The following is a 56,635-nucleotide window of genomic DNA, read 5'->3' as shown; positions in this document are numbered from 1 at the left end:
AAGTACGTTGGTTTAATGACGGAACAAACTTGCACCGTGTTTGGGATTCTGATATGATAAACTCTTATGGTATGAGTTATACGGAGTTAGCGGGTGCTTTACCTAAGCTAAATAAAAAAGAGGTTGCAAAAATACAAGATGGTACTGTTTACGACTGGATTGAAGAATCTCAGGATTTAGCAGAAGAAGTTTATAAGTCTGCTGAGGTTGGAGAAAAATTAGGATACAGATACAGTTATCTTCATATGGATCAATTACGTGGACAATTATTAAAAGGTGGTTTGCGTTTGGCTAAGGTCTTAAATGACTTATATAAATAATTTTAACGATTATTTTGAAGCTATGCCTAACTTATTTTGGTTTTTGGCATAATTATTGAAAATTACATAGTGTAGTTGCGTATGAGGATATTAGTAAGCCAAATCCAATCTTATTAAAGGCAGTATGTAACTCACAATGAAACTAGGATAACATAAAAAAAAAGGTCTTTATATACTAAAGACCTTTTTTTTTGCTCTATTTTTAAATTGGATGCAGTATCGTTATTTACGCTACAATAGTTTTAAGCTCGTTTCTGTATTCAGACGGGTTTTGCCCAGTAAATTTTTTAAACGATTTATTAAAGTGAGAAAAGTTATTAAAACCACACTCAAAACAAACCTCTGTAATACTCATCTTTTGCTCTGCCAATAATTTAGATGCGTGTACCAATCTATATTCATTGGTAAACTGAATAAAGGTTTTGTTGGTTATTTTTTTAAAGTACCTACAAAAAGAGGGTACCGTCATATTAACTAAAGACGCAATACTGTCTAAGGTAATCTCTTCTCTAAAGTTAGTTTTTACATAATTAAAGATAACATTAATACGGTCGTTGTCTTTAACTTCAGTTTTCATAGAAAAACCTTCTGCATTTAATAAGGTGTATTCTTTAGACTTACCAAGCTCGTTTAATATGTTTAAGATTGATATTAAACGTTGAAAATCGGTTTGGTACTCTAATACTTCAATTTTATCTCCAATTTTTAACTTGGTGTTGCCATGAAAAGCAATACCACCTTTACAGGTATCTAATAAAGATTTAATATTTCTTAGTTCTGGTAGGTTAAAAAAATTAGCCCCTAAAAAATCGGGTAACATTTGTACAACCGTTTCGCTTTTGTTTTTTGTTAGTACATCTGTAAGTCCACAATGAGGTAAATTACCATCTATTAAAATTAAATCGCCATCTGTGTAATAAGATATGTGACTCCCTATTTGTCTTTTTCCAGAGCCGCCATTAACATAAACCAGTTCTATCTCTGGATGATAATGCCAGGTGTTGTTTTTGTTATTTGTAGCCTCATCAAACTTCTGATATGTAAACGAATGACCAAAGTCTGGTGCAATAGCTTCAAAAATGGGTTTTTGGTTCGACATTATAAATAAATTTAAATACAAAAATAGAATAACTATATGTTTTTAAAAACATTTTAAGGTTCATTTTGTATGTTAAATTAACATTAAGTAAGTGTTGTCGTAGTATTGTGGTTAATATAGCATAGATATTGGAAAATATAGAGGTAAAATTAACCGAATACCCCACATATATTTGCAGTGTAATTATTTAGCAATCAAAACAAAAAGAATAATCCTAAAAAAGTAAACCTATGAAAACAATTTTTAAATTCTCGACCCTAGTTCTATTTTTGTTTGTGTCAACTGCAAGTTTTGCAGATGAATCTTCACTAGAATTAGTTACTAAAAAAGACTCTAAAGATTTAGTCTTTAAATTTGAGGCAAAAAATCTTCAAACAGTAATAAAATTCGAAGATCAATATTCGGGGGTATTTTATTCGGAAGAAATAGAAAATGAAGCCGTTTATTCTAAAAAATTCAATGTAATGAATTTAGAAGATGGACATTACTTTTTAAACGTAGAAAATATGTTAAAGAAGGTTTCATATGCAATACACATTAAAAATGGTAATGTTATTGTAGATGAAAAAATAGAAGAGGCAAAACCAATTTTTCAGAAAAGAGGAGACTTAGTACTAATGAGTTTCTTAAATAAAAAGAAAGGTAAAGTTGTTGTTTCTGTATATGATTTAGAAGGGAACGAAGTATACGAAGAAACTTTTAATAATAAATTACGAGTAGAGAAAGCCTTTAGATTTACAAATTTTGCAGAAGAAGAATTTAGATTTGTTGTAGAAGTAAACAAAGGTAAGTACAGTAAATTAGTAAGTTTAGACTAGTTATAATTGAGTATTGTTGATAAAAAAGAGGCTATTTATAGCCTCTTTTTTTTTGTTTTAAAATTGCAAATACCAGTACGCCCAATACATTAAGGCAAACTGTAAAGGTATACGCAAAACTAATATGTAAAAAGGTATGCCAGCAGCGGCCTTTTTGCTAGTGAGCATATAGAAATGCACCAATAAAAAAACAGTGAGCATTGCTACTAATGCGTAAATGGCATAGTTTTTAGAAGAGGCAAAGCACAAGCCAAAACCAATAAAAACTTCTACTATACCGCTAACATAGACTAGAGATAAGTGTTTGGGTAAATATCTAGGCATAATACGCATATATATATTAGGCTTTATAAAATGCATAAAACCAGCAAAAATATAGAGCAAAGCCATTAGGTATAAATGCCAAGGATAAATCATATTTTTATAAGTATTTAGCTAAACGTTCTCTTTTTTTCTCTGGTAGAGCAGTATTGTTAACCGCTAATTTTACGTGCTCTAATTTTTTTTCTTTGGAATATAGAAGCTTGTAAAAGTCTTGTGTCGTAAGTGAGTTGTTAGATTGTTCTATTAATGTTAAAGAGTCTCCGGTTTGCACATTACCCTCTTCTAGGATACGAATATAGGTCCCGGGACGATTGTGAGCAATAAACTGTTTTAATACTTCTTGATTTCCAAAACGTATTCCTAGTTTATAACAAGGTTCTCTAGGTTGCGATATTTGTACAACTGCAGATCCAATTTTGTAAATGTCTCCTATTCTAAGTGTAGCTTCATTTAAACCTTCTATGGTTAAGTTTTCTCCAAACATTCCCCAATCCCAATCTAAAGTAGGGTATAAGCTTTTCCAATACTCATACACATCAGCGGAAAATAAATAACAAGCTTTGTATATGCCACCATGGTGTTTCCGGTCTATTACAGTATCATTTACAACATCTGTACTTTTTAGATGTAAAGGGTTGGTTGTAGGATATTTGTAAATTCCTGTTACTTCTTCTTTACCATTCCATAGTATTTTGGTAGGTTTTCCAAGGTTTGTTGCTACTACTTTCATTCTATAAAGATAAAAAACCATTGCATATAAATACAATGGTTTTCATTAAGTAGTTTTGGTTAAGGAGTAACTATAGCTCTTCCTTGTCCATTTTTTTTACCATAAAAAAGCCGATTAACAAAGCGGTACCTGCTGTTATAAAAGTTGTGCCTACAGCAACAGCTTCGTCTAAGCCCATATTTATAAAAATATTACCTAATAATATACCTAAGCCAATACCTATTACAAGTAAAGAAAAATTTAGTGTAAGTATTTTCCAAATTGGCGCTGCTTTGTCTTGTTTGCCTTTAACAAATATACCTGCGTCTACACCTTTTTCTATTAAAGCTAAGCGTTCTTTGTTACGTGTAGAAAAGAATAAGTAAAATACGCCAAAGATAGATGCAAATATTAATGCTACAATTAGTACTTCTGGTCCCATAGTTATGTAATTTAAATTGATTAATTTTATTTTGTTCTTATGGTAAGACGACAGTTTTAAAATTATGGTTACAAGTTTATCAAAAAAATATTTTTTAGCTACTTTGGTAACCAAACCAATTATAAAGTCGTCTAACCTACAAATGACTAATACAAACGACCAACATTATATAACTAAAATACTTGCCGGTGATGCGCAAGCCTATACATTTCTTGTAAATAAGTATAAGGATATGGTTTTTACATTGGCCATTAGAATGTTGCGTAATAAGGAAGAAGCAGAAGAGGTGGCACAAGATGCATTTGTAAAAGCATATACAAAACTAGACAAGTTTAAAGGAGATGCTAAATTTTCTACTTGGCTATATAAAGTGGTTTACAATACAAGTTTAGACCGAATAAAAAAACTAAAAAAAGATGCTTTGGTTGTGCCTATAGAAAATGTAACTGAAAGAAGTTTACAGACAATAGACAATGCTTTAGAGCAGATGCAAGATAAAGAGCGTACAGCGGCAATACAAGAATGCATAGCATTATTACCAGCAGATGAAAGTGCTTTATTAACCTTGTTTTATTTTGATGAGCTATCGCTTAAAGAAATAGCAAAAGTAACAGCAACATCTGTAAATAACTTAAAAGTTAAATTGTTTAGGAGTAGAAAAAAATTAGCAACAATAATAGAAACTAAGGTCTCTCCAGAAATAATAAATATATATGGATAAGGAACAAAAAAATATAGACGAGTTTATTAGCAAAGCAATGCAGTCTTTGCCCGTAGAGAAAACATCTGTAGATTTTACAGATCTAATTATGTCTAAAATAGCAGTAGAAAAACCGTCTACAGTAACAACCTATACATCTTTAATATCTAAGCCAGTTTGGGTACTTATTTTTGTGCTAATAAGTGGTTTATGCGTGTACCTATCATTCTTTGGAACAGCAGAAAATTCAAGTTGGTTGCCAAGTGCAAATTATAATGCATTAACATCTGTATTTAAAAATATACATTTAAATAGTAGTTTGATATATGGTATAGTGGCTCTTGCGTTAATGACTTTAATACAGGTCCCTATTTATAAAAATTATTACAAAAATAAATTTCAGGTATAAATACCTTAAAACTTACTTATTTTTAAGCCATCACTAAAATTTAGTGATGGTTTTTTTTGTTAAAAATGAAACCCTTTAAAAAAGTAATCGTTTTTAAGATAGAATACTTACAAAGATTTATGCAACAAACCACCAACCAAATAATTGCAGGCTGTAAAAAAGGAGATAAAAAATCTCAGCTACAGTTGTATACAAATTATTGTGACGCAATGTTTGCCATTGCTTGTAGGTATTTAAAGAACCAAGAAGATGCAAAAGATGCAATGCAGGAGAGCTTTATAAAGGCTTTTGGTAAAATTAATAATTACGAGTCAACATACACAATAGGAGCTTGGCTAAAACGAATTGTAATTAACCAATGTTTAGACGTATTAAAAAAGCAAAAGTTAATTTTTGAGGATTTAGATGATGTTGTGTATGAGTTTGAAGAAGAATCTGATTGGTATTTTAATGATGAAATACAAAAAAAAGATGTCCTAAAAGCAATGGAATCTTTGTCCTATAAATATAAGCTAGTAGTGCAATTGTACTTAATAGAGGGGTATGATCACGAAGAGATATCACAGATTTTACAGTTGCCAATAAAAACCTCTAGAACACATTTAAGAAGAGGGAGAATGCAGTTGCAAGAATTGTTAAGTGAAACCAAAGTAAAAACGAATAAAGAAATTATTCAGCAAAAATAAAGGAGATGAAAAATTTGAGAAACAGTTTTACTGAAGATGATTTTCCTAAAAAAGAATTACCAGTAACACATAAAGATGAGTTTTTAGAAAAGTTAAGCAAACTGCCATCTAAAAAAAAGTATAATTATAGGTTGATGAAGATTGCGGCAGTATTTGTTTTACTTGTAGGGTTGGCATTTGTATTTGTGCAGCAGAATGCTACAGATGATGAAGACGAAGTAAATACAGTGCAAATTACGAAAGAACTTAAAAAAGTAGAAACAGAGTATTTAGCTAATATAGATACAGAATGGAAGAATTTTTTAGCTGTGGCCACAGATGAAAAACTAATACGCAGGTATAAACAAAAGCTAACACAGTTAGATGCGGATTACAAGCAAATTTCTAAAGAATTTAAAGCCGACAAAAACAATCTTTTTGTGGTAGAAGATTTAATTAGAAATCTGCAAACGCGCCTAAGTTTGCTAAAAGATATACAAAAACATATAAAAATATTAAACGCTAAAAAAGATCAAAATGAAACAGCCATATAAAATTTTACTATTATTAATCTTAATTACAACAGGAGTAGTTAGCGCGCAAGAGGTAGTTGTGTATAAAAAGGATTTTGAAGTAAATAAAGAAGGTAAAGTAACTCTTAATCTATTTACTGATGAAGTCTTAATAGAGAAGTCTATAGATAATAAAGTACACGTGGATTATTCAGTTTCTTTTACGAAATACTCAAAAAGGCAGATGCAAAATTATGTAGAAGCTATTAAAGTGACAACAGAGAAAGAAGGCGGTAATCTGGCAATAACGAGTAGAGGGAAAAATTCGAAATATCGTTTTTTTGAAATTATAACATCGGATAAAATGGCCCTTTATTTAAGAAGTAGAGACACTGTAAATATAAGAAAAACAAAAGATTCTATAGTTAAAGAAATGTATGCTGGTTACAAGCCATATTTAAAATCTATTAAAGTTAAGCCGAATAAGGCGAAGTATAGTTATGAGAAATCTAAGGGAGTAAGGCCTAAGTTTGTTATTAAAGTTCCTGAGGGTGTTATTTTAAAAGTTAATGGTTCTAGTAGTCAAATTAAATTTAATAAAATAGAAAACCAGACTGAATTAAAAATTAAAAGAGGCGGTGTAATTTTAGATAAAATAACAAATAGCAAAAGTAGATTTCATATAAAGGATGGTTATTTTTATGCAGCAGAAATTGAAGGAGCTCAATTTTATTTTAACGATGTTTATAAAGGTTTAATTGGGAGCATTAAAAACGCAACTATAGAAAATGACTTTTCAAAAGTGGAAATTGCAGAACTAAAAGAGAATGTAAAAATTAATGATTATAATGGTGTCTTTTGGTTTTACAATTTAAATAATAATGCGAGTTTTAATTTAGATTCAGATTACTCTAAATTAAACATATATGGTAAGGGAGAAAATAATAATCTTATAAATGCCTTTACATCTAAAGTTAAAGAAGGTTCAAATCCTGCAGCAAACTTTACGTTAGAGGACCAGAATATAAATTTAAAAGTAGCTAATGGTTTAATTTATTACCATAACTAAAAATAGAGTAGTAGTATAAAAAAATCCGCATCAAGTAATTGATGCGGATTTTCTATTTTTAAGCCTAATAGTAAATGTTACTTTACCATTTCGTAACTTCTTTTAATAAAGTTTGTAAGCTCTTCACCTTTTAATAAACCTTTAGATAAACGTGCTAAGTCTAACGATTGGTTTATCAAACGTTTTTTAGTTTCTGGAGTATCTGCATTTAAAATTTCCGAAACTAAATCGTGGTTTGTGTTAACAATTAGGTTGTACATTTCTGGCATATTACCCATACCAAACATACCACCGCCACCGCCGCTTTGTTGCATTTCTTTCATTCTACGCATAAACTCTGGCTCTGTAATTGTAAAAGGAGAAGCAGCACTATCCATAGCTTCTAATTGTACAGTAAAGCTTTTGTTTGTAATTGTTTCTTCTAGTTCTTTTTTAAGAGCTTCTTTTTCTTCTTCAGAAAGTTTAGATATTTGTTCTTCGTCTTTCTTAATAAGATTGTCTATGTGGTCTGCATCTACTCTTGCAAAAGAAATATTCTCTTTAGAAGTTTCTAATTTTTGCATTAAGTGACTAATAATAGGAGAATCTAATAATAAAACCTCGTATCCTTTAGCTTTTGCAGCTTCAATATAACTGTGTTGTGCTTCTTTATCAGACGCGTATAAAAGAACTAATTTGTTGTCTTTGTCAGTCTGTGTCGCTTTTAATTTTTCTTGTAATTCTTCAAACGTATAGAAAGCACCATCTACAGTTGGGTACAACGCAAATTTGTCAGCCTTGTCAAAGAATTTATCATCAGAAAGCATTCCGTATTCAATAACAATTTTAATGTCATTCCACTTAGCTTCAAAATCTTCTCTGTTATTCTTGTATAAAGAAGCTAATTTATCTGCTACTTTTTTAGAGATGTAAGATGATATCTTTTTAACAGCACCATCTGCTTGTAGGTAAGATCTAGATACATTTAATGGTATATCTGGAGAATCTATAACACCACGTAACATAGTTAAAAACTCTGGAACAATACCTTCTACATTGTCTGTGACAAATACTTGGTTTTGGTATAGTTGTATGCGGTCTTTTTGTACGTTTAAGTCGTTTGTTAACTTCGGGAAATATAAAATACCCGTTAAGTTAAAAGGATAGTCTACATTAAGGTGTATGTGAAACAAAGGCTCCTCAAATTGCATTGGGTATAACTCTCTGTAAAAACCTTTATAGTCTTCATCTTTTAAATCGGCAGGAGCTTTTGTCCAAGCCGGGTTAGGGTTGTTTATAATATTGTCTACCTCTTGTGTTGGTGCAGCATCTTCTTCCTTAGCGTCTTCTGGCTTAGGCAAAGTTTCTGTACGCATACCAAATTTAATTGGTACCGGCATAAATTTGTTGTACTTGTTTAAAAGTTCACTTATTTTACCTTCTTCTAAAAATTCGGTAGAATCATCAGCAACATGTAAAATAATTTCTGTTCCACGATCTGTCTTGTCAGAAGCTTCTAATGTAAAATTAGGAGAGCCATCACAAGTCCAATGTGCAGCAGGTTCGTCTTTAAAACTTTTAGTAATAATTTCTACTTTTTCTGCAACCATAAAAGCAGAGTAAAAACCAAGACCAAAATGACCAATAATACCAGAGTCTTTAGCAGAATCTTTGTATTTGTCTAAAAATTCTTCCGCACCAGAAAAAGCAACTTGGTTAATGTATTTTTCAACCTCGTCTGCAGACATACCTAGACCTTGATCTATAATATGTATTTTTTTTCCTTCTTTATCTACTTTTATTTCGATAACTGGATTACCATATTCTACTTTAGCTTCACCTATAGAAGTTAAATGCTTTAATTTTAATGTTGCATCTGTAGCATTAGATATTAATTCACGTAAAAATATCTCGTGATCGCTGTAAAGAAACTTCTTAATAAGCGGAAAAATATTCTCTACGGATACATTAATCTTACCTGTCGCCATAATTAAATTGTATTTTTTTTAATCCCTAAGAGGGAAACTGATTATTATTTTTAATTCTATTATTACTATGGCAAATAAAATACCAATTAAGGTTACTATGACAAACTGACACACCTTGTGTTAATTATCAGTTTTTTTGGTTATCTTCAATCTATTGTAAATAAAAGGTATCATTATTTATATATTGCAGGCTTAAATAGGGTTTTGCTCTCAAGAAATAAGATTTTAAAGTAGAAAATATGTATAATTCAAAAATAACAGGCTTAGGTCATTATGTACCAGAAAACGTGGTTACAAACGATGATTTGTCTAAAGTGATGGATACCAATGACGCTTGGATACAAGAACGTACAGGTATTAAAGAAAGAAGACACGTAGTAAAAGGCGATGGCGACACTACCACAACAATGGGAGTTAAAGCTGCCAAAATTGCTATAGAACGTGCTGGTATAGATAAGGATGATATTGATTTTATTGTTTTTGCTACGCTAAGTCCAGATTACTATTTTCCAGGACCAGGTGTTTTAGTACAAAGAGATTTGGGAATTAAAACGGTTGGTGCTTTAGATGTAAGAAACCAGTGTTCTGGTTTTGTTTACGCTATTTCTGTGGCAGACCAGTATATAAAAAGCGGAATGTATAAAAATGTTCTGGTAATTGGATCTGAATTGCATTCTCACGGTTTAGATATGTCTACACGTGGTAGAGGTGTCTCTGTAATTTTTGGTGATGGAGCAGGAGCAGCAGTATTAAGTAGAGCAGAAGGTACAGATACAGGTATATTATCTACGCATTTACATTCTGAAGGGCAACACGCAGAAGAATTATCTTTAATTGCTCCAGGTATGGGTAAGCGCTGGGTTACAGATATTATAGAAGATAACGATCCTAATGACGAATCTTATTTCCCGTATATGAATGGGCAATTTGTTTTTAAAAATGCAGTAGTTCGTTTTAGTGAGGTAATTATGGAAGGGTTACAAGCTAATAATTTGGAAGTATCTGATATTGATATGTTAGTGCCACATCAGGCAAACCTTAGAATTTCTCAGTTTATACAGAAGAAGTTTAAGTTAAACGATGATCAGGTATTTAATAATATCATGAAATATGGTAATACAACGGCAGCTTCTATACCAATAGCATTAACAGAGGCTTGGGAGCAAGGTAAAGTTAAAAAAGGTGACTTGGTAGTTTTAGCAGCCTTTGGTAGTGGGTTTACTTGGGGTAGTGTGGTAATTAAATGGTAACCAATACCTAACCTTTATAAAAACACAAAGCCCAGAGTTATAAAACTCTGGGCTTCTTTGTCATCGATAGGCTATACTAAACACTAACCATTAACTATAAAAATACAGCGTTATCAATGACCTTATCTTAAAATGTCTTTATAAATAACTATATATAGTTATAAGACGTAATATTTACAATAAAGTTACATTAGTTAACAAAATTTAACATTAAATTTTCAAAAAATGTCTAAAACCCTTGTTTTTGGTGCTTCGTTGAATCCGAATCGGTATAGTTATCTTGCTGTAAAGAAACTATTAGAAAAGAAAATAACAACAGTAGCGTTTGGTAAAAATTTAGGGACTATTCTACAGCTCCAAATTAAAGATAATTTAACGGATTTTCAAAATATAAATACAGTTACTTTATATTTAAACCCATTTAGGCAGGTAGAATATTACAATTCAATAGTAAAATTGCAGCCAAAGCGAGTAATATTTAATCCAGGAACAGAGAATCCTGAGTTTTACAACATATTGAAAAAGAATAATATAGAAGTTGTGGTAGCTTGTACTTTAGTTTTATTAGCTACAAATCAATATTAAACTGAAAAATATATTACGAGTTAAAAAATATTACAAATAATAAATATTTAACTTTTTGTTAAGATTTTTAAAATTGATTGTATCCCTTTTTACGTATCAACCAAAGACCAAAAAAGGTTAGTAAACCGTTAATTGGTAATAATTCGTACCCAACAATGTATCCGCCAAGTTTTTCTGCTGGTATGTTAGAAATTAATAAAATTAAGATTACGGGTACAATTGCAACTAACCAAGACCATTTGTCTTTTATTTTATGTTTTGTAAAAATACCAAATGCAAATAAGCCAAGTAGCGGTCCGTATGTATAGGTTGCAACTGTAAGCAAGCTATCTATTACGTTACGGTCTAGAATGTTTTTAAAAATTATTATAACAATAATAAGTAAAATGCTCATTCCTATATGTGTAAGCTTGCGGAGTTTCTTTTGTTCTTTCTCTGGCTTTTTTTCAATCCCTAAGAAATCTACACAAAAAGAAGTTGTTAAAGAGGTAAGTGCGCTATCTGCACTACTGTAAGCTGCGGCTATTAAACCTAGCATAAATGTTATGGCTATTGTAATTCCTAATCCGCTATTTAGGGCAATTTCAGGAAAAAGTAAATCTGTTTTAGGTTCGCCCACACCACCAAGAGAAGGTGTAACAATATTAAATTTATTAGCGTAGATAAATAAAAGAGCTCCTAATAGTAAAAATATAAAGTTAACAACGACCAGTACTAGACTAAAAGAAACCATATTTTTTTGTGCATCTTTTAATGTTTTACAACTTAAGTTTTTTTGCATCATATCTTGGTCTAATCCTGTCATACAAATGGCAATAAACATACCTCCGAAAAATGATTTTATAAAATGGTTTTTAGCAAGGAAGTTGTCAGTAAAAAATATTTTATTGTATTGCTGTAGTTCTTCAGACGCTAGTAAACTGCCTAAACTCATATCTAGTTTATCAGTAATAAAATAGATAGATAAACCAACAGACACTAACATAAAAAGTGTTTGTAATGTATCTGTCCAGACAATAGTTTTTATTCCGCCTTTAAAAGTATAGATCCATATAAGTAATATAGAAAGGGTTACGGTAATTTCAAAAGGAATGTTTAGGTCATCAAAAACAAATTGCTGTAATACTAATGCGACTAAAAATAACCTAAAAGAGGCACCTAGGACTCTAGATATAAAGAAAAAGAAAGCTCCTGTTTTGTAACTAACAATACCAAAACGTTCTTTTAGGTACTCGTAAATAGAGGTTACGTTAAGTTTATAGTAAATAGGCATTAATAGGTATGCTATAACAAAATAGCCTACTAAATAACCAAAAACAACTTGCATATAGCTAAACTGTGAGCCTTGGACCCATCCGGGTACAGATATAAATGTAACCCCAGATAAAGAGGCACCGACCATACCAAATGCTACAATATACCAAGGAGATTGTTTTCCTGCTTTAAAAAAGTCTTCGTTAGAATCGTTTTTTCCGGTTAAGTAAGATATAAACAGTAATACTAAAAAGTAACAACCTATAAGAATTAGGATATGTGTAGATGTCATAAAGTAAAAATTACGGGTGCAAAGTACAAAAAGAAAAAATATCATCATAGGTATTAATCCTTCATAAATAACAAGAATAAATTGTAAATTTGTTTAGAAAAATAATTGAATGGAATTCTCTTCTAAGTTGTTAGAAAATGCAGTGTATGAAATTTCTCAGTTGCCGGGAATTGGCAAGCGTACAGCTTTGCGTTTGGCATTGCATTTATTAAAACAACCTAAAGACCAAACTACAGCACTGTCTTCTAGTTTATTAAAATTACGAGAAGAGATTAAGTTTTGCACTAACTGTCATAACATATCTGATGTTGCTTTATGCGAAATTTGCGCAAACCCTAAGCGAGACGAGTCTTTGGTTTGCGTAGTAGAAGATATTAGAGATGTAATGGCGATAGAAAATACTGGGCAATACCGAGGGTTATATCACGTTTTAGGAGGTAGAATATCGCCAATGGAAGGTGTAGGTCCGCAAAACTTAACAATAAATTCTTTGGTTAGTAAATCTAAAGAAGGTATTATAAAAGAACTTATTTTTGCTTTAAGTTCTACAATGGAAGGGGATACAACCAACTTCTATATTTACAAACAAATAGAAAGTTTGGATGTAAAAACATCTACTATAGCGCGTGGTATAGCAGTTGGTGATGAACTAGAATATGCAGATGAGGTTACACTAGGTAGAAGTATTTTAAACAGGGTTCCTTTTGAGAATTCTTTAAAATTGTAATAGTTTGAATTAAAATAAATGCACTAAATACAGTTAAATGGCGTTTTAATTGTTATTTTTGCAAAATTAAGTATATAATTTGCTTTTAAAATAGTAATATGTCAAAGTTTGAATTAAAATTACCTCAGATGGGTGAAAGTGTTGCAGAAGCAACATTAACGACTTGGTTAAAGCAAGTAGGAGATACCATTGAGATGGATGAGGCTGTTTTTGAAATTGCCACAGATAAAGTAGATTCTGAAGTACCCTCTGAAGTAGAAGGTGTGTTGGTTGAAATGCTTTTTAATGTAGATGATATAGTACAAGTTGGTCAGACTGTTGCTATAATAGAAGTTTCTGGAGAAGCAGGAACTACTGTTGCAGCAGATGCTAATGCTGCTAAGGCTGAAGATAAAGTTGAAGCAACACCTGAAGTTGCTGCTATAGAAAACTCTATTGCGGTTGCTAAAGAAACAGTTGCAGTATCACAAGATTTTAGTGATACAGAAAAATTTTACTCTCCTTTAGTTAAAAATATAGCTAAAGAAGAAGGTATTTCTGTTGCGGAATTAGACGCAATAGTTGGTACAGGTAAAGAAGGTAGGGTAACAAAGACAGACATATTAGATTATGTAGAAAATAGAACAGCGCCTAGTAATAATGGTAGTGTTGTTGCAGCACCAAAAAGTGCACCAACACCGCAGTCTGCTCCGGTAAAAGCACAAGCTCCAAAAGCAGCACCAGTTGTTGCGTCTGCAGGAGATGATGTTGTTCCTTTATCTCGTATGGGTAAATTAATTGCGCAGCATATGACGGCTAGTATAGCTACATCTGCACACGTACAGAGTTTTATAGAGGTAGATGTTACCAATCTTGTAAATTGGAGAAATAAAAATAAAAATAGTTTTCAGCAAAGAGAAGGAGAAAAACTAACGTTTACTCCAATTTTTATGGAAGCAGTGGCTTTTGCGCTTAAAAAATTTCCGTTAATAAATATTTCTTTTGATGGCGATTCTGTAATTAAAAAGAAGAATATTAATATAGGTATGGCAGCAGCTTTACCAGATGGTAATTTAATTGTACCTGTGATTAAAAATGCAGATCAATTAAACTTAGTTGGTATGGCAAAAGTGGTAAACGATTTGGCAAACAGATCTAGAAACAATGCTTTAAAGCCAGACGATATTCAAGGGGGAACCTACACAGTAACAAATGTTGGTACATTTGGTAGTGTGTTTGGAACGCCAATTATTAACCAGCCACAAGTTGCTATTTTAGCATTAGGAGCAATACGTAAAGTGCCTTCTGTTATAGAAACTCCGGAAGGAGACTTTATTGGCATACGTTCTAAAATGTTTTTATCGCACAGTTATGATCACCGTGTTGTAAATGGTGCTTTAGGTGGTATGTTTATTAAAACTGTAGCAGATTATCTTGAAGCTTGGGATGTAAATAGAGAAGTTTAAAAAGCATATAATTGCTTTAATAGTATAGAAATGCTCTGTTTTTTACAGAGCATTTTTTTTTATACTTATTTTCCTTTTCGTAAAAGTAGCTATTCAGCTATATTTGTGGTAAAATAGAAATAAAATGGATTTAAAGTTAACACGACCAATGTGTTTTTTCGATTTAGAAACAACAGGAATAAACGTGGCTAAAGATAGAGTGGTAGAGATTTCCATTTTAAAAGTATATCCTAACGGAAATAAAGAAAGCAAAACGTGGTTGGTAAATCCAGAAATGCAAATTCCAGAAGAGGTAATAGCGGTACACGGTATTACAAATGAGAAAGTTGCTAATGAGCCAACTTTTACTGAGTTGTCTAAAGAAATTTATGCAATGATTAAAGATTGCGATTTAGGAGGTTACAATTCGGATCGATTTGATATTCCACTTTTAGCAGAAGAAATGTTACGTGCAGATGTAGATTTTGATATGAAAAATACAGTTTCTGTAGATGTGCAGACTATTTTTTTTAAAATGGAAAAAAGAACACTAGAAGCTGCTTATAAATTTTATTGTGATAAGGATTTAACCAATGCGCACAGTGCTGCGGCAGATACTAATGCAACATACGAGGTTTTAAAATCTCAATTAGATCGTTACCCAGAATTAGAAAATGACATTAAGAAATTATCAGAATTTACTACACGTAGAAAGTTTGTAGATTTTGCTGGTTTTATTATAGTAGATGCTGATGGTGATGCTGCTTTTTCTTTTGGGAAACACAAGGGTAAAAAGGTAGATGCTGTTTTAGAAAAAGAACCTGGTTATTTTGGTTGGATTTTAAATGCAGATTTTCCTCTTTACACTAAAAAAGTACTAACGCAAATTAAGCTTAGTAAGTTAAATAATAAGTTAGGTTAAAAAATGAGATTTTTTTTATTGTTCTTTTTCTTTGTGTTTACGATAACTGCCCAAGAGGTGTTAATAGATGGGACTATATACGACTCTAAGACCCAGGAGACAGTGCCTTATGTAAGTGTCAGCTTTTTAAATACTTTAAAAGGGGCATCTACAGATGAAAAAGGATATTTTTTTATAGATGTTCCCTCTGCTTTTTTAGAGAAAAAAGTATACTTGTCTTCTTTGGGTTATAAGGATACTATTGTTGCGGTTAAACAAATAGTAACAGATAAAAAATTCTATATGGAGCAAGAGTCTTTTGAGTTAGATGAGGTTATTGTGGCTAAGTCTTTAGGAGATTCTTTTGTTTTAAACCCTATTGCTAGTTATGATTTAAAAAGCGGATTTGCATCTTCTTCTACACCTTGGGTTTTGGCAACATATTACCCAAACATAGGAGCTCAAAAAAAATACATTAATAAGGTTACGGTGTTTTTTCAGAAAGACGATAGTTTTAAAAGAAAGGCATCTAAATTCAGGATTCGTGTCTACAATGTGGATCCAGAAACAAAAAAACCAAAAACCGATTTACTTCGTAAAAGCATAATTTTGGAGGCGTTTGCAGAAAACGATTTTGTGTCAATAGACTTATCTGCATTTAATATAAAAATGCCTAGAGAAGGTATTTATATTGGTTTAGAGTGGTTATTTGTGCCTTACAATTGGTATGCACTAAAAGGTAAGGATCCTATTAGTAATGAGTTAACCTTAGAAGATAGATTTGCACCTACATTTGGAGGTATTTACAATAAAAACCAAAATTTTAAAGTTATGGTTTATGGTATGGGGGATTGGACAGATTTTAAAGTGAAATCTAAAGACAATACAAAACATCTAATACCTGCTGTTAGCTTAAAGTTGTCAAAAGAAAAGCAATAAAAATAGATAGTTTGATATGAAAATAATTTGCATTGGTCGTAATTATACAGATCATATTAAAGAATTAAATAACGAGCGCCCAACAGATCCGGTTGTTTTTATTAAGCCAGATTCTGCTGTTTTACCAAAAGAACAAGATTTTTATATTCCAGAATTTTCTGAAGATATACATTACGAAGTTGAAGTTTTGGTTAAAATAAAGAAAGTTGGTAAGCATATTGATAAAAATTTTGCAGCTAATTATTATGATGAAATTGGCTTAGGAATAGACTTTACAGCTCGTGATCTTCAATCTAAATTAAAAGAAAAAGGATTGCCTTGGGAAAAAGCCAAGGGTTTTGATGGTGCTGCTGTTATTGGTAAATGGCTGCCTAAGAGTAAGTTTCAATCTGTGGACAATATTAATTTTTCATTATTAAAAAATGAAGAAATTGTACAAAAAGGAAATACAAACCTAATGTTATGGAAAATAGATGAGTTAATTTCGTATGTTTCTCAATATTTTACATTAAAAAAAGGAGATATCATATTTACAGGTACACCAGCAGGTGTAGGTAGGGTAGATGTTAATGATTACCTTTGCGGTACTTTAGAAGATGAGGAAATGTTTACTTTAAATATTAAATAAATGATATATAGTCTTGATAAATTAAATGAAATGGCTGAGGGTGATACGGAATTTATCAATTCGGTTGTATCTGTTTTTTTGGAAGAAGTTCCAGAGGATTTAGGTTTGTTAGAAAAAGCAATTGAGGGTAAAGAGTATGAGCCTACGTATCAATTGGCGCATAAAATTAAGCCAAATGTAGACTTGTTGGGTATGGAGCAAACAAGAGCTGCTGCTTTTGAGATAGAAACTCTAGGAAAAGAAAAAGGAGATTTTGTTAAGATTAAGGAGACTTTTAAATTGTTGAAAATTGATATACAACAAGTGGTTTCGGAATTAAAGAACGATTTTAATTTGTAATGTTTGCAGAAATAATAACCATAGGAGACGAGTTACTTATTGGACAGGTTGTAGATACTAACTCGGCTTTTATAGGAAAAGAATTAAATAAAATTGGGGTGTCTGTTTATCAAATAACATCTGTACAAGATGATAAACAGCATATCCTTTCTGCTTTAAAAGAAGCGGCTAAAAGAGTAGATGTTGTTTTAATTACTGGTGGCTTAGGGCCAACTAAAGACGATATTACCAAACACACCTTGTGCGAGTATTTTAACGATACATTAGTGCAGAATGATGAGGTGTTGCTACACGTAAAAGAGTTATTTAAAAAATACTCAGACAATCCAATTTCAGACATAAATAAGCAGCAAGCATTAGTTTTGTCTAAAGCTACTGTTTTACACAATACAAAAGGTACCGCACCAGGAATGTGGATTAAAGACAATAATACAGTCTTTGTATCTATGCCAGGTGTCCCTTTTGAAATGCGTTATTTAATTACGGAAGAAGTTGTGCCACGAATAGTTAAAGCGTTTAATAGGCCTCATATTATACATAAGACATTTGTAACCTATGGTATTGGAGAGAGTGCTTTGGCAGAGTTAATAGAGCAATGGGAAGATGAGTTGCCGGATAATTTGAATTTGGCATATTTACCAAGTTTGGGTTCTGTACGTTTACGTTTGTCTGGAAAAGGTGAAAATAAAGAGGAATTAGAAGGAGCTGTAAAAATAGAGAGTGCTAGATTATTGCAACTAATAGGCGATCTAATTTATGGTGAAGAAGGAGAGGATAATCTAGAAGTTGTTGTGGCACGGCTGTTAACAGAGAAATCAAAAACATTAGCTACAGCAGAAAGCTTTACGGGAGGTAAAATAGCAGAAATGTTAACGTCTAACCCTGGGGCATCTCAATATTTTAAGGGTAGTGTGGTTAGTTATGCTACAGAAGTAAAAATTAATGTGCTAAACGTGCCAGAGAATGTAATTAAAGAACATTCTGTAGTTAGTGAGCAAGTAGCTATGGCAATGGCAAAGAATGTACAAAAACTTCTTAAATCAGATTTCGCAATTTCAACAACAGGGAATGCGGGGCCTACAAAAGGAGATTCTGATGCAGATGTTGGTACTGTTTTTATTGGTATAGCTACGCCAACCAAAATTTTTGCAATAAAAGAACAATTAGGAGGGCAGCGAGAAAGAATAGTTAATAGGTCCGTAAACAGGGCTTTAGAGCTGTTATATAAAGAAATTTTAGAGCATTAATATGCTTCTTTTTGTTAAGGATTAAAATAAATTTAAAAAATTGCTGAAAAGAATTTTGTCTACCCAAAAAAAAGACATAAATTTGCAGCCTGTTTAAAATAACACAAAATCTAGCATAATGTCAAAAGTTTGTGAAATCACTGGGAAGAAAGCAATGTTTGGGAACAACGTGTCTTTCTCTATTAATAAGACAAGAAGAAGGTTTGATGTAAACCTTTCTAAGAAACGTTTTTACATTCCAGAGGAAGATCGTTGGATTACTTTGAAAGTATCTACAAGAGCTCTTAAGAGTATCAATAAAAAAGGAATCTCTGAAGTATTAAAAGAGGCTAAAGCACAAGGGATAATTAAATAATCTCTTCTAAAAAGAATTAAGATGGCAAAGAAAGGTAACAGAATACAAGTTATTTTAGAGTGTACAGAGCACAAAGAGTCAGGGCAACCAGGTACTTCTAGGTACATTACCACTAAAAATAAGAAGAACACTCCAGATAGAATTGAGTTAAAGAAATTTAACCCAATTTTAAAGAAGATGACTGTTCATAAAGAAATAAAATAATTTATATTTCCTCTAGTGAGGAAATTGTTAAACTAACAAGTTATGGCAAAGAAAACAGTAGCAAGTTTACAGACCAGCTCAAAGAGATTAACTAAAGCCATTAAGATGGTAAAATCTCCTAAATCAGGTGCTTATACATTTGTGGAATCAGTTATGGCTCCAGAATTAGTAAGCGAGTGGTTAGCTAAAAAATAATATCAATATACAGTATTGATTAAAAAAGCTACTTTCATTAGAAAGTAGCTTTTTTTATTTTTATATCTTTGGTAAAATTACAGGATAAAAAATGAGTTTATTTAAAAATATTTTTTCTTCTAAAAAGAAGGAAACTCTAGATAAAGGTTTAGAAAAAAGTAAAGCAAGCTTTTTTTCTAAATTAAGTAAGGCTGTAGCTGGTAAAGCAAAGGTAGACGAGGATGTACTAGATAATTTAGAAGAGATTTTAGTAACTTCTGATGTTGGTGTAGAGACAACCTTGAAAATTATTAGTCGAATAGAAGCTCGTGTTTCTAAAGATAAATATTTAGGTACAGATGAACTTAATGTTATTTTACGAGAAGAAATAGCCGGACTCTTATCTGAAACAAATACAGGTAACGCAACAGAGTTTACGGTTCCTAAAGGTGTTAAGCCTTATGTAATTATGGTTGTTGGTGTTAATGGTGTGGGTAAAACTACAACTATTGGTAAAATGGCTTATCAATTTAAAAAAGAAGGCTTAAAAGTTGTTTTAGGAGCTGCAGATACTTTTAGAGCTGCTGCAATAGATCAATTGCAAGTTTGGGCAGATCGTGTAGATATACCTATTGTTAAGCAAAAAATGGGTAGTGATCCTGCTTCTGTTGCTTTTGATACGTTAAGCTCTGCAGTTACGCAAGGAGCAGATGTTGTGATTATAGATACAGCGGGTCGTTTGCATAATAAGGTAAATTTAATGAACGAGCTTACCAAGGTAAAGCGAGTTATGCATAAAGTAGTAGAGAATACACCACACGAAGTAATGTTGGTTTTAGATGGCTCTACTGGTCAGAACGCATTTGAGCAAGCTAAAGAATTTACTAAGGCTACAGAGGTAACATCTTTAGCAGTTACTAAATTAGATGGTACGGCAAAAGGAGGAGTTGTAATTGGTATATCAGATCAATTTAAGATTCCTGTAAAATATATAGGAGTGGGAGAAGGTATTGAAGACTTGCAAGTTTTTAATAAGTTCGAGTTTGTAGACTCTTTCTTCAATTTAAAAAAATAATAAAAAACCTCCTTATGGAGGTTTTTTTGTTTTAAAGCTATTGGTAATGAAAAGAATAATTCTTGGTGTATTGGTGTTGCTAAGTGTTGCTTGTAAAAATAAGGTAGCAGATACTAAGGATGAGATTGTTTTGTGGCCACCATATAGCGATTCTTTAGATGTAGCGTTAAATGCAGATCATGCAAACCCAAGAATGCGTTACAAGCTAATACAATCTAAAGTATTAGATAAAAATGCTGTTTTTCTTCCCTTGTATCCGGAGGTTCAAAAATTATCGGAACAAGAATATAGAACTTTAAAGCCACTTATTCTAGAACAGAATATACTCACTATACGTCATCATTTAGATATTGGCGAACTAACCTATGAGAAATTAGTTCTTTTTTACCTGTATCGTATTTATAAGTATGAGTTGGATACTACCACTACGTTAAATACTATTATAACTTTAAATAAGGATGTAGTAGACCAAGCTCGTAAATTAGATGAATTAAAGAAAAATGGTAATGAATCTGGTGTTAAACATCCTATTTATGGTATGCCTATTCTTTTAAAAGATAATATTAATACCAAAGAAATGCCTACTACTGCGGGTTCAATTGCTTTAAAAGGTAATGTTACAGATGATGCATTTATTGTTAAGCGATTAAAAGAAAACGGAGCTCTTATTTTAGGTAAGGTTAATTTAAGTGAATGGGCTTATTTTTTATGTACTGGTTGCCCTGTTGGTTATAGCGCTGTAGGTGGGCAAACATTAAATCCTTATGGTAGAAAAGTTTTTGAAACTGGAGGTTCTAGTGCGGGTAGTGGTACAGCAGTAGCTGCAAATTATGCTGTGGCAGCTGTAGGCACAGAGACTTCGGGCTCTATATTGTCTCCGTCTAGTCAAAACTCAGTTGTTGGTTTAAAACCTACAATGGGCTTGTTAAGTAGAACTGGTATTGTGCCAATTTCTAGTACGTTAGATACTCCTGGTCCAATGGCTAAAAACGTGCGTGATGCTGCTATTTTGTTAGACGCAATGATGGGTAAAGACACTGCGGATAGTAAATCTGTAGCTATTGATATAGGGGTTCTTGCTGCTCCATTAACAGAAAATGGTTTAAAAGGAATGCGTTTTGGAGTTCTAAAAAGGTTGTTTGAAACAAATGCTATTTATAAGAACGCAATAGATAAGTTAAGAGAAGAAGGGTGTGTAATTGTAGAGATTACTCCACCTAAAGTTTCAATGAAGGGATTTATTAGTATTTTAAATATTGATATGAAACACGATTTACCAGCGTACTTAAAAAATCGAACTAAAAAGATATTGCCAATTAAAGATGTGCCGTCGGCAATTGCTTATAATGCTATAGATTCAGTGACAAGAATACCATACGGACAAGCACTTTTTAGAGGTATTGTTGCAGATACAACTACTGTTGAGGAATTGGCTGTTATTCGTCATGATTTAGAAAAGAGCGGAAGGCGTTATTTTGATGATGCCATAGATTCTCATAATTTAGATTCAATTTTATCTATCAATAATTACGATGCGGGTTATGCAGCTGTTGCTAAATATCCGGCTCTTACGGTGCCAATGGGCTATAAAGAAACCGGTGAGCCTATTAGTCTTACTTTTATAGCAAAGCAATTTAAAGAGGCAGATTTATTGCGTTATGCATCAGGCTTTGAAGCGGTCTCTAAAGTAAGAAAAGCTCCAAAAGGATATAATTAGGGTGTCACCTTAAATTGTTCTAAGATTTAAAAAGCTAAGCTGTCTTTTGTTGTATGTCGATAAAAAGGGCCTTAGCTCTTGTTGCTTTACCGTAAAAGTCATAAAATTAGTTCTTCATAGGTGTCAATCCTTAAGCAAGTTGTATTTTTGCAGCCAATTTTAATAGATTATGCGCACAAAATCACTCAAAACAAATAAAATTAATGTAGTTACTTTAGGTTGCTCTAAAAACGTGTACGATTCAGAAGTACTTATGGGGCAGTTAAAAGCTAACGGCAAAGAGGTGGCTCATGAAGAGGAAGGTAATATTGTTGTAATTAATACATGCGGCTTTATAGACAATGCAAAAGAAGAGAGTGTAAACACTATTTTAGATTTTGTACAGAAGAAAGAAGCTGGCGAGGTAGATAAAGTTTTTGTAACAGGATGTTTAAGTGAGCGTTATAAGCCAGACTTGCTAAAAGAAATTCCTAATGTAGATGAGTATTTTGGAACGAGCCAGTTGCCAAGTTTGTTAAAAGCTTTGGGAGCAGATTATAAGCATGAGTTAATTGGAGAGCGTGTTACTACAACACCAAAAAACTATGCCTATCTAAAAATAGCTGAAGGTTGTGATAGACCTTGTTCTTTTTGCGCAATACCATTAATGCGCGGTAAGCATAAAAGTACTCCAATTGAAGACTTGGTTACTGAGTCAGAAAAATTGGCGGCAAAAGGTGTAAAAGAACTTATTCTTATTGCTCAAGATTTAACGTACTACGGGTTAGATTTATATAAAAAAAGAAATTTAGCAGAGCTTTTAGAGTCTTTAGTTAAGGTAGAGGGTATAGAGTGGATACGTTTGCATTATGCTTTTCCTACTGGTTTTCCTATGGATGTTTTGGATCTTATGAATAAAGAACCTAAGATTTGTAATTATTTAGATATACCATTACAACATATTTCAGATTCTATTCTAAAAAGTATGCGTCGTGGTACTACGCAAGCAAAAACAACGAAGTTGTTGCAAGACTTTAGAACTGTAGTTCCGGGGATGACAATTAGAACAACTTTAATTGTTGGTTATCCTGGTGAAACAGAAGAAGATTTTGAAACTCTAAAACAATGGGTTACAGATATGCGTTTTGAGCGTTTGGGTTGTTTTACATACAGTCATGAAGAAAATACGCATGCATATAATTTAGATGATAATGTTCCAGAAGAGGTAAAGCAAGATAGAGCGAACCAGATTATGGAGATTCAATCTCAAATTTCTTGGGAACTAAATCAAGAAAAAATAGGAGAAACATTTAAATGTATAATAGATAGAAAAGAAGGAAACTATTTTGTAGGTAGAACTGAGTTTGATTCTCCTGATGTTGATAACGAAGTTTTAATAGATGCTACTAAGCATTACCTAAAGCAAGGAGAATACACAAATATTAAAATAACACAAGCTGAAGATTTTGATCTGTACGGTGACCCAGTTTAATTGTTTGTTATAAGAAACAAAAAAGCCCTAGAATATATATTCTAGGGCTTTTTGCTTTTTAAGATTTATCCTTTTTCTTCTGGAGATAAATATTTATAGGTTATACCAGCTAAAATAGCACCAATTATAGGGGCTATCCAAAATAGCCATAATTGTGGTATAGCCCAATCTGTTTGTGCAAATAAAGCCTGACTAGTACTACGTGCGGGGTTTACAGAGGTGTTGGTTACAGGTATGCTTATTAAGTGAATTAATGTAAGTCCAAGACCAATGGCTAAACCAGCCATTCCTTTAGGGGCTTTAGAGTGTGTAGCTCCTAGTATAATAATTAAGAACATAAAGGTCATTACAATTTCAGTGATTAAAGCAGATGCCATACTGTAACCGTCAGGAGAATGCTCTCCGTAACCATTAGCAGCAAAGCTACCTATGCTAAAGCCTTCTTTGCCGCTTACAATAGCGTACAAGATTGCTGCGCCTGCAATGCCGCCCATAACTTGGGCAATAATATAAGGAAGTAAATCTTTTTTGTCAAACCTGCCACCAATACATAGTCCAATAGATACTGCGGGGTTTAAGTGGCAACCAGAAATATGTCCTATTGCATATGCCATTGTAACTACGGTAAGTCCAAAGGCTAATGCTACTCCCATAAAGCCAATTCCTAATTCTGGATAGCCAGCTGCTAATACAGCGCTACCACAACCACCCAGGACTAGCCAAAGTGTACCAATAAATTCTGCTACTAATTTTTTCATTTTTTACTTGTTAATGGTTAATAAGTGTTTAATACCATAACAAAGTGTAAGAAAGTATGTTGTAAAATGAGGGGATTCCCAAGTTACAAAAAAAATAATTAGCAGTTGTAATTGGTTCTATTCAGGTTTTTTGCTTAACATTTTATAAGAGAACCAACCAATTATGACCATTATAACAGCCATAATGCCCCATAACCAGAGCTTGTTTTCAAAAAGAGGTTCTTGTACTGCTTTTTCTTTTTTAGCAATAGTTTGTTGGTTGCCTAAAGTAAGTTGATTAATAATGTCAGGCATTTTTAAATTTAGCTTGGCAATATCATAATTAGGAGCGTAAGCTCTTTTGTTTCCATATGTTAAGTAATACGTTGCGGGTTTGGTAAAACGCGCTGTAAGTTGGTATTTGTATCCTTTTGATGTGGCACTAGTTACCTGTAAAGGCTCATTGTCAAAATTAGAAATTGTAATTCTTAATTTTTTAGCAAATGTATTGTTAAATGTAAATTTGTTTTGTTCTATAGATGATAGTGTACCGTAATTTAATGTTTCGTAATTGTATATAAACCCTTTTTCAGTTTTTATACTATCTATTAACTCTTCAATTTGTATAGGTCTATAGTAGTCTATTTTGTCATTTACGTTTATTGTTACTTGGTGTGTTGGTGCTTTTTTATCAAGCTCTATATGTACTATAGTTTGCTTGGTATTTTTGTTATCAGAAACAGTAAAAGATTTAATTTTTCTATCTACAGTATTGGCTTTAGATTGTGTTTGCTTGTATTGTAGCGTAGCTCTTCTTAAAGTAGGTTCATCATCACTCTTAATACCAATTCTAAAATAGGTGTATTCTGCTCCAGGAAAAGTAATATCTGTAAAACTGTAATTTGTTTGATCGTTTTTAATAGCTACAATTCTGTAATCTTTATAAATTGTAAACCAATCTTTTTGATTATGACTTGCCTGTACTAGTGTTTTCCAATCAAAATTTTTATTCTCAAAATTCAAATTTATATGGTTAACAGCATCTTTAGATGGTACTTTTAATGTAAAATAATACACACCGTCTTTGGTGCTAGCATTTAAAAGTTTGTAATCTACAGTTTTTGTTTTTAGTTTGGGTGATACGTAATTTAACAGATATGGCGCTTCAATAGTATCATTGTCAGCAGTTATCCCGTATATACGAATGTCACTTAGATTTTCTAATGTGCTAGAAAAAACAGTGCTAGATAGCGTAATATTATGCCACGTATCAGTAATATTGGTAAGCTCTATTTTATGATCATAGCTTTGCATTTGACCATAGGATACCGTAGATATTAAAAGAAAAAAGAATATAAATTTACTCAGTTTTTGTCTCATCAAAAATTTTGTTTTTGTACTTGTTGTATAAAAATGAAACTCCCATTATTAATAGTCCTAAAATAACTAGAACAAGAGTTTTGCGTATTGTGTCTAAAGATGCTAAATCTAAGAAGAACAACTTAAGAATGGTAATTCCAAATAAGATGATACCACCAATACGGATGTACTTTGTTTTTTTCCAGATGCCTTTAGCAACTAAGAAGAAAGAGTATAGTCCCCATAAGATTGAAAGACCTAAGCCATAAGTTTGTTCGGTACCTGATAAATCCATCCAATTGATGAGCTCACTACTAAGAAGCCATAATGCTGTAATGTTTAGTATTATAGAGAATAAAATTTTAAACTTAGGAAGCATAAAGCTCTGTTTGTTGTAACTGTAAATACTATAAATGATACCAGCTATAAAAACATATAATACATATCTAATACCTAAATGAAATATACCAGAATTGTAATATTCAGAAGGATTTATATGGTCATATCTAAGCGTGCTTAACGTAAATAAACCAATGGTTAAAGAAATAAGTAAAGCAATGGCGTTAAGTGTAATATTAGCAAAACCAAGAGCTTTATTTTTTATCTTTTTAATATTGATAAGGCTTAAAATTCCTAAGAAGAATAGTGTATATATTACTAGCCAAATTATTTTAAAATCAGATATAGAATAATTAACCGGATTAGAATAAATATCTGTTTTGTTAATAATAACTTTAGATTCCATTAAGAGAGTTTCAAAATAGTTAACTATCTCAAGAAATAAACCTACGTAAGCAAGTAGTATAAGTATAATAGGGGCTACATATGATAATTTGCTTTTTTTATTGGTGTTGTGTTTTTGGTTTGTTCTATATATAAAATATACCGAAGCTATGCATATGATAGTGCTTAATAGATTAATGTTAAATATTGGAGTTAAAAAGTTATCTGTGTTATCTATGTAGTAGCTGTAGCTTATTACATAGGAATCCCAATCTTGTATTAGGCTTAGTATTGATAAAGCTAATAATGGGTACGATAATTTCTTTAAGATTGAAGCGTCTTTGGTGGTTCCAATCCAGAATAATAATGCGGCAATAGCGACCCATAATAATGTTACATAATTACCATCTAGTTGTATAGGTACAGCTATGGTAATAAAAACAAATACCATTCCTAATACAAAATAAAGTAGGTTGTTGTTTGCTAGTTTTTGTTTGTAAAGAATTGTACCTGCTATAAAATGCAATACGGCATTAAATACGGTAAATAAGCCTGTGTATCCTCTGTAGTCGTCATTTAATTCTAATAAGAAGAAACCTAAACCAAAGAATAAAAAAGAGTTTACTAATAGTATAAGGATAGAGCTCGTATTAAAAGCTTCTTTCTTTTTAATTTTGTTTACAATAAAGGTAGTGTAGAACAATAAGAAGAAAATAAATAAAAATGTAACTGCTTCTGTAAAATAATCATCTGTGTCACTACCTAAAACCCAAGAAGTGTATATGACCCACGTAAATCCAAATGCAGAATAAAATAAGCCTTTCCAATCTTTTTTAAATGACAAGACTAATATACCTACGTTAATTATAGACATATATGAAAACAAAATACCAACTTGTCCAGAGCCACTACTAAGTAAAAAAGGAACAGCATATGCGCCAACTAAACCTATATGTGCAATTGCTTGTTTATTGTAATTTACAGCCGTAATAACAGTAAATACAGTTAGTAATACCATTATGGCAAATGCCGGTATTTGCGGAAAAATGTCATAAAAACTATAAGCTGCAAATGTTATAAAATAGAGTATTGCTATGGCGCCACTTACTAGAACAGCACTATAACTTACGTATTTTTCTTTTAATTTAATACCAAAACCAAGTAAGCCTAAACCGGTTAAGTAACCTAGGATTATTCTAGTTAATGGGCTAATTAAGTTGTTTTCAATAGAATATTTTGCACCAATAGCAACGCCAAAGATTAGAATAAGTATACCAATTTTATTTAATAGGTTTTCTCCAATAAATTTTTCAATATTAGATTTCCCTTTTGGTTTAGAAACGCGACGTTCTCTAGGTTGTATGTCTTGTCTAGGTTGTGCTGCTGTAGCTTGTGGAGCATTAATTGGTTCTTTTTTAACCTCCTTTACAGCTTCCGTTACAGGGGCTTTTATTGGTTCTACAATAGGTTTAGCTTGGGGAGTAGCAATGAGCGTAGGCTTCTCGCTGCTTATTTGTTTAGGAATCCCCTCTTTTTTAAGTCGCTCAATTTCTTTGTGTAGCACCATAAGCTCTTTGGCAAAGTGCTCTTGCTTATTTAAAAGAATTTCAAACTGCTTGGTTAGGTTATTTAGATATTCTTGGTTGTTTGCCATAAGCTGATTCCTAAAAAAAATTACGTATTGTTATAGTAGCACGCAATGTAGCGATAACTATAGGTTGGTTTGTACCCCGTAAACCGTGAAATATAACAGTTTACAATATTAATTGTTTGTATACTATAACAAGTTTTAGTGTTAAATAGTATCGGAGGCAGTTCTTAGTTCTGTTTTTGTTGCAAGTTGTAGTTGTAAAATTCCCGACCTAATTCTGCTAAAAAAGGAATTCCTACAGTTTCATACTCATAGTTGTCATCATTAAAAACACCATTTTTATTTACCAGAATAGTTGCTGTGAGCATAAAGCTAATATCATTTTCGGTGTCTTCAATAAAAGCACAATCTGTTAATGTGCCATATGCGTAACCAACTTTATTGTATATTTTTATGTTGCTTGGTATGGGTTTTTTTGTGTCGCCGTACATAAAGAATTTTACATAACTATCATAATACGCATCACTGCTATAACCAGCTTCTTTAGGAGTATTCCCCATTGCTTTTTTTAAAAACAGTAAATCATCTAAGCCTACATTAAACTGCTGAGCTTTGGTAAAGGATTCTGGGTACATAATACGTTGTAAAACTAGTTGTTGATCTCCAATACTATAGTAATTCTTCATACTAAAATCAAAAGGCTCTTTTTGTACTATCCCTTCTTCATCAATATAAGCAACACCTTTTTTTATTTTATCAAGCTGCAATGGTAGTATAGGACTATTAATTATGGCTTTGGTATTTATTGTTGTGCTATCATTTACATAAATAACCAGAGGCTTTGTGGTTACATTATCAGCGGCATCAGTAGATAATCTATGCGCTATTCTAACATTTTTAAGACCTTTTTCTTCTAGTTTTTTGTTGATGTAATCCTGTCCCAAGAACTCAAATAACCTATTGTATGCATCATTATCACTTACGGCAAAGATTTTAATAATTTCCTTAGCAAATGTTGTTTTTAGAGAGTCTCCTTCAATAAAAAACTCGGTATCCTTAGTATAATCTTCACTCTCGTGTATTTTTTCTAAAGTTAAAATAGCAATTGGCAGTTTAACAGAGCTTGCAGGATAAAAATAGTTTTTAGGGTTTGTGTAAAATTCGTAGTTTCTACCTATATATACTCCGTTTTTTTTATTTATTTCGGTATATATAAATTGCATTTCGTATCCAGATATACTGTCTAAAACCCTTTTTACATTTTCGCTTTTAGATGCTAAAAAATAGTCTATCGGATTTTTTTTGCTTTTCGGTTTCTCTTTACAAGAAAAAAGTAGCGCTAATGTAAGTATGGTGACTATAAAATATTTCATTACGCGTTGTATATTTCTCCTCTATGTGGTTTTAAAGCATCTCTAACAGTAATCATTTCTGCCTCATTAACCACTAAGTAGGCAATACTGTGCATATCCGTTAAAACAGTAAAGCCAGTGATGTTAAGTTCTAGATTTTCTGATGTTATAAATTCTTTTAAATGTATTTCATGATGTTCTGCCGTCTTTTCTGCAGCAGGACCTCTAAAATCCCATATTAATTTTATTTTTTTAGACATTTAACTAACGTAATTTGGTGTTAAAAAAGTAAAATTACCATTTCTTTATCAATTAAGGTAAATTCTGTTGGTACTAAATAATTACTTTTTCTAGTATAACAAAAGAGTTTTTAAGTGTTTAACAGTAAATTTTCTTCTTTTTGTTGCTAAAAGTGTTAATCATTTTACAATATATCTTGTATCGCAACATCAAATTGTTATTTTTGCTAGATGCACCAATTTATGCAACATACAAATAAATTAATTTTCTTGTTAGGGATACTATATATGACAGTGACGCTGAGCTCTTGTCAAGGTGTTTTTGTTAGTGATAAGGAAAAGGAAGTAGTAGCTAGAGTAGGAGAAAACTTTCTGTATAAAGAAGACTTAGAAGACTTAGTAGGTAAAAATGTAGCAAAGGAAGATAGTATAACATTAGTTACCAGTTATATTAATAATTGGGCATCTAAGCAATTACTAATGTCTAAATCTAAGGTAAACTTATCTGAAGATCAATTGGCTGAGTTTGATAGGCTTGTGGCAAACTACAAAACAGATTTGTATACAGGGGCCTATAAAGAAGCTTTGGTGCAAAAAGAACAAGACACCATTATAAGCAAAGAAGAGCTAGAGGCTTTTTATCAAAAAGAAAAAGAGAACTTTAAACTTAGCGAAAAATTACTACGTGTACGTTATGTAGAACTTCCTCCTCAGTTTTTAAATAAGAAAGCAGTAATAGATAAACTAAAAGGTTTTTCTGATAAGGACCGTATGTATTTAGATTCTATTAATGTGCAATTTAGAAAAGTAAACTTTAACGATTCTGTTTGGGTAGAGGCGTCAAGACTAATAAATGAGATACCACCGCTTACAAGTGAAAATGAACAGTTGTACTTAAAAAAATCACAATTTTTTGAAATGCAAGATTCATTAGGGGTATATTTGACCAAGGTTGTAGATATGTTAGATAAAAACGAAGCTGCTCCTTTACAATACATTACGCCAACAATTAAGCGTGTTTTATTAAACCGTAGAAGATTAGAATATTTAAGAAAATTAGAAGTAGATATTATAGATGAAGCTATTAAAAATAAGGAATTTGAGATATATGAAAAACAAGAGTAATACAATATTGTTTTTATTAGCATTGTTATTAGTTGTGCCGTGTACAGTTAATGCTATGCAAGATGAAGAATTAGAGCAAGAAGATATTGTACAGGTTGTACAAGACACTATAAAATCTAATTTTAAAAGAATAAAGTTAGACGGTGTTTCTGCTGTAGTTGGTGATTATGTAATATTAGATTCTGATATAGAAAAGACACTTATCGATTTACGTAGTCAAGGTGTTTCTGAAGAAGAAGTTTCTAGATGTGGTTTGTTAGGCAAACTAATGGAAGATCGTTTGTATGCACACCAAGCGGTACAAGATAGTTTGTTGGTTTCTGATGATCAGGTAAACTCGGCTAGTGAAAGACAAATCCAAGGTTTAGTTGCACAAATAGGGTCTATGGATAAATTGCTTAAGTTTTACAAGAAGGATTCTCAAGAATCTTTAAGAGAAGATCTTTTTAAAATTAATAAGCTAAAAATGCTGTCTGAAAAAATGCAACAAAGCATTATTGCGGAATTAGAAATTACACCAGAAGAGGTAAGACAGTTTTATAAAGAAATACCAAAAGACGAAAGACCAGTTTTTGGAGCACAGTTAGAGATTGCACAAATTGTAAAGCAACCAGAAGCTAGTGAAGAAGAAAAGCAAAAGGTAATAGACAAGTTAAATAAAATTAGAGAAGATGTTTTAGAAGGTGGTTCTAGCTTTAGAATTAAAGCTATTATTTCTTCTGAAGATGAAGGATCTAGGTCTAATGGTGGTTTTTATAAGCTTACTAAAGAAACCAATTTTGTAAAAGAGTTTAAAGATGTTGCCTTTAGCTTAAAAGAGGGTGAAGTTTCTGAGCCTTTTGAAACTCAGTTTGGGTATCATATTATTTTTGTTGAAAAGATTAGAGGACAAGAAAGAGACGTTAGACACATTCTTATGTCGCCTAAAGTTTCTGATGAAAGATTAGAAGAAGCAAGAAAAGAATTAGAAGAAGTAAGGCAAAAAATTATAGATGGGGAATTTACGTTTGCAGAAGCTGCACTTAATTTTTCTGATCAGAAAGAAACAAAGTTTGAAGGCGGCCAATTAAGAAACCCACAAGATTTTAGTTCTAAATTTGAGCTTACTAAAATGCAGCCAGAGTTGTATAACCAAGTAAGAGACATTAAGGATAACGAAATTTCTATGCCTATTTTAGAGGTTGAAGAAAGTGGTGGTGCTAAGAAATATAAAATAATGAAGATTACCAATAGGTATGATGAGCACGTGGCAGATTTTGCTCAGGATTATGTAAAAATCCAAGAATTAGCATTAACTCAAAAACGTATAGATGCTATTCAGAAATGGATGAAAAAGCATATTGAAGATACATACGTTAGTATAAACAAGGGTAACGAAGATTGTGAGTTTTCTAATAACTGGTTTAAAAAATAGTAGAACTATATGTCAGACGTAACTGCTATTAAAAATCTAGTAAGCAAACACCAAACGTTAAAGCAAGAAATAGCCAAAGTAATTGTTGGTCAAGATGTGGTAATAGATCAGATATTATTATCGATCTACACAGGTGGTCACTCCTTGTTAATAGGAGTTCCAGGATTAGCAAAAACATTAATGGTTAATACAATTGCACAAACGCTAGGTTTAGATTTTAAAAGAATACAGTTTACGCCAGATTTAATGCCTAGTGATATTTTAGGCAGCGAAATATTAGATCAGAATAGAAATTTTAAGTTTATAAAAGGTCCTATATTTTCTAATATTATTTTAGCTGATGAAATAAATAGAACTCCACCTAAAACGCAAGCAGCTTTATTAGAGGCAATGCAAGAGAGATCTGTAACTATAGCTGGTCATAACTATAAATTAGAATTACCTTATTTTGTATTGGCTACGCAAAACCCAATAGAACAAGAAGGTACATACCCATTACCAGAAGCTCAATTAGATAGGTTTATGTTTGCAATAGAATTGCAATACCCGTCTATAGCAGAAGAAATAGAGGTTGTAAAACGTACAACATCAGACAATAAAGCAACTATTAATGCACTATTTAGTGCAGAAGAAATTGTAGCAGTACAGCGTTTAGTGCGTAGAATACCTGTGCCAGATAATGTTGTAGAGTATGCTGTAAAATTGGTTAACAGTACAAGACCAAATTTAGATACTGCGCAAGACTATGTAAAGCAATATATAGATTGGGGAGCAGGTCCAAGAGCTTCACAAAACTTAATTTTGGCAGCTAAAGCAAATGCAGCTATACGCGGTAAATTTTCACCAGATATAGAAGATGTGCAAGCAGTAGCTATTGGTATATTAAGACACAGAATAATAAAAAACTACAAAGCAGAAGCAGAAGGTATATCTGAAGAGCAAATTATAGGTAAATTACTTTAGTACGAAAATAAATTTCAAACGTTTTCGTGATCAATTTGATAAAAATTTAAGTAAAAAATGAGGCATTCATTTTTAGAGGTGCTTTTTTTTGTTTTTTCATCAAAATAATAGTAATCGTTGCATAATTCTTTCGTTTACCCTTTAGATTTTATTAATTTTGTGGAATTGCAATAAATTAAACTCAAAACTAAAAGGAATGGCATTTGACATTGATATGATAAAGGGGGTTTATGCCCGTATGGCTGAACGAGTAGATAAAGCTCGTGAAATAGTAGGAAAGCCACTTACACTTTCAGAAAAAATATTATATTCTCACTTATGGGATGGTAATCCTAATACCGAATTTAAAAGAGGTAAGGATTATGTAGATTTTGCTCCAGATCGTATTGCGTGTCAAGATGCAACAGCACAAATGGCATTATTACAGTTTATGCAAGCTGGTAAGCCTAAAGTTGCCGTTCCTACAACAGTTCACTGTGATCACTTAATTCAGGCAAAAAGTGGTGCTGTTACAGATTTAAAAGTAGCGAACTCTACAAGTGCAGAGGTATTTAACTTTTTAGAGTCTGTTTCTAATAAATATGGTATTGGTTTCTGGAAACCGGGAGCTGGTATTATTCACCAAGTAGTTTTAGAAAATTATGCATTCCCAGGTGGAATGATGATTGGTACCGATTCGCATACAGTTAACGCTGGTGGTTTAGGTATGGTTGCTATTGGTGTTGGTGGCGCAGATGCTGTAGATGTTATGGCAGGTATGGCTTGGGAACTTAAATTCCCAAAACTAATAGGAGTTAAATTAACAGGTAATATTTCTGGGTGGACTTCTGCTAAGGATGTTATTTTAAAAGTTGCTGGTATCTTAACTGTAAAAGGTGGTACAGGAGCAATTGTAGAATATTTTGGAGAAGGTGCTAAAAACCTTTCTTGTACTGGTAAAGGTACTATTTGTAATATGGGTGCAGAAGTAGGTGCTACTACGTCTACATTTGGTTATGATGAGTCTATGGAGCGTTACTTACGTGCTACAGATCGTAGTGATGTTGCAGATGCTGCTAACCAAGTAAAAGAACACTTAACTGCAGATGCAGAGGTATATGCTAATCCAGAGCAATATTTTGATGAGGTTATAGAAATTAATTTAGATGAGTTAAGACCTCATTTAAACGGACCTTTTACTCCAGATTTAGCTACACCAGTAGGTGAACTAGGAGAAAAGGCTAAAGCTAATGACTGGCCGTTAAAAGTAGATTGGGGATTAATTGGTTCTTGTACCAACTCATCTTACGAGGATTTAACTAGAGCTGCGTCTATAGCTAAACAAGCTGTTGATAAAAAAATTAAACCAAAATCAGATTTTGGTATCAATCCAGGTTCTGAAACTATTCGTTTTACTGCAGAGAGAGATGGTATTTTAGAGATTTTTGAAAACCTTGGAGCTACAATATTTACAAATGCTTGTGGTCCTTGTATAGGACAATGGGATAGGAGTGATGCAAAAGGAGATGAGAAAAACACTATTGTACACTCGTTTAACCGTAACTTCTCTAAAAGAGCAGATGGTAACCCTAATACGCATGCATTTGTTGGTTCGCCAGAGATGGTTGCTGCAATAGCAATATCTGGTCGTTTGGATTTTGATCCAATGAACGATACGTTAATTAACGAAGATGGTGAAGAGGTTAAATTAGATATGCCATTAGGTATAGAATTGCCTCCACAAGGTTTTGCTGTTGAAGATGCTGGTTACTTAGCTCCAGATGCAGACGGTTCTGGTGTAGAGGTAAAGGTTGCTTTAGATTCTGAAAGATTACAATTGTTAGAGCCATTTACTCCAATAAAAGACGAAAGTCTAATGGGAGCTAAATTGTTAATTAAAGCTTTTGGTAAATGTACAACAGACCACATTTCTATGGCTGGTCCTTGGTTGCGTTTCCGTGGTCATTTAGATAATATTTCTAACAACTGTTTAATTGGTGCTGTTAACGCTTTTGGTAAAAAGACCAACTTTGTTAAAAATCAATTAACGGGTGAATTTGCTGGTGTTCCAGATACTGCACGTGCATACAAAGCAGCAGGTATAAGATCTATTGTTGTTGGTGATCATAACTATGGAGAAGGTTCTTCTCGTGAACATGCAGCTATGGAGCCAAGACATTTAGGTGTTGCAGCAGTAATAGTAAAATCTTTTGCTCGTATTCATGAAACAAACCTTAAAAAACAAGGTATGTTAGGTTTAACGTTTGCTAATGAAGCAGATTACGATCTTGTAAAAGAAGATGATACATTTAACTTTGTAGATATAGCAGATTTTGCTCCAGAAAAACAATTAACGTTAGAGTTGGTTCATGCAGATGGTAGTAAAGATGTAATTAAGCTTAACCACACATACAATCAACCTCAAATAGATTGGTACAGAGAAGGTTCTGCTTTAAATGTTATTAAAAAAGAAAACGTGGCATAAGCTAATTTTCTTTTAATAAAATTAAACTCCCGAAGTAATTCGGGAGTTTTTCTTTTTATATGAATTTATCTTCCTACTTTAGGGCTAATTATATATTAAAAATGAAGAAGAAAACAATTTTGACCCTTTTATTAATGCTTGTAATAGCAGCATTTTTTTGGACGCCTCTTGGCCATATGGGTAAAATATTTTTAAACAAAATAGTGGCAACATCACCATCTGTAATTGCGAAAGAAAAGCAGCAAAAAGTAACAGATTATGATTGGGTTTTAAAAGATGAAAATCATACTTTATTTAATTTTTCAAAATCTAAAGGGAATGTTATTTTTATTAATAACTGGGCTTCTTGGAAAGTTCATTGTGAAGCAGAATTACAATCTATTCAGAAATTTTATAATGACTATAAGGGCAAGGTTGATTTTTACATTATAACTAATGAAGAAAAAGAGGTTGTAGATGAGTTTATGACGTTAAAAAAATTTACGTTTCCTGTTTCTTATTTAATTATTGATGCTAAACACGCCGTAAATACAGAAAAAGTGCCTTCTAGCTATATTATAGACAAGAGTGGAAATATAGTTATATACGAAAAAGGAATATCTAGTTGGGATAATGATACGGTTTATGAAATTGTAGATCAGCTTATAGCAGAATAGTAATGACTTTTAATAGGAGAAAAATACTAAATTTTATTTTCTATGCGCTAATTGCAGCTGTATTATTTACGCCTTTGGGATTTAAAGTAAAAGTATATGCAAACAGAATTTTTTCTGGTAGTGCATCCTCAGTTACTATAGAAGAGCAAATTTCTTTGCAGAGTTATAATTGGAATTTGATTGATGCGTCTGGCGATAATTTCAATTTAAAAGATCATAAAGGAAAAGTAATTCTTGTGAATTTTTGGGCTACTTGGTGTCCGCCTTGTGTGGCAGAAATGCCAAGTTTACAAAAACTATACACAGATTATAAAGACAAGGTTGTGTTTGTATTAGTTGCAGAAGATAAAGTAGCTAAAGTGAATACATATTTAAAGGAAAACGAATTTAATTTTCAGGTATTTTATGCCAAGTCTAACACGCCAAAAGAATTGGTTTCTAAAGTAATACCTACAACCTATATCTTAAATAAAGAGGGTAAAATTGTAGTTAATGAAACGGGAGCTAAAGATTGGAATAGTGCTAAAACAAGAGATTTAATAGAGAGTTTACTAAAAGAATAAATACGAATCTTACTTATAAAAAAAAGCGCTTTGTCTAAAGCGCTTTTTTTGTGACCACGACTGGAGTCGAACCAGCACGTCCATAAGAACACTACCCCCTCAAGGTAGCACGTCTACCAATTCCGCCACGTGGCCATAGTTAAATTAGTACCGACCACAAATATAACTATGTGTTATAGATATATAAACTTTTTAATTTGATATTTTATTCAATATATAAGAGGAATAGGTGTAGTAAGAATAGCATTTTTACTCAATAGGCCTTATTTTTGATTTAATTGAAAACACATTTTTTATGAGTGATAAAATATCAATTTTCTGGTTTAGAAGAGATTTAAGATTAGAGGATAATACAGCATTATCTTTAGCTCTTTCTTCAGGTAAACCTGTGCTTCCTATTTTTATTTTTGATGAAAATATTCTAAATGAACTAGATAAAGATGATGCAAGAGTAACATTTATACATCAGACTATATCAGCTATGAATACTACTTTAAAAAACTGTAATAGCGGTGTACTTTGTTTGCATACAACGCCAGAGAAAGCTTGGAAAGAATTGATGAGTAAGTACGCTATAGAGAATGTTTTTTATAACAAAGATTACGAACCTTACGCTAAAGAAAGAGATGAGAAAATTACTGCTCTTTTAGAAGAAAATAATATAAATGTAAAATCGTATAAGGATAGTGTTGTTTTTGAAGAAAATGATGTTCTAAAAAATGATGGCGGAGCATATACGGTGTATACGCCTTATAAAAACAAGTGGTTGTCTTTGTTTAAGGCCGAATTAATAGAAGAACAAAAATGTGATTTAAGTAAGAATTTAGTAGCGTTTTCTGCTGCTTTTTTATCATTAAAAGATTTAGGTTTTAGGGCTTCTAGTATAGAAGTTATGCCCTATAATTTAGAGCATTTAGATGTTTATGCAGATAAAAGGGATTTTCCGTCAGATGATATAACGACATACCTGGGTCCGCATTTGCGTTTTGGAACGGTAAGTGTGCGCAAACTAATACGTGGTTTAGAAGGTTTAGAAAGTGTTTTTTTAAGTGAATTGGTGTGGAGAGAATTTTTCACTCAAATATTATATCATTACCCAAAAGTAGTTACTCAAAATTTTAGAGCTAAATACGATGGTATAAAATGGCGTAACAACCAAGAGGATTTTGAAAAATGGTGTACTGGTACTACGGGCTACCCAATGGTAGATGCGGGAATGCGACAATTAAACCAAACTGGGTATATGCACAATAGAGTACGTATGATTACTGCTGGGTTTTTATGCAAGCACTTGCTAATAGATTGGCAGTGGGGAGAGGCTTATTTTGCTAAAAAATTACTAGATTACGAGTTGGCTTCTAATAACGGTAACTGGCAGTGGGCAGCAGGTACAGGGTGTGATGCAGCTCCTTATTTTAGAATATTTAACCCTATAACACAGCTTAAAAAGTTTGATAAAGATTTTAAGTACGTTAGAAAATGGATTCCGGAATTTGATGGTTTTGATTATCCCGATCCTATGGTAGATCACAAAACTGCTAGGGAACGCGCTTTAAAAATATATAAAGAGGGGATTGAAAATTAATTACTTAATTGTTTCTTCTTATTAAAATAACGAAACAATTCAATATTCATAAAAATAAGTATTAAGCCGTAAAAGCAATCTTCTACAGGTATGGTACCTATTCTAAAACCTATGTTTTCAGCATTGTTATACCATACAATAGGAGATTCTAAAAAACTTCCAGTAAGGATACCATTGCTAGCTAAAAAAAAGGGAATTATTAATAGATAAGTTAGGTAATGGTAGCTTAGGTTTACTTTTTTATAACTTAAATAAGAAAGAAAAATAGTGCCTAAAACTGCAGTGGTAAATGTATATAGTTTGTTGTAAAAGAGTATTGCTATAAGTATAAATACAACAGTTAGTATAAATGTAATATAACTTTCAATTTTTTGTAGTGGATTGTTTTTTACCAAATGCAAAAGAGCAAAATACGTAAATACACAAGCGTACGGTATTGCTATAAAAAATAGAATCTCTTCTATTGGTAATTCACCAATAAAAAGTCCGCTTAGGTAATCTTTGTTAAACCCCCAGACTCCAGTTGCAGTAAACCAATAATCCCAAATTATAAAGAATAGTGCTACGGGTATCGTAGCTTTGAAAAAAGAACCCCATTTTTTAAAAAAAGCGTGCTTTGGGTAAAAACTTGCAATAAACGGAACGCTAATGCATGCAAGGTCTATAAGTAGGTAATAGTAAGGTTTCATTACGATTTGTATTGAGTATGGTACTTTTTTGGAACAAACAACATTCCAAAACATTCTCCATGTGCTTTTCCTAAATGTTTGTGGTGCACTTTGTGAGCTTTACGTAAGCCAATTAAATAGTTGTTTTTAGTCTTTTTAAACCACTTAAATCGCTGATGAATTAAAACATCATGTATCAAAAAATAAGCGATACCGTAAAATAAAATACCTAGTCCAATAAAAAACATAAAGTTTAATTCTGGATGTATGCCAAAATAAAATAAAGCAATACTTGGTATCGCAAATAGTACAAAAAATAGATCGTTTTTCTCAAAAGGATGTGGATATTTAGGTTGATGATGATCCGCGTGTAGAATCCACAAAAAACCATGCATTACAAACTTGTGCGTTAGCCAAGTTATAACTTCCATAACAGCAAACGTTGCAATTGTAGTTAGTATAAAAAGTGCTATTTTCATTAGTTGGGACTTATATTATTAATATTTTGTAAAATTGTTTTTTTGTAATTTTCAGGCAAATCTGCAGCAGCTATATTCTCGTTTATAAACTTTTTATCTGCAGCAATTCTTGTATTGTAACCTAGAAAATCTGGTATGTTAGTTTGTACCAGTAAACGTACATATTTAGCTTCTATATCTTTGGGGTGTTGCTTAATGTAATCTTCCAATGACTTTTTACCCTCATTAAAATAGGCTAGTTTTTTAAAAGGCCATATAGTATATTCTGCTTTTTTCATTGTGCAAGAAGCTATATATGGTGTTGCTCTAGAGCAACTAGTTTCTTTAGTGTTAGCTATAAATTTTTTTAAATCCTCTTTTGTTTTTATGGTATGAAATTGATCTCTAACTTTTTCTAAATTTGTACAATCTGTAGATAGATTGAATATGAGAACTAAAAGCGAGAATACTAATTTCATTAAACAAGTTTAAGGTAAATCTAATTTAACTATAAAGTTACACGTTTTAGCTTAAATAATGTTGAATTTAAATCTGATATATGCTTTGGTTAAAATTAAAAATTTTAACGGATTAGAAATACGTATTCTGCTATTCATGATGCTAGTAGTATCGGCTCTCTTTAGTTTTTTAAGTAGTTTGGAGTAATACTTATACGCAACAAAAACGCCTAATCTACTTTCTAAAGGTAATTGTATAATGCCTTTGTAGGCTTCAGCAAAATCGTTTTCTATATCTTCTAAAATACTTTCTTTAGCACTTTTAGTTAAAGTGTTGGTTTCTAGCTCTGGAAAATAAGATCTCCCTAAGTCATTAATGTCATCCTTAAAATCTCTTAAAAAATTCACCTTCTGAAAAGCAGAACCTAGATATTGAGCAGATTCTTTTAAGTGGTTAAATTTTTCATTGTCGTTATTTACAAAAACACGTAAACACATAAGACCTACCACATCAGCAGAACCGTAGATATAATCATCATACTCTTCTTTGGTATTGTATTCTGTTTTGTCCAGATCGTGGCGCATACTTGTTAAAAATGCATCTACGTATTGGTGTAAGTCGTACTTTAAAACAATTTCTTGAAAAGAATTTATAATAGGATTTAGACTAATTTTTCTTTTAAGTGACTTTCTATACTCTTCCTCAAACTCGTTTAATAGTGTTTCTTGTTCATAATCATGAAAAGAATCTACAATCTCGTCCGCATATCTAACAAAACCATATATAGCATATATTGCTGGTCTTATAGAGGGTGCAAAAAGTTTAATACCTAAAGAGAATGATGTGCTATAGGTTTTCGTAATTAACTTACTGCAGTTAACACTTGAAGAATCAAACAGAGCTTTCATAATTTACTGTGCTTTAAAATTAGTTCACTTACGACTTTACCAGAGATTAATGATGGTGGTACACCAGGTCCTGGAACAGTTAATTGTCCACAGAAATATAAATTATCTACTTTTTTACTTTTTAATTTAGGTCTTAGTATATGGGTTTGCAACAATGTGTTTGCCATGCCATACGCATTACCTTTATAGGAGTTATAATCATCCTTAAAGTTGTCTACACAATAAGATTCTTTAAAAAGTATAGCGTCTTTTATTTTTTGATCTGTAATTTCTTCTACTCTTTCTATAATTTGATTAAAGTAGTGTTCTCTTAATTCTTCTGTATCTTCTATGTCCGGTGCAATTGGCACTAAAAACACAGCGGATTCTTTGTTTTCTGGAGCACAAGTTTTATCTGTTTTACTAGGGAAACTTGCATAAAATAACGGTTTGTTAGGCCATTCTTTGGTGTCGTAAATTGTTTTTGCGTGCTCTTCAAAATCAGTGTCAAAAAATAAAGTATGGTGATTTACGTTCTCTATTTTTTTATCAAACCCAACAAAGAATAATAGGGCAGAAGGAGCAAATATTTTTTTATCCCAATATTTTTCTGAATATTGTCTGTATTGCTGCGGCAGCAAAGTTTCTGTATGGTGGTAGTCTGCACCACTTAAAAGAATATCGCATTCTAAATAGCCACTTTTACTATCTACACCTTTAACAACGCCATCTTGTATGTCAATTTTTAACACAGGACTATCTGTTATGGTTTTAACGCCTAAACTTTGTGCTAGTGCTTGCATACCTTCTACAACTTTGTACATACCTCCTTGTGGATGCCATGTACCTAATTTAAGATCTGCATAATTCATAAAGTTATAGAATGATGGTGTATTGCTAGGTTTTGCTCCTAAAAACAATACAGGGAACTCTAGTACTTTACGTAGTTTGTTGTTTTTTACGTAACCAGAAACTTGATTTTTTATGGTTAGTATAAATTCGTATAACTTGCTTATTGTTTTTCTGTTTATAATCTCAAAAATAGTTTCGCCAGGATTGTAAACTAAATTTTTTATAGCAATATCATAGTTAATTTTTGCTTTGTTAATAAAGCGTTCTAATTGTTTGCCACTACCTGGTTCAATTTTTTCAAATGTATCTCTGGTTTCGTTAAAATCTTCAGAAATAGAAATAGAATCATTTTTATCAAAATATATTTGATAAGCAGGGTTTAGTTGGTCTAGATGATAATAATCACTTGTTTTTTTGTTGAAGTCGGCAAAGAATTTATCAAACACATCTGGCATCCAATAAAATGAAGGGCCAATATCAAAAACAAAACCGTTGGTTTTTAATTGTCTTGCTCTACCGCCCGTAGTTGTGTTTTTTTCTAGTATGGTAACGTCGTAACCTGCTTTGGCCAAGTAGCAACTAGCAGATAGTGAAGAAAACCCCGAGCCAATAATTATAATCTTTTTCATAAAGTGTTAACACGTATCTTCCGAAAGATACTATATGTTTTTTAAATAATGTTAAAAACCGGTGATTTTTACATCACCGGCACAACAACCAAATTAACCCAACCAACAGGTTAATCTAATATAATTCTAATGAGTATCTGGCATTAATACGCTGTCTATTATGTGAACAACACCGTTACTTGCAGCAACATCTGCGGTTGTAACTTGTGCGTTATTACCTGTGGCGTCGGTAATAAAAACTCCGCCAGTTAAATTAATTGTAATGTTTTGTTCTAATGCTGTTGCAACAACTTGGCCATCTGTTAAGTCTGTAGACATAACAGCAGCTCCAGAAACAACATGGTATTTAAGAATATTTGCTAATAAAGTTTTTTCTTCTTCAGTGTCAAAATCTGCTAGGCTTGTGTAATCCTCACCTAAATCATTTAATAACGCAGCAAAAGCATCATTTGTTGGAGCAAATACAGTAAAAGGTCCTTCAGTTCCTAGTAACGCTACTAAGCCAGCATCAGCTTGTTGTAAAGCTGTTACTAATAAAGATAAATCATCTGTAGCAATAGCAAGTTCTACGATATTAGGTTGTAAAGCATCTACAATTTCTTGTGGTAATAATACTTTGTCTATAATATGCACAACCCCATTTTTAGCCATAACATCTGCAGTTGTTACTGCTGCGTCTGTATCAGTAGCATCTTGTATAAAAACGCCTCCTGTTAAGTTAACTGTTACATCTTCTCCTTGTGCAGTAGTTATCATTTGGTTGTTAGATAAATCTGTAGAGTAAGCTGCAGTACCAGCTATTACATGGTATTTTAAAATGGTAGCTAACATTTCTTTTTCATCTTCAGTATCAAAATCTGCAAGCTCATTATAATCGTCTCCTAATTCATCTAACAAAGCAGCAAAAGCATCATTTGTAGGGGCAAAAACGGTAAAAGGTCCTTCTGTTCCCAATAAATCTACTAGTCCAGCGTCTGCCTGTTGTAGTGCGCCAACTAATATAGATAAATCATTTGTTGCTATAGCTAATTCAACTATAGTAGGTTGTTGAGAAGCTATAAAGTCTACAGCGGCTTGTGGTAATAAAACTTTATCAATAACGTGTGCAATACCATTAGATGCCATAATATCTACAGCTGAAATAGTTGCATTAACATCAGAGGCATCTGATAGAACAAATGTGCCATCGTTATCTACAACTTCTATAGAGTTGTCTGCTAAAGCAGTACCTACTTCGCCTGCAGCTAAATCTGTAGACAAAACCTTTGCAGGTATAACGTGGTAAAGTAAAATGTTTTTAAGTAACTCTAATTCTCCTTCAGTATCAAAATCTTCTAAAGAGTTATAATCATCGCCTAGCATATCTAATAAGGCTACAAAAGCAGCATCTGTAGGAGCAAAAACTGTAAAAGGACCATCTGAACTAAGTGTGTCTACTAAGCCTGCTTTAATAACAGCAGCTTCTAAAACGGTAAGTGCATCGCTAGCAACAACTACATCTACAAGTGTTCCTAGGTTTATTGCATCTATTACTGTTTGTGGTAGTAATACTTTATTAATTACGTGTACAATACCATTTGTTGCTTCTACATCTGCAGAAATAACTTGTGCATCTACCTCAGATGCATCTGTAATAAATACACCATTGTTAAGGTTAATTGTAATTTCTTCTCCTTGTAGCGTAGTAACTACTTGGCCGTCTGTTAAATCGCTAGATGCCACAGCAGCTCCAGCAATAACGTGGTATTTTAAAATTGTAGCAAGTAAAGCTTGCTCTTCTTCAGTATCAAAATCTGCAAGCGAAGAATAGCCATCTAAACTATTAAATAAAGCAGTAAATGCATCATTTGTAGGGGCAAAAACTGTAAAAGGTCCTGTACCACTTAAAGCTGTAATAAGATCAGAGTTTGGACTCTCATCAGATTTAGCTAAGGCAGCAACTAAAGAACTAAGCGCATCTGTACTAGAAGCTGTCTCTACAATATTTAATTGTGTTTGTTCTGGAGCAGTACTGTCATCATCGTCATTACAAGATGTAAAAGCGAATACGAACAAAATTAAAGCGGATAAATAAATTTTCATTTTCATAATGTCTAACTTTTATAGGTTCATTGTTGGACAAATGTATTAAAATATTTTAAATTGTCTAGGTAAATTTCAAAAAAATTAGACAAAACTATCTTCTTGCCTATTTTTTATACTACATTTGTTATTATAAAAACGATTAAAAATGGGTAGTTATTCAATGTCGCAAGTAGCTACACTTACTGGTATTAATGCACATACATTAAGAAAGTGGGAGAGTAGGTATAGCTTTATAGAGCCAGAACGGACAGATACTAATATTAGATTTTATACAGATGAGTTATTAAGAAAGCTTCTTAATGTAAGTATTTTACAGCGTAATGGATTTAAGATATCTAAGATAGATAAGATGTCTAATGAAGAGTTGCACACTAACGTAACAGAAGTTTTACTTAAGCCTATAGAGGGTGACGAGCTTACGGCACTTATGTTGGGTTTGTTAGAGATGAACGAGCGCGAGTTTATAAAAATTATAGACGCACACATAGCAAGTAAAGGGTTGTTAAACGCCGTTACAGATTTAATTTATCCTTTTTTAAATCAGATTGGTGTTTTGTGGGGTATTGATAAGGTGATGCCAGCGCAAGAACATTTTATATCTAATTTAATTAGACAAAAAGTAATTGCTGCAATTAATGCATTGCCTTTGCCCGAAACCAATGCGCCTAGGATTATTTTATTTTTACCAGAAAATGAACACCATGAAATAGGGCTTTTGTTGGCGCAGTATATAGCAAAAGATCTAGGGTGGAATGTGTTTTATTTAGGACAGCACGTGCCTATTAGTAATATAGAATCTGTGCAGAGCATAGTAAAGCCTAATCTGTTATTGACAATGTTTGTAACTACAGTACCAGATAGAATAAAGGAAAAAATAGAAGCTGTATTAAGTCAGACTACTGCAGATCTTCTTGTTTCTGGTAATCCTGTAAATTTAGAAACTAAATATTTTGAGGATAGAACAATTTATGTTTCTAATCCCGGTGAGTTAATAAGTATATTGCGAGACAGAATATCGTAGTTTAAGTATAAAGCAAAAAAAAACCGAAAACATAATGTTTTCGGTTTTTTTGTTTGTGACCGGGCTGGGGCTCGAACCCAGGACCCTCTCCTTAAAAGGGAGATGCTCTACCAACTGAGCTACCAGGTCATTATTCCATCGCTTAAGCGTATTGCTGTTAGCGGGTGCAAATATATGACCTTTATTTTATTTGACAAGGACTTTTTGTAATAAAATAATAAGTAAAACAAAAGCTACGGCTAAACCCCCTGTGTTAGATTTAATTAGAGTTTTATTTTTTTTTAATTGATAGAAAAAAACTCTTTTAAAAGTAGAATTCAAGCTGCGGATTTGTGTGATAATTGAATTTTAAACTGTAAAAAGGGGGAGTTCAGTTTAGTGCAAAAAAAAATCCAAAAACATAATGTTTTCGGATTTCTTTAATTGTGACCGGGCTGGGGCTCGAACCCAGGACCCTCTCCTTAAAAGGGAGATGCTCTACCAACTGAGCTACCAGGTCATTATTCCATCGCCTAAGCATATTGCTGTTAGCGGGTGCAAATATATGACCTTTATTTAGTTTGACAAGGACTTTTTTATTTTTTTTCGTTTTTTTTTATTTCGCTTAAAAATAGAGCATCTTTGTATAAAAAAATAGATGCAAATAGTATTGGTTGGTTATATGGGTAGTGGTAAATCTACTGTGGGGAAAGAGCTTTCCAAGCGTTTGAAAATCAATTTCTTGGATTTAGACACTTATATTGAAGCAAAATATAAGATGTCAATTCCAGAGCTGTTTTCGACCAAAGGAGAGATTTTTTTTAGAAAAGTAGAAATTTTGTGTTTAAAAGAAATTTTTGCTTCAAATGAAGATTTTGTACTCTCTACCGGTGGTGGTACTCCTTGTTATGGAGATAATATTAACGTAATGACCAACGGTACTAATAATGTGTTTTACTTAAATGTGCCAATACCAGAATTAATTAAAAGATTGGTGAAGGAGAAAGCACATAGACCTTTAATAGCTAATATTCCAGAAAACGAGCTTCCAGAGTTTATTGGTACACATTTGTTTGAGAGAAGTTATTTTTATACAAAGGCGCACCATACCATATTGGTAAAGCAAAAAGATAGTGCCACAGTCGTAAATGAGATAATAGGTGCGTTAGTTTAGGTAAACAGCATCATTTTTAGGCTTAAACTCAACTTCTATATGTTCTTGTAGGGAAGTAGATAAAGAAATTCCTTTGTAATCTGCTTTAACAGGGTACTTTTTATGGTTTCTGTTCACTAATACAGCTGTTTTTAATTGGCGTAACGGAACTTTTAAAAAGTGAAACACGCCATAGATTAGGGTGGAGCCAGAGTTTAAAACATCGTCTACTAAAACAACAGATTTATTGGTGTAATCTTCCGTAGCGATAGAAGTTGTAACACCGCTTTTTAATGGATTTTTCTTATCCATTTTTACAGTGCATAGTGTAATTTTGGCTTCGGTGATATCCTCTAAAACAGTGCTTAATTTTTTCGCAAATTTTAAGCCACCACCTTCTATACCAGCAATTACAATCTCTGTTTCATTAACATTAGCTTCGTAAATTTGATAGGCAATACGCTTTATTTTATGCTGAATTTGGTCGTGAGATAATATTTTGTTCTGCATTTGTACTGTAATTTTAGATGTATCAAAGATAGTAAAGACTTTTTAAGTCTTATTCTTCTTCCGTAGAATTAGTCGTATAATCGTCTATTTCTCTTCTGTCTTTTTTAGTAGGTCTTCCAACTCCTTTTTTTCTATAATAATCTTTAGAGTATTTTAGAAGATCAGAATGTTCAAAAGCTTCTTTAGGAGTAGTATCCTTGCGGTACATATCTACTAATTTAGCGCCAATTCTGTTTGGAGGCACATCTAATACGGTAAGTTTATAGTTAATTTGGTTTTTTCGAACCTCGATTTTGTCCGTAGGGAAAACATCTCTAGATGGTTTAACGGCCTTTTCATTTATCTTAATATGTCCTTTTTTACAGGCTTCCGTAGCAATACTTCTTGTTTTAAAATATCGTGTACACCATAAATATTTGTCTATCCTCATAATCTATCCAAAATCTTTGTTAACTACTTCCGCAAAAATAGGGGAAAATTGTATCTTGCGACTCATAAATTAAAATAGATGAAATTTAAAAACGTACTTATATTTGTTTTACTAGCCATTTTAGTATGGTCTTGTGGTAGTGATGATAATGGCTTTACTGTAGTTCCTCCTAAAGCTTTGAGTGAGATAGTAGACCAAGACAAAGACTCTATAGTTCAATATTTAGAGACTCATTTTTACAACTATGAAGAGTTTGCGAATCCTCCAGCAGATTTTGATTATAAAATTGTTTTAGGTGAAATTGAAGGTGATAATGCAGGGAAAACCCCTTTAATAGATATGATGACAGCAGTGAAAACTACTGTTAGGTCTTCTGAAATTGGTTTAAGTAATAATAAAGAGGTAGAGCATACCTATTATTACTTAGTAGCTAGGCAGGGTGTCGGTGATCAGGCCACTGCAATGGATTCTACTTATGTTCGTTACGAAGGTTTGTTGTTAGATAACACAGTTTTTGATGCTTCTACAGCTACTCCTTTATGGTTTGATTTAGCAACAATTCAAGCCCCTGGTCAAGGAGCAAGAGGTTTTTCTGAAGGTGCTAAATTCTTAAAAGCAGGTGGAGCACCAATCATTAATGAAGATGGTACTTTTGAAATCACTGATTATGGAGTTGGACTTGTGATTTTTCCTTCAGCTCTTGGTTATTATAACAATGCGACTGGGCTTATAGCGGAGTATAGTCCATTAATTTTTAAGATTGATTTAATGGCTGTTAACGAAGCTGATCATGATAATGATGGTGTACCTTCTTATTTAGAAGATTTAAATGATAATGGATATTTGTTTGATGATAACACAGATTTAGCATCAGAAGAAGGGTCTTCATCCATTTCTACTGTGCCAGATTACTTAGATAATGATGATGATAACGATGGTAAATTAACTAGAGATGAAATTAGCGATGCTGATGGAAATATAATCTTCCCTTATCCAGATTCTAATAACGATGGTACTCCAGATTACTTGGATCCAAATAGCTAGTATAACGGTACTATTAAAAAATATAAAAAGAGCCCTAGAATTTAATTTCTAGGGCTCTTTTGTTTAATCACTAATTTTAATATTACTAAGTAATTAGTTTTCTAATAATTATAGACTTAAAGATACACTTAATATCAATTGATCTGGTCTTGTGTCTATTTTGTCTTTTCTAACAGATGTAAGGTCAGCGTTAATAATATCAACTTCATTATTGCTAAATCCTCTTTCGTATCTAACATCAACTCCTAGTTTACCTAAATTAACTCCTACACCTACGTTAAGACCTACGGTAAAATCATTCTTTACATCGCCAATGGTAAAGCCATCATAATCTGTGTCTAAAATATATTGAAAAGCAGGACCTGCAAATACGTTTATAGGGCCAAATACTTTTGCGCCAACTAAAACTGGTAAATCTAGTTTTTGCATTTTAAAATCTTCGGCATAACCAGATTTTAAAGAGGTGTACATCAATTCTGGTCTAATGTATAAGTTGCCAGCTGTTTTTGCATAAATACCAATATGGTATCCTACATTTTTGTCAGGATTATTATATGCATCCTTTGCCGAATCATAATAATCTCCGTTACCACCGTAGTTTAAACCTCCTTTTATACCAAAACCAGCATCGGTTTGGGCATAAGTAGCTAAACTAGCTAAAGCCAATGTAATTACTAAAAGTGTTTTTTTCATTTTAAAAGTGTTTTAAACAAAAAGAGAGCGACTGTAAAAAAACAATCACTCTCAATATGTTATTAATTAATATGTAAGTTAAGTATCAATAACGATACCATTCTCTTACTTGCGTTCTATAACTTTTATAACGGCTTTTTCTATCGCTTTATTGTCTAAACCATATTTTTCCATTAATTGCGCAGGAGTACCACTTTCTCCAAAAGTATCATTAGTACCAATGAACTCTTGCGGTGTTGGTTGGCTTGTTGCTAAAACACGCGCAACACTTTCTCCTAAACCTCCTAAAACATTATGTTCTTCTGCAGTTACTATACAACCTGTTTTTTTAACAGAGTTAATAATTGCGTTAGCATCTAATGGTTTTATAGTGTGTATATTAATTACTTCTGCAGAGATACCTTGACTCTCTAGGTTTTCGGCAGCTATTAAAGCTTCCCAAACTAGATGTCCAGTTGCTACAATAGTAACATCTGTACCTTCTGTTAAATGTAAAGCTTTACCTATTTCAAATTTCTGATCTGCAGGAGTAAAGTTTGCTACTTTTGGTCTTCCAAATCGCAAGTAAACAGGACCTTCATAATCAGCAATAGCAATAGTAGCAGCTTTTGTTTGGTTGTAGTCACAAGGGTTAATAACTACCATTCCTGGTAACATTTTCATTAATCCTATGTCTTCTAATATTTGGTGCGTTGCACCATCTTCACCTAATGTAACACCAGCGTGAGAAGCACAAATTTTTACGTTTTTACCAGAATATGCTATAGATTGGCGTATTTGGTCATATACTCTTCCTGTAGAAAAGTTAGCAAAAGTACCTGTAAATGGTATTTTACCACCAATAGTTAAACCAGCAGCAATACACATCATGTTAGCTTCTGCAATACCTATCTGAAAGAATCTCTCTGGATTTTCTTCAATAAATTGATCCATTTTAAGAGAGCCAATTAAATCTGCACATAATGCAACAACATTAGGGTTTGTTCTTCCTAACTCTGTTAAACCTGCACCAAAACCACTTCTAGTATCGTTTTTTCCTTGATCTATGTATTTTTTCATATCCTTTATGATTTTTCTCTTTTGTAAGAGAAGGTAGATTTAATTTTTATTAGTAGTCTCCTAAAGTTTCAGGGTTTTGTGCTAATGCTATCTCTAGTTGCTCATCATTAGGAGCTTTACCGTGCCAAGCGTGTGTGTGCATCATAAAATCTACACCATTACCCATAACTGTATGTAATAATACACAAACAGGTTTTCCTTTGCCAGTCATAGTTTTTGCCTTTTTAAGACCAGCTATAACAGCTTCAAGATTGTTACCTTCTTTTATGTCTAAAACATCCCATCCAAAAGCTTCAAATTTAGCTTTAATGCTACCCATTGCTAAAACGGTATCAGTAGAACCGTCAATTTGTTGTCCGTTTAAATCTATAGTAGATATTAAATTATCAACTTTATTAGCAGAAGCATACATCATAGCTTCCCAGTTTTGACCTTCTTGTAATTCACCGTCTCCGTGTAAACTATATACAAGATTACTGTCTTTGTTTAACTTTTTAGCTAATGCAGCACCAATTGCTACAGACATTCCTTGTCCTAATGAACCTGATGCAATGCGGATTCCAGGTAACCCTTCATGCGTAGTTGGGTGTCCTTGTAATCTAGAATTAATTAGTCTAAAAGTGTTAAGCTCATCTACTGGAAAATATCCACTACGTGCTAAAACACTATAATAAACAGGAGAAATATGACCGTTAGATAAAAAGAAAAGGTCTTCACCTTTACCATCCATGTCAAATCCTTCGTTTAATTCCATTAATTCATTGTACAGGGCTACAAAAAATTCTGCACAACCTAAAGAACCACCTGGATGGCCAGAGTTAACTTTGTGCACCATTCTTAAAATATCCCTTCTCACTTGCGTGGTCAAATCTTGTAATTCTTCCAGTCTTGGCATTTTTATATGTTGTTAATTCGCGTGTAAAAATAAGGTCTATCTTTTGCTTGTACAAGGCTAGTTATTATAATTTATTAACTACTTTACAATTAATAGGCAACTTTATTTTTTTGTTAGCAATTTTTTGTAGCTGAGTTGATTATATTTGCGGTTATAAATACGATAGTTTTTGAAATTTACAATAGAAAAAAAAGACGCGCAGAGTAAGGCACGTGCCGCAACAATGGTTACAGATCATGGTGTTATAGAGACACCTATTTTTATGCCAGTTGGTACAGTTGCATCTGTAAAAGGGGTTCATCAAAGAGAATTAAAAGAAGAAATAAACCCAGATATTATTTTAGGAAACACCTACCATTTGTATTTGCGCCCTAAATTAGATATTCTGGAAGCAGCCGGTGGTTTGCATAAATTTATGGGTTGGGATCGTAATATTTTAACAGATAGTGGCGGTTACCAAGTCTATTCTTTATCAGCAAATAGAAAAATTAAGGAAGAAGGTGTTAAGTTTAAATCTCATATAGATGGTTCTTTTCATTTTTTTACACCAGAAAACGTAATGGAAACTCAGCGTACTATTGGTGCTGATATTATTATGGCGTTTGATGAGTGTACCCCTTACCCGTGCGATTATAACTATGCAAAGCGCTCTATGCATATGACGCACCGTTGGTTAGACCGTTGTATGAATCATTTAGAAACGTTACCGTTTAAATACGGTTACGAGCAAACTTTTTTCCCTATTGTACAAGGGTCAACATACAAGGATTTACGTAAACAATCTGCAGAATACATTGCTAATGCAGGAGCGCAAGGTAATGCTATAGGTGGTTTATCTGTAGGTGAGCCGGCAGAAGAAATGTACGCAATGACAGAAGTTGTTTGTGACATTCTGCCAGAAGACAAGCCTAGATACTTAATGGGTGTAGGTACACCTATTAATATTTTAGAAAATATAGCTTTAGGTGTAGATATGTTTGATTGTGTTATGCCAACACGTAACGCCCGTAACGGAATGTTGTTTACTGCGCATGGGACTATAAACATTAAAAATAAAAAATGGGAAGCAGATTTTTCTCCTATTGATGAAATGGCAATGACCTTTGTAGATACAGAATATTCTAAAGCATATTTACGTCATTTATTTGCTGCTAATGAGTATTTAGGAAAGCAAATAGCAACCATACACAACCTTGGTTTTTATCTATGGTTAACTCGTGAAGCTAGAAAGCATATAAAAGCTGGCGATTTTACTGAGTGGAAAAATATGATGGTAAAACAAATGGATAAAAGATTGTAGTAATTGAGTATTCTAGATAAATATATATTAAAACGTTATTTGCTTACCTTTTCGGTAATGATCTTGTTGTTTGTGCCAATTGGTGTAATGCTAGATTTGGCAGAAAAAATAGGTAAAATAGTAGCGAATGAAGCTCCGCTTTTAGAAGTGCTAGAATATTATATGAACTTTATCATATATATTGGGAGTCTTCTATTTCCTATTTTTCTGTTTTTATCTATTATCTTTTTTACTTCTAAGCTTGCGGCCAATACAGAAATTGTCGCTATTTTAAGTTCTGGAATCTCTTTTGGGCGTTTTTTAAGGCCTTATTTTATAGGAGCAACCATTATAGCTATACTTATGTTTTTTATGGCTATGTTTATTGTGCCCAAAGCAAGTTTAGACTATCATGAGTTTATATTTAAGTATTTAAAAAAGGGTAAAAAGTTTCAGGAAACTAGTAATATATACAATCAGTTAAACGAAAACGAATTTCTTTATATAAGTAGTTTTGATCCCAACAGGCAGCGGGGTACTAACTTTGTGTTAGAACATTTTGATAATGATGATAAATTAACATATAAACTTACCGCTTCTAGTATTAGGTGGGTACCAACAGATACTATATATAGATTAACAGGTTTTACTTCTAGAACCGTTAAAGGGAATGTAGAGGTTATTGAAAAACAAACTAGGTTGGACACTATTTTTGATTTTAAAATAGATGATTTAACTCCAGTTAGTTATGTGGCAGAAACTAAAAATATTTTTGAACTTAATAAGTTTATAGAAGACCAACGTAAAAAAGGAGCATCTAACATAAATACGTATGTAATGGCTAAATATAAACGTTGGGCTTTGCCAGTTTCTGCATTTATACTTACACTTATTGCTGTCTCTGTGTCTTCAATAAAACGTAGAGGAGGTATGGGTGTTAATTTGGCTTTTGGTATTGTAATAGCTTTTATATATATCTTTTTTGACAGAGTTTTTGCTATTTTAGCAGAGCAAGCTGGTTTTTCTCCATTAATGGCTATCATAATTCCTAATGCAATATTTGCAGCCATTGGCCTATACTTGTTAAAAAATGCTAAGCGATAAATTTAAAAATTATCTTCATTTACATTTTATAGTATTTGTTTGGGGATTTACTGCTGTTCTAGGAAAGCTAATAACTATAGATGCTTTACCGCTAGTTTGGTATAGAATGTTCTGGGCGGCTATTTTTGTGCTACTTTTTATTGTCTTGCGCAAGAATAGCTTAAAAGTAACTCGTAAAACTTTATTTTTGTTACTGGGCACAGGTGTTGTTATAGCTTTGCATTGGGTAACATTTTTCTCTGCAATAAAAGTATCTAATGTATCTGTAGCTTTAGCAACAATATCTTCGGGAGCATTTTTTGCAGCTATATTAGAGCCAATTTGGTATAAACGTAAAGTTATTTGGTACGAGATTGTTTTTGGACTTATTGTTATAGGTGGTCTTGGACTTATTTTTAATATAGAAGCATCATACAAGGAAGGTATTATACTCGCCTTAATTTCAGCATTTTTAGCAACAGTCTTTTCTTTAATGAACGGTAAACTAATTAAAGAACACAAGCCTTCAATAATTTCTTTTTACGAACTAGGAGCAGGAGTAGTCTTTTTATCAATCTATATGCTTTTTCAAGGTAATTTTACCCAGATAAATTTTCAGCTTTCTACTTCAGATTGGATGTATATCTTAGTTTTGGCATCTTTCTGTACAGCTTATGCTTTTATTGCATCGGTTAAAATAATGAAATTTTTAAGTCCATATACGGTAATGCTTACGACAAACTTAGAGCCCGTTTATGGTATTTTATTGGCCTTTATTATTTTTGGTGATAGTGAAAAAATGGACCCTATGTTTTATTTAGGTGCTTTTATTATTCTAATTACTGTAATTGCTAATGGTATTCTAAAAAGCAGAACAGAGAAAAAGAACCAGAAAGCATTAAAGAAACAGGCGGTTATTTAATTTTTTCACGGTTATAAACCATCATTGTTGATATCTACCAAAGTTTATTGCTGCTAATTTTATGGATTACATTATTTTTGCGTCAAAGTAAAAAAGTATGAGTTCATCTAATAGCGAAAGGTATAACCAAAGAGGAGTTTCAGCATCTAAAGAAGATGTGCACAATGCCATTAAAAATATAGACAAAGGTCTTTTTCCTAAGGCATTCTGTAAAATAGTTCCAGACTACTTAACTGGTGACAAAGATTACTGCTTGGTAATGCACGCAGATGGTGCTGGCACTAAATCGTCTTTAGCATACATGTACTGGAAAGAAACAGGAGATGTTTCTGTTTGGAAGGGTATAGCACAAGATGCTTTAATAATGAATATTGATGACTTAATCTGTGTTGGAGCAACAGATAACATTATGTTGTCTTCTACCATAGGAAGAAATAAAAATTTAATTCCGGGTGAAGTCTTATCTGCTATTATTAATGGTACAGAAGAACTTATTGAAGATTTAAAGAGCCACGGTATTGTTATACATTCTACTGGTGGTGAAACTGCAGATGTTGGTGATTTGGTACGTACCATAATTGTAGATTCTACTGTAACAGCTAGACTTAATAAAAAGGATGTTATTGATAATGCTAATATTAAAGCTGGCGATGTAATTGTTGGTTTAGAATCTTTTGGGCAAGCTACTTACGAGAGCGAGTACAATGGCGGAATGGGTAGTAACGGACTTACATCTGCAAGACACGATGTGTTTTCTAAATATTTAGCAAATAAATATCCAGAAAGTTTTGATGCAGCAGTACCAGAAGACTTAGTGTACTCTGGAGGTGTTAAACTAACAGATGAGGTTACAGATTCTCCTTTAAATGCAGGTAAGTTGGTATTGTCACCAACAAGGACCTACGCACCAATTATTAAGAGAATATTAGAAAAATATAACAGCACAGACATACATGGTATGGTACACTGTAGTGGAGGTGCACAAACAAAAATTCTTCACTTTGTAGGTGATTTACATATTGTAAAGGACAATCTTTTTCCTGTGCCACCATTGTTTAAGTTAATACAAGAACAGTCTAAAACAGATTGGAAAGAGATGTACCAAGTTTTTAACTGTGGTCACCGTATGGAGTTGTATGTTAACCCTGCAGTGGCAGAAGAGTTAATTGCTATCTCTAAAGGTTTTGGTGTAGCTGCTAAAATAGTTGGTAGAGTAGAAGCAAGTGCTACTAAAAAACTAACAATTACTAGTGCGTACGGAACTTTTGAATATTAACTAACAACAATTTTCACCTTTTAATCGTTGTACTTATAAAACAACTAATTATGGAAAGAAAACAGTTTTTAAGGACTTTAGGAGTGGGTGCAGCTTTTGCGTTAACTTTTCCTTGTTTAGGCGGGTGTTCTAGTGATAGCGATAGTGAAGAAGGTGATAAAAAAGAAGTGCCCACTAATGTAGATTTTACTATAGATTTAGAGTCAGACGAGGCATCTAAACTACAAGCCAATGGTGGTTTTATTCTTAAGAATGATGTTGTTGTGGTTAAAAATCTAGAGGGGGAGTTTGTTGCTGCCACTCAAATTTGTAGTCACGAAAACTATGACCAAGTACGTTTTGCAAATGTAGACGGAGGTATTTTTTATTGTGATGTTCACGGTTCTCGTTTTAGTCAAACAGGTACGCCTTTAAACCAAGTAGATAGTAAAGCTGCCAAGCCTTTAAAAGTATATAATACGACACTAACAGGTACTATGTTACGTGTGTTTGAATAGTTTGGTAATATTTTTGAATTTCGTGTGCTATGAAAAAATTAGTTGTAATAATATGTTTGTTATTTTCTTTTACAATAACAGCACAAGAATGGAGTAGTAGTTTTTCTGATGCAGTTACTAAGGCAAAAGAGCAGGATAAACACCTATTATTGGTTTTTTCTGGGTCGGACTGGTGTGCTCCTTGCATAAAGTTAGATCAAGAAATATGGCAATCATCAGAATTTAAAAAATACGCAGAAAAGAATTTAGTACTTTATAAGGCAGACTTTCCAAGGAAAAAGAAAAATAGATTACCAAGCGACTTAGAATTAGCAAACAGAGAGTTAGCTAATACATATAATCAACAAGGTTATTTTCCGTTTGTACTAC

The 56,635-nt window shown here is 32.5% G+C and carries 60 protein-coding genes and 3 tRNA genes (2 of these 63 only partly in view); 38 read left to right on the top strand and 25 right to left on the bottom strand.

Features of this window, described 5'->3' with window-relative positions; genetic code table 11:
• Positions 1–320: the final stretch of a S1/P1 nuclease gene (locus M4I21_RS14445; RefSeq protein ID WP_249559938.1), read on the top strand. Its footprint begins 454 nt before the window's first position; only the last 320 of its 774 coding nucleotides appear in the window; its start codon lies beyond the left edge, outside the window; its stop codon occupies positions 318–320.
• Positions 321–546: 226 nt separating this feature from the next.
• On the opposite strand, the gene M4I21_RS14440 is transcribed toward M4I21_RS14445, so the two are convergent.
• Complete coding sequence (locus M4I21_RS14440) at positions 547–1,419, bottom strand: AraC family transcriptional regulator (RefSeq protein WP_249559937.1); 873 nt, start codon at positions 1,417–1,419, stop codon at positions 547–549.
• Between the two features lie 230 nt (positions 1,420–1,649).
• On the opposite strand from M4I21_RS14440, the gene M4I21_RS14435 reads away from it, so the two are divergent.
• The gene (locus tag M4I21_RS14435; protein ID WP_249559936.1) at positions 1,650–2,237 is read left to right on the top strand and encodes a hypothetical protein; all 588 of its coding nucleotides are present in this window, start codon (positions 1,650–1,652) and stop codon (positions 2,235–2,237) included.
• 57 nt (positions 2,238–2,294) lie between these two features.
• On the opposite strand, the gene M4I21_RS14430 is transcribed toward M4I21_RS14435, so the two are convergent.
• The 3 genes from M4I21_RS14430 to M4I21_RS14420 all read right to left on the bottom strand — a co-directional run bounded on the left by M4I21_RS14430 (position 2,295) and on the right by M4I21_RS14420 (position 3,712).
• Positions 2,295–2,654, bottom strand: a complete 360-nt coding sequence (locus M4I21_RS14430; protein ID WP_249559935.1) for a DoxX family protein — start codon at positions 2,652–2,654, stop codon at positions 2,295–2,297.
• Positions 2,655–2,658: 4 nt separating this feature from the next.
• On the bottom strand, positions 2,659–3,291 hold the full coding sequence (locus M4I21_RS14425; RefSeq protein WP_249559934.1) for an MOSC domain-containing protein: 633 nt from the start codon (positions 3,289–3,291) through the stop codon (positions 2,659–2,661).
• Between the two features lie 70 nt (positions 3,292–3,361).
• The gene (locus tag M4I21_RS14420; RefSeq protein WP_249559933.1) at positions 3,362–3,712 is read right to left on the bottom strand and encodes a DUF6249 domain-containing protein; all 351 of its coding nucleotides are present in this window, start codon (positions 3,710–3,712) and stop codon (positions 3,362–3,364) included.
• Between the two features lie 64 nt (positions 3,713–3,776).
• Here M4I21_RS14420 and M4I21_RS14415 point away from each other — a divergent pair, with 64 nt between their 5' ends.
• From M4I21_RS14415 to M4I21_RS14395, 5 genes are all read left to right on the top strand, one after another.
• Positions 3,777–4,433, top strand: a complete 657-nt coding sequence (locus tag M4I21_RS14415) for an RNA polymerase sigma factor (protein WP_249559932.1) — start codon at positions 3,777–3,779, stop codon at positions 4,431–4,433.
• Entirely contained in the window at positions 4,426–4,821 is a 396-nt protein-coding gene (locus tag M4I21_RS14410; protein WP_249559931.1) for a hypothetical protein, read from the top strand. The genes M4I21_RS14415 and M4I21_RS14410 overlap by 8 nt, the downstream gene beginning before the upstream one ends.
• Before the next feature lie 65 nt (positions 4,822–4,886).
• Positions 4,887–5,507, top strand: a complete 621-nt coding sequence (locus M4I21_RS14405) for an RNA polymerase sigma factor (RefSeq protein ID WP_249559930.1) — start codon at positions 4,887–4,889, stop codon at positions 5,505–5,507.
• A 5-nt stretch (positions 5,508–5,512) separates the two neighbouring features.
• The gene (locus tag M4I21_RS14400) at positions 5,513–6,040 is read left to right on the top strand and encodes a hypothetical protein (protein ID WP_249559929.1); all 528 of its coding nucleotides are present in this window, start codon (positions 5,513–5,515) and stop codon (positions 6,038–6,040) included.
• On the top strand, positions 6,024–7,067 hold the full coding sequence (locus M4I21_RS14395; RefSeq protein WP_249559928.1) for a hypothetical protein: 1,044 nt from the start codon (positions 6,024–6,026) through the stop codon (positions 7,065–7,067). Before M4I21_RS14400 ends, M4I21_RS14395 begins: the two co-directional genes overlap by 17 nt.
• Positions 7,068–7,144: 77 nt before the next feature.
• On the opposite strand, the gene htpG is transcribed toward M4I21_RS14395, so the two are convergent.
• Positions 7,145–9,034 carry a molecular chaperone HtpG gene (htpG, locus tag M4I21_RS14390; protein WP_249559927.1) on the bottom strand — a complete coding sequence of 630 codons (1,890 nt, stop codon included), beginning with the start codon at positions 9,032–9,034 and terminating at the stop codon, positions 7,145–7,147.
• 239 nt (positions 9,035–9,273) lie between these two features.
• On the opposite strand from htpG, the gene M4I21_RS14385 reads away from it, so the two are divergent.
• Positions 9,274–10,284, top strand: a complete 1,011-nt coding sequence (locus M4I21_RS14385; RefSeq protein WP_249559926.1) for a 3-oxoacyl-ACP synthase III family protein — start codon at positions 9,274–9,276, stop codon at positions 10,282–10,284.
• A 225-nt stretch (positions 10,285–10,509) separates the two neighbouring features.
• The gene (locus tag M4I21_RS14380; protein ID WP_249559925.1) at positions 10,510–10,869 is read left to right on the top strand and encodes a CoA-binding protein; all 360 of its coding nucleotides are present in this window, start codon (positions 10,510–10,512) and stop codon (positions 10,867–10,869) included.
• Positions 10,870–10,936: 67 nt separating this feature from the next.
• Here M4I21_RS14380 and M4I21_RS14375 read toward each other — a convergent pair whose 3' ends face one another.
• Positions 10,937–12,415 carry a sodium:solute symporter gene (locus M4I21_RS14375; protein ID WP_249559924.1) on the bottom strand — a complete coding sequence of 493 codons (1,479 nt, stop codon included), beginning with the start codon at positions 12,413–12,415 and terminating at the stop codon, positions 10,937–10,939.
• A gap of 109 nt (positions 12,416–12,524) precedes the next feature.
• Here M4I21_RS14375 and recR point away from each other — a divergent pair, with 109 nt between their 5' ends.
• The 13 genes from recR (at position 12,525) to rimO (ending at position 23,616) form a co-directional block, all read left to right on the top strand.
• The gene (recR, locus tag M4I21_RS14370) at positions 12,525–13,142 is read left to right on the top strand and encodes a recombination mediator RecR (protein ID WP_249559923.1); all 618 of its coding nucleotides are present in this window, start codon (positions 12,525–12,527) and stop codon (positions 13,140–13,142) included.
• A 98-nt stretch (positions 13,143–13,240) separates the two neighbouring features.
• Complete coding sequence (locus tag M4I21_RS14365) at positions 13,241–14,587, top strand: dihydrolipoamide acetyltransferase family protein (RefSeq protein ID WP_249559922.1); 1,347 nt, start codon at positions 13,241–13,243, stop codon at positions 14,585–14,587.
• A gap of 124 nt (positions 14,588–14,711) precedes the next feature.
• Positions 14,712–15,488 (top strand): 3'-5' exonuclease, encoded by a 777-nt coding sequence (locus M4I21_RS14360; RefSeq protein WP_249559921.1) that lies wholly within the window; start codon positions 14,712–14,714, stop codon positions 15,486–15,488.
• A 3-nt stretch (positions 15,489–15,491) separates the two neighbouring features.
• Positions 15,492–16,406, top strand: a complete 915-nt coding sequence (locus M4I21_RS14355) for a carboxypeptidase-like regulatory domain-containing protein (protein WP_249559920.1) — start codon at positions 15,492–15,494, stop codon at positions 16,404–16,406.
• A gap of 16 nt (positions 16,407–16,422) precedes the next feature.
• Complete coding sequence (locus M4I21_RS14350) at positions 16,423–17,034, top strand: fumarylacetoacetate hydrolase family protein (RefSeq protein ID WP_249559919.1); 612 nt, start codon at positions 16,423–16,425, stop codon at positions 17,032–17,034.
• A complete protein-coding gene (locus tag M4I21_RS14345; protein ID WP_249559918.1) occupies positions 17,035–17,373 on the top strand; it encodes an Hpt domain-containing protein in 339 nt (112 codons plus the stop codon).
• Entirely contained in the window at positions 17,373–18,620 is a 1,248-nt protein-coding gene (locus M4I21_RS14340) for a competence/damage-inducible protein A (RefSeq protein ID WP_249559917.1), read from the top strand. The genes M4I21_RS14345 and M4I21_RS14340 overlap by 1 nt, the downstream gene beginning before the upstream one ends.
• 118 nt (positions 18,621–18,738) lie before the next feature.
• Positions 18,739–18,975: a 50S ribosomal protein L28 gene (gene rpmB / locus M4I21_RS14335; protein ID WP_013620064.1), complete on the top strand. Its 237-nt coding sequence runs from the start codon at positions 18,739–18,741 to the stop codon at positions 18,973–18,975.
• A gap of 21 nt (positions 18,976–18,996) precedes the next feature.
• A complete protein-coding gene (gene rpmG, locus M4I21_RS14330; RefSeq protein ID WP_024481505.1) occupies positions 18,997–19,179 on the top strand; it encodes a 50S ribosomal protein L33 in 183 nt (60 codons plus the stop codon).
• Positions 19,180–19,221: 42 nt separating this feature from the next.
• On the top strand, positions 19,222–19,374 hold the full coding sequence (locus M4I21_RS14325) for a DUF4295 domain-containing protein (protein ID WP_072304899.1): 153 nt from the start codon (positions 19,222–19,224) through the stop codon (positions 19,372–19,374).
• A 91-nt stretch (positions 19,375–19,465) separates the two neighbouring features.
• Positions 19,466–20,428, top strand: coding sequence for a signal recognition particle-docking protein FtsY (gene ftsY / locus M4I21_RS14320; RefSeq protein WP_249559916.1), 963 nt, complete (start codon positions 19,466–19,468; stop codon positions 20,426–20,428).
• A gap of 46 nt (positions 20,429–20,474) precedes the next feature.
• A complete protein-coding gene (locus M4I21_RS14315) occupies positions 20,475–22,145 on the top strand; it encodes an amidase family protein (RefSeq protein ID WP_249559915.1) in 1,671 nt (556 codons plus the stop codon).
• Positions 22,146–22,314: 169 nt separating this feature from the next.
• Entirely contained in the window at positions 22,315–23,616 is a 1,302-nt protein-coding gene (rimO, locus tag M4I21_RS14310; RefSeq protein WP_249559914.1) for a 30S ribosomal protein S12 methylthiotransferase RimO, read from the top strand.
• 65 nt (positions 23,617–23,681) lie between these two features.
• Here rimO and aqpZ read toward each other — a convergent pair whose 3' ends face one another.
• The 5 genes from aqpZ to M4I21_RS14285 all read right to left on the bottom strand — a co-directional run bounded on the left by aqpZ (position 23,682) and on the right by M4I21_RS14285 (position 29,638).
• Positions 23,682–24,374 (bottom strand): aquaporin Z, encoded by a 693-nt coding sequence (aqpZ, locus tag M4I21_RS14305; RefSeq protein ID WP_249559913.1) that lies wholly within the window; start codon positions 24,372–24,374, stop codon positions 23,682–23,684.
• 117 nt (positions 24,375–24,491) lie between these two features.
• Positions 24,492–25,733, bottom strand: a complete 1,242-nt coding sequence (locus tag M4I21_RS14300; protein ID WP_249559912.1) for a DUF3999 family protein — start codon at positions 25,731–25,733, stop codon at positions 24,492–24,494.
• Complete coding sequence (locus tag M4I21_RS14295; protein WP_249559911.1) at positions 25,714–28,089, bottom strand: DUF2339 domain-containing protein; 2,376 nt, start codon at positions 28,087–28,089, stop codon at positions 25,714–25,716. Before M4I21_RS14295 ends, M4I21_RS14300 begins: the two co-directional genes overlap by 20 nt.
• Before the next feature lie 164 nt (positions 28,090–28,253).
• Complete coding sequence (locus tag M4I21_RS14290; RefSeq protein WP_249559910.1) at positions 28,254–29,399, bottom strand: serine hydrolase; 1,146 nt, start codon at positions 29,397–29,399, stop codon at positions 28,254–28,256.
• Positions 29,399–29,638, bottom strand: a complete 240-nt coding sequence (locus M4I21_RS14285; RefSeq protein ID WP_249559909.1) for a hypothetical protein — start codon at positions 29,636–29,638, stop codon at positions 29,399–29,401. Before M4I21_RS14285 ends, M4I21_RS14290 begins: the two co-directional genes overlap by 1 nt.
• A gap of 222 nt (positions 29,639–29,860) precedes the next feature.
• Here M4I21_RS14285 and M4I21_RS14280 point away from each other — a divergent pair, with 222 nt between their 5' ends.
• From M4I21_RS14280 to M4I21_RS14255, 6 genes are all read left to right on the top strand, one after another.
• Positions 29,861–30,742 carry a peptidyl-prolyl cis-trans isomerase gene (locus M4I21_RS14280; RefSeq protein WP_249559908.1) on the top strand — a complete coding sequence of 294 codons (882 nt, stop codon included), beginning with the start codon at positions 29,861–29,863 and terminating at the stop codon, positions 30,740–30,742.
• Entirely contained in the window at positions 30,726–32,156 is a 1,431-nt protein-coding gene (locus M4I21_RS14275; RefSeq protein ID WP_249559907.1) for a peptidylprolyl isomerase, read from the top strand. The genes M4I21_RS14280 and M4I21_RS14275 overlap by 17 nt, the downstream gene beginning before the upstream one ends.
• 9 nt (positions 32,157–32,165) lie before the next feature.
• Complete coding sequence (locus M4I21_RS14270; RefSeq protein ID WP_249559906.1) at positions 32,166–33,119, top strand: AAA family ATPase; 954 nt, start codon at positions 32,166–32,168, stop codon at positions 33,117–33,119.
• 196 nt (positions 33,120–33,315) lie between these two features.
• On the top strand, positions 33,316–35,583 hold the full coding sequence (locus M4I21_RS14265; RefSeq protein ID WP_249559905.1) for an aconitate hydratase: 2,268 nt from the start codon (positions 33,316–33,318) through the stop codon (positions 35,581–35,583).
• A gap of 101 nt (positions 35,584–35,684) precedes the next feature.
• A complete protein-coding gene (locus tag M4I21_RS14260; protein WP_249559904.1) occupies positions 35,685–36,239 on the top strand; it encodes a TlpA family protein disulfide reductase in 555 nt (184 codons plus the stop codon).
• Between the two features lie 2 nt (positions 36,240–36,241).
• Positions 36,242–36,802, top strand: a complete 561-nt coding sequence (locus M4I21_RS14255) for a TlpA family protein disulfide reductase (RefSeq protein ID WP_249559903.1) — start codon at positions 36,242–36,244, stop codon at positions 36,800–36,802.
• Between the two features lie 51 nt (positions 36,803–36,853).
• On the opposite strand, the gene M4I21_RS14250 is transcribed toward M4I21_RS14255, so the two are convergent.
• A tRNA-Leu gene (locus M4I21_RS14250) sits at positions 36,854–36,937 on the bottom strand.
• Between the two features lie 160 nt (positions 36,938–37,097).
• Here M4I21_RS14250 and M4I21_RS14245 point away from each other — a divergent pair.
• Positions 37,098–38,387, top strand: coding sequence for a cryptochrome/photolyase family protein (locus M4I21_RS14245; protein WP_249559902.1), 1,290 nt, complete (start codon positions 37,098–37,100; stop codon positions 38,385–38,387).
• Here M4I21_RS14245 and M4I21_RS14240 read toward each other — a convergent pair.
• From M4I21_RS14240 to M4I21_RS14215, 6 genes are all read right to left on the bottom strand, one after another.
• A complete protein-coding gene (locus M4I21_RS14240) occupies positions 38,384–39,076 on the bottom strand; it encodes a lycopene cyclase domain-containing protein (protein ID WP_249559901.1) in 693 nt (230 codons plus the stop codon). The two genes, M4I21_RS14245 and M4I21_RS14240, sit on opposite strands and share 4 nt — an antisense overlap.
• Positions 39,076–39,534, bottom strand: a complete 459-nt coding sequence (locus tag M4I21_RS14235) for a sterol desaturase family protein (RefSeq protein WP_249559900.1) — start codon at positions 39,532–39,534, stop codon at positions 39,076–39,078. Before M4I21_RS14235 ends, M4I21_RS14240 begins: the two co-directional genes overlap by 1 nt.
• Positions 39,534–39,992 (bottom strand): hypothetical protein, encoded by a 459-nt coding sequence (locus M4I21_RS14230; protein ID WP_249559899.1) that lies wholly within the window; start codon positions 39,990–39,992, stop codon positions 39,534–39,536. Before M4I21_RS14230 ends, M4I21_RS14235 begins: the two co-directional genes overlap by 1 nt.
• 51 nt (positions 39,993–40,043) lie before the next feature.
• Positions 40,044–40,880 (bottom strand): phytoene/squalene synthase family protein, encoded by an 837-nt coding sequence (locus tag M4I21_RS14225; protein ID WP_249559898.1) that lies wholly within the window; start codon positions 40,878–40,880, stop codon positions 40,044–40,046.
• Entirely contained in the window at positions 40,877–42,340 is a 1,464-nt protein-coding gene (gene crtID / locus M4I21_RS14220; RefSeq protein ID WP_249559897.1) for a bifunctional phytoene desaturase/3,4-desaturase, read from the bottom strand. Before crtID ends, M4I21_RS14225 begins: the two co-directional genes overlap by 4 nt.
• A gap of 126 nt (positions 42,341–42,466) precedes the next feature.
• Positions 42,467–44,428, bottom strand: coding sequence for a fasciclin domain-containing protein (locus M4I21_RS14215; protein WP_249559896.1), 1,962 nt, complete (start codon positions 44,426–44,428; stop codon positions 42,467–42,469).
• 142 nt (positions 44,429–44,570) lie between these two features.
• Here M4I21_RS14215 and M4I21_RS14210 point away from each other — a divergent pair, with 142 nt between their 5' ends.
• A complete protein-coding gene (locus M4I21_RS14210) occupies positions 44,571–45,446 on the top strand; it encodes a MerR family transcriptional regulator (RefSeq protein WP_249559895.1) in 876 nt (291 codons plus the stop codon).
• A gap of 56 nt (positions 45,447–45,502) precedes the next feature.
• Here the strand turns inward: M4I21_RS14210 and M4I21_RS14205 are convergent.
• Together M4I21_RS14205 and M4I21_RS14200 are read right to left on the bottom strand one after the other, a co-directional pair.
• Positions 45,503–45,575 (bottom strand) — tRNA-Lys (locus M4I21_RS14205).
• A 297-nt stretch (positions 45,576–45,872) separates the two neighbouring features.
• A tRNA-Lys gene (locus M4I21_RS14200) sits at positions 45,873–45,945 on the bottom strand.
• Between the two features lie 138 nt (positions 45,946–46,083).
• On the opposite strand from M4I21_RS14200, the gene M4I21_RS14195 reads away from it, so the two are divergent.
• Positions 46,084–46,599 (top strand): shikimate kinase, encoded by a 516-nt coding sequence (locus tag M4I21_RS14195; RefSeq protein ID WP_249559894.1) that lies wholly within the window; start codon positions 46,084–46,086, stop codon positions 46,597–46,599.
• Here M4I21_RS14195 and M4I21_RS14190 read toward each other — a convergent pair.
• Both M4I21_RS14190 and M4I21_RS14185 read right to left on the bottom strand, forming a co-directional pair.
• Positions 46,591–47,088 carry a phosphoribosyltransferase family protein gene (locus M4I21_RS14190; RefSeq protein WP_249559893.1) on the bottom strand — a complete coding sequence of 166 codons (498 nt, stop codon included), beginning with the start codon at positions 47,086–47,088 and terminating at the stop codon, positions 46,591–46,593. The two genes, M4I21_RS14195 and M4I21_RS14190, sit on opposite strands and share 9 nt — an antisense overlap.
• A gap of 49 nt (positions 47,089–47,137) precedes the next feature.
• Positions 47,138–47,518 carry an RNA-binding S4 domain-containing protein gene (locus M4I21_RS14185; protein ID WP_249559892.1) on the bottom strand — a complete coding sequence of 127 codons (381 nt, stop codon included), beginning with the start codon at positions 47,516–47,518 and terminating at the stop codon, positions 47,138–47,140.
• A gap of 78 nt (positions 47,519–47,596) precedes the next feature.
• Here M4I21_RS14185 and M4I21_RS14180 point away from each other — a divergent pair, with 78 nt between their 5' ends.
• Positions 47,597–48,562 (top strand): FKBP-type peptidyl-prolyl cis-trans isomerase, encoded by a 966-nt coding sequence (locus M4I21_RS14180; RefSeq protein ID WP_249559891.1) that lies wholly within the window; start codon positions 47,597–47,599, stop codon positions 48,560–48,562.
• Between the two features lie 108 nt (positions 48,563–48,670).
• On the opposite strand, the gene M4I21_RS14175 is transcribed toward M4I21_RS14180, so the two are convergent.
• The 3 genes from M4I21_RS14175 to M4I21_RS14165 form a co-directional block, all read right to left on the bottom strand.
• Complete coding sequence (locus M4I21_RS14175; protein ID WP_249559890.1) at positions 48,671–49,255, bottom strand: outer membrane beta-barrel protein; 585 nt, start codon at positions 49,253–49,255, stop codon at positions 48,671–48,673.
• 105 nt (positions 49,256–49,360) lie between these two features.
• Complete coding sequence (locus tag M4I21_RS14170; RefSeq protein ID WP_249559889.1) at positions 49,361–50,314, bottom strand: transketolase family protein; 954 nt, start codon at positions 50,312–50,314, stop codon at positions 49,361–49,363.
• A gap of 49 nt (positions 50,315–50,363) precedes the next feature.
• A complete protein-coding gene (locus tag M4I21_RS14165; protein WP_249559888.1) occupies positions 50,364–51,209 on the bottom strand; it encodes a transketolase in 846 nt (281 codons plus the stop codon).
• A gap of 169 nt (positions 51,210–51,378) precedes the next feature.
• Here M4I21_RS14165 and tgt point away from each other — a divergent pair, with 169 nt between their 5' ends.
• The 6 genes from tgt to M4I21_RS14135 all read left to right on the top strand — a co-directional run.
• On the top strand, positions 51,379–52,509 hold the full coding sequence (gene tgt, locus M4I21_RS14160) for a tRNA guanosine(34) transglycosylase Tgt (RefSeq protein ID WP_249559887.1): 1,131 nt from the start codon (positions 51,379–51,381) through the stop codon (positions 52,507–52,509).
• Positions 52,510–52,512: 3 nt separating this feature from the next.
• Entirely contained in the window at positions 52,513–53,592 is a 1,080-nt protein-coding gene (locus M4I21_RS14155; protein WP_249559886.1) for an LptF/LptG family permease, read from the top strand.
• Positions 53,579–54,493 carry a DMT family transporter gene (locus M4I21_RS14150; RefSeq protein WP_249559885.1) on the top strand — a complete coding sequence of 305 codons (915 nt, stop codon included), beginning with the start codon at positions 53,579–53,581 and terminating at the stop codon, positions 54,491–54,493. Before M4I21_RS14155 ends, M4I21_RS14150 begins: the two co-directional genes overlap by 14 nt.
• Positions 54,494–54,590: 97 nt before the next feature.
• Positions 54,591–55,769 (top strand): AIR synthase related protein, encoded by a 1,179-nt coding sequence (locus tag M4I21_RS14145; RefSeq protein ID WP_249559884.1) that lies wholly within the window; start codon positions 54,591–54,593, stop codon positions 55,767–55,769.
• A gap of 50 nt (positions 55,770–55,819) precedes the next feature.
• On the top strand, positions 55,820–56,266 hold the full coding sequence (locus tag M4I21_RS14140) for a QcrA and Rieske domain-containing protein (protein WP_249559883.1): 447 nt from the start codon (positions 55,820–55,822) through the stop codon (positions 56,264–56,266).
• Positions 56,267–56,295: 29 nt separating this feature from the next.
• Positions 56,296–56,635: the 5' portion of a thioredoxin family protein gene (locus M4I21_RS14135; RefSeq protein WP_249559882.1), read on the top strand. It continues 95 nt past the right edge of the window; the window shows 340 of its 435 coding nt (coding positions 1–340); its start codon is at positions 56,296–56,298; its stop codon lies beyond the right edge, outside the window.

The sequence above is a fragment of the Cellulophaga sp. 20_2_10 genome (assembly GCF_023476645.1).
GTDB lineage: Bacteria > Bacteroidota > Bacteroidia > Flavobacteriales > Flavobacteriaceae > Cellulophaga.
This window is presented reverse-complemented; position numbering and strand designations above follow the sequence as displayed.

What these genes read in the sequence shown, in the direction of transcription:
- M4I21_RS14440 (WP_249559937.1), bottom strand. Translation starts at nt 1,419, where the DNA reads ATGTCGAACCAAAAACCCATTTTTGAAGCTATTGCACCAGACTTTGGT.
- M4I21_RS14435 (WP_249559936.1), top strand. Translation starts at nt 1,650, where the DNA reads ATGAAAACAATTTTTAAATTCTCGACCCTAGTTCTATTTTTGTTTGTG.
- M4I21_RS14430 (WP_249559935.1), bottom strand. Translation starts at nt 2,654, where the DNA reads ATGATTTATCCTTGGCATTTATACCTAATGGCTTTGCTCTATATTTTT.
- M4I21_RS14425 (WP_249559934.1), bottom strand. Translation starts at nt 3,291, where the DNA reads ATGAAAGTAGTAGCAACAAACCTTGGAAAACCTACCAAAATACTATGG.
- M4I21_RS14420 (WP_249559933.1), bottom strand. Translation starts at nt 3,712, where the DNA reads ATGGGACCAGAAGTACTAATTGTAGCATTAATATTTGCATCTATCTTT.
- M4I21_RS14415 (WP_249559932.1), top strand. Translation starts at nt 3,777, where the DNA reads ATGGTTACAAGTTTATCAAAAAAATATTTTTTAGCTACTTTGGTAACC.
- M4I21_RS14410 (WP_249559931.1), top strand. Translation starts at nt 4,426, where the DNA reads ATGGATAAGGAACAAAAAAATATAGACGAGTTTATTAGCAAAGCAATG.
- M4I21_RS14405 (WP_249559930.1), top strand. Translation starts at nt 4,887, where the DNA reads ATGAAACCCTTTAAAAAAGTAATCGTTTTTAAGATAGAATACTTACAA.
- M4I21_RS14400 (WP_249559929.1), top strand. Translation starts at nt 5,513, where the DNA reads ATGAAAAATTTGAGAAACAGTTTTACTGAAGATGATTTTCCTAAAAAA.
- M4I21_RS14395 (WP_249559928.1), top strand. Translation starts at nt 6,024, where the DNA reads ATGAAACAGCCATATAAAATTTTACTATTATTAATCTTAATTACAACA.
- htpG (WP_249559927.1), bottom strand. Translation starts at nt 9,034, where the DNA reads ATGGCGACAGGTAAGATTAATGTATCCGTAGAGAATATTTTTCCGCTT.
- M4I21_RS14385 (WP_249559926.1), top strand. Translation starts at nt 9,274, where the DNA reads ATGTATAATTCAAAAATAACAGGCTTAGGTCATTATGTACCAGAAAAC.
- M4I21_RS14380 (WP_249559925.1), top strand. Translation starts at nt 10,510, where the DNA reads ATGTCTAAAACCCTTGTTTTTGGTGCTTCGTTGAATCCGAATCGGTAT.
- M4I21_RS14375 (WP_249559924.1), bottom strand. Translation starts at nt 12,415, where the DNA reads ATGACATCTACACATATCCTAATTCTTATAGGTTGTTACTTTTTAGTA.
- recR (WP_249559923.1), top strand. Translation starts at nt 12,525, where the DNA reads ATGGAATTCTCTTCTAAGTTGTTAGAAAATGCAGTGTATGAAATTTCT.
- M4I21_RS14365 (WP_249559922.1), top strand. Translation starts at nt 13,241, where the DNA reads ATGTCAAAGTTTGAATTAAAATTACCTCAGATGGGTGAAAGTGTTGCA.
- M4I21_RS14360 (WP_249559921.1), top strand. Translation starts at nt 14,712, where the DNA reads ATGGATTTAAAGTTAACACGACCAATGTGTTTTTTCGATTTAGAAACA.
- M4I21_RS14355 (WP_249559920.1), top strand. Translation starts at nt 15,492, where the DNA reads ATGAGATTTTTTTTATTGTTCTTTTTCTTTGTGTTTACGATAACTGCC.
- M4I21_RS14350 (WP_249559919.1), top strand. Translation starts at nt 16,423, where the DNA reads ATGAAAATAATTTGCATTGGTCGTAATTATACAGATCATATTAAAGAA.
- M4I21_RS14345 (WP_249559918.1), top strand. Translation starts at nt 17,035, where the DNA reads ATGATATATAGTCTTGATAAATTAAATGAAATGGCTGAGGGTGATACG.
- M4I21_RS14340 (WP_249559917.1), top strand. Translation starts at nt 17,373, where the DNA reads ATGTTTGCAGAAATAATAACCATAGGAGACGAGTTACTTATTGGACAG.
- rpmB (WP_013620064.1), top strand. Translation starts at nt 18,739, where the DNA reads ATGTCAAAAGTTTGTGAAATCACTGGGAAGAAAGCAATGTTTGGGAAC.
- rpmG (WP_024481505.1), top strand. Translation starts at nt 18,997, where the DNA reads ATGGCAAAGAAAGGTAACAGAATACAAGTTATTTTAGAGTGTACAGAG.
- M4I21_RS14325 (WP_072304899.1), top strand. Translation starts at nt 19,222, where the DNA reads ATGGCAAAGAAAACAGTAGCAAGTTTACAGACCAGCTCAAAGAGATTA.
- ftsY (WP_249559916.1), top strand. Translation starts at nt 19,466, where the DNA reads ATGAGTTTATTTAAAAATATTTTTTCTTCTAAAAAGAAGGAAACTCTA.
- M4I21_RS14315 (WP_249559915.1), top strand. Translation starts at nt 20,475, where the DNA reads ATGAAAAGAATAATTCTTGGTGTATTGGTGTTGCTAAGTGTTGCTTGT.
- rimO (WP_249559914.1), top strand. Translation starts at nt 22,315, where the DNA reads ATGCGCACAAAATCACTCAAAACAAATAAAATTAATGTAGTTACTTTA.
- aqpZ (WP_249559913.1), bottom strand. Translation starts at nt 24,374, where the DNA reads ATGAAAAAATTAGTAGCAGAATTTATTGGTACACTTTGGCTAGTCCTG.
- M4I21_RS14300 (WP_249559912.1), bottom strand. Translation starts at nt 25,733, where the DNA reads ATGAGACAAAAACTGAGTAAATTTATATTCTTTTTTCTTTTAATATCT.
- M4I21_RS14295 (WP_249559911.1), bottom strand. Translation starts at nt 28,089, where the DNA reads ATGGCAAACAACCAAGAATATCTAAATAACCTAACCAAGCAGTTTGAA.
- M4I21_RS14290 (WP_249559910.1), bottom strand. Translation starts at nt 29,399, where the DNA reads ATGAAATATTTTATAGTCACCATACTTACATTAGCGCTACTTTTTTCT.
- M4I21_RS14285 (WP_249559909.1), bottom strand. Translation starts at nt 29,638, where the DNA reads ATGTCTAAAAAAATAAAATTAATATGGGATTTTAGAGGTCCTGCTGCA.
- M4I21_RS14280 (WP_249559908.1), top strand. Translation starts at nt 29,861, where the DNA reads ATGCAACATACAAATAAATTAATTTTCTTGTTAGGGATACTATATATG.
- M4I21_RS14275 (WP_249559907.1), top strand. Translation starts at nt 30,726, where the DNA reads ATGAAAAACAAGAGTAATACAATATTGTTTTTATTAGCATTGTTATTA.
- M4I21_RS14270 (WP_249559906.1), top strand. Translation starts at nt 32,166, where the DNA reads ATGTCAGACGTAACTGCTATTAAAAATCTAGTAAGCAAACACCAAACG.
- M4I21_RS14265 (WP_249559905.1), top strand. Translation starts at nt 33,316, where the DNA reads ATGGCATTTGACATTGATATGATAAAGGGGGTTTATGCCCGTATGGCT.
- M4I21_RS14260 (WP_249559904.1), top strand. Translation starts at nt 35,685, where the DNA reads ATGAAGAAGAAAACAATTTTGACCCTTTTATTAATGCTTGTAATAGCA.
- M4I21_RS14255 (WP_249559903.1), top strand. Translation starts at nt 36,242, where the DNA reads ATGACTTTTAATAGGAGAAAAATACTAAATTTTATTTTCTATGCGCTA.
- M4I21_RS14245 (WP_249559902.1), top strand. Translation starts at nt 37,098, where the DNA reads ATGAGTGATAAAATATCAATTTTCTGGTTTAGAAGAGATTTAAGATTA.
- M4I21_RS14240 (WP_249559901.1), bottom strand. Translation starts at nt 39,076, where the DNA reads ATGAAACCTTACTATTACCTACTTATAGACCTTGCATGCATTAGCGTT.
- M4I21_RS14235 (WP_249559900.1), bottom strand. Translation starts at nt 39,534, where the DNA reads ATGAAAATAGCACTTTTTATACTAACTACAATTGCAACGTTTGCTGTT.
- M4I21_RS14230 (WP_249559899.1), bottom strand. Translation starts at nt 39,992, where the DNA reads ATGAAATTAGTATTCTCGCTTTTAGTTCTCATATTCAATCTATCTACA.
- M4I21_RS14225 (WP_249559898.1), bottom strand. Translation starts at nt 40,880, where the DNA reads ATGAAAGCTCTGTTTGATTCTTCAAGTGTTAACTGCAGTAAGTTAATT.
- crtID (WP_249559897.1), bottom strand. Translation starts at nt 42,340, where the DNA reads ATGAAAAAGATTATAATTATTGGCTCGGGGTTTTCTTCACTATCTGCT.
- M4I21_RS14215 (WP_249559896.1), bottom strand. Translation starts at nt 44,428, where the DNA reads ATGAAAATGAAAATTTATTTATCCGCTTTAATTTTGTTCGTATTCGCT.
- M4I21_RS14210 (WP_249559895.1), top strand. Translation starts at nt 44,571, where the DNA reads ATGGGTAGTTATTCAATGTCGCAAGTAGCTACACTTACTGGTATTAAT.
- M4I21_RS14195 (WP_249559894.1), top strand. Translation starts at nt 46,084, where the DNA reads ATGCAAATAGTATTGGTTGGTTATATGGGTAGTGGTAAATCTACTGTG.
- M4I21_RS14190 (WP_249559893.1), bottom strand. Translation starts at nt 47,088, where the DNA reads ATGCAGAACAAAATATTATCTCACGACCAAATTCAGCATAAAATAAAG.
- M4I21_RS14185 (WP_249559892.1), bottom strand. Translation starts at nt 47,518, where the DNA reads ATGAGGATAGACAAATATTTATGGTGTACACGATATTTTAAAACAAGA.
- M4I21_RS14180 (WP_249559891.1), top strand. Translation starts at nt 47,597, where the DNA reads ATGAAATTTAAAAACGTACTTATATTTGTTTTACTAGCCATTTTAGTA.
- M4I21_RS14175 (WP_249559890.1), bottom strand. Translation starts at nt 49,255, where the DNA reads ATGAAAAAAACACTTTTAGTAATTACATTGGCTTTAGCTAGTTTAGCT.
- M4I21_RS14170 (WP_249559889.1), bottom strand. Translation starts at nt 50,314, where the DNA reads ATGAAAAAATACATAGATCAAGGAAAAAACGATACTAGAAGTGGTTTT.
- M4I21_RS14165 (WP_249559888.1), bottom strand. Translation starts at nt 51,209, where the DNA reads ATGCCAAGACTGGAAGAATTACAAGATTTGACCACGCAAGTGAGAAGG.
- M4I21_RS14150 (WP_249559885.1), top strand. Translation starts at nt 53,579, where the DNA reads ATGCTAAGCGATAAATTTAAAAATTATCTTCATTTACATTTTATAGTA.
- M4I21_RS14145 (WP_249559884.1), top strand. Translation starts at nt 54,591, where the DNA reads ATGAGTTCATCTAATAGCGAAAGGTATAACCAAAGAGGAGTTTCAGCA.
- M4I21_RS14140 (WP_249559883.1), top strand. Translation starts at nt 55,820, where the DNA reads ATGGAAAGAAAACAGTTTTTAAGGACTTTAGGAGTGGGTGCAGCTTTT.